At 34.0% G+C, this 57,671-nt stretch carries 45 protein-coding genes (2 of these 45 only partly in view); 8 read left to right on the forward strand and 37 right to left on the reverse strand.

Translation table 11 applies throughout. The features are described 5' to 3' along the window. Together OZP10_RS00560 and OZP10_RS00565 are read right to left on the reverse strand one after the other, a co-directional pair. Positions 1-437, reverse strand: partial view of a nucleotidyltransferase family protein gene (locus tag OZP10_RS00560; protein ID WP_281633026.1) — the 5' portion only. 181 nt of this gene lie to the left of the window's left edge; only the first 437 of its 618 coding nucleotides appear in the window; it begins with the start codon at positions 435-437; the stop codon falls past the left edge of the window. Next, positions 412-1,536: an XdhC family protein gene (locus OZP10_RS00565; RefSeq protein WP_281633027.1), complete on the reverse strand. Its 1,125-nt coding sequence runs from the start codon at positions 1,534-1,536 to the stop codon at positions 412-414. The genes OZP10_RS00560 and OZP10_RS00565 overlap by 26 nt, the downstream gene beginning before the upstream one ends. A gap of 251 nt (positions 1,537-1,787) precedes the next feature. Here OZP10_RS00565 and OZP10_RS00570 point away from each other — a divergent pair, with 251 nt between their 5' ends. Next, on the forward strand, positions 1,788-2,120 hold the full coding sequence (locus OZP10_RS00570; protein ID WP_111367166.1) for a YegP family protein: 333 nt from the start codon (positions 1,788-1,790) through the stop codon (positions 2,118-2,120). 75 nt (positions 2,121-2,195) lie between these two features. Here the strand turns inward: OZP10_RS00570 and OZP10_RS00575 are convergent, their stop codons facing one another. The 7 genes from OZP10_RS00575 to rhaT all read right to left on the reverse strand — a co-directional run bounded on the left by OZP10_RS00575 (position 2,196) and on the right by rhaT (position 11,292). Beyond that, the gene (locus OZP10_RS00575) at positions 2,196-2,783 is read right to left on the reverse strand and encodes a LutC/YkgG family protein (RefSeq protein ID WP_281633028.1); all 588 of its coding nucleotides are present in this window, start codon (positions 2,781-2,783) and stop codon (positions 2,196-2,198) included. Next, positions 2,776-4,176 (reverse strand): lactate utilization protein B, encoded by a 1,401-nt coding sequence (locus OZP10_RS00580; RefSeq protein ID WP_281633029.1) that lies wholly within the window; start codon positions 4,174-4,176, stop codon positions 2,776-2,778. Before OZP10_RS00580 ends, OZP10_RS00575 begins: the two co-directional genes overlap by 8 nt. 153 nt (positions 4,177-4,329) lie before the next feature. Next, positions 4,330-5,070 carry a (Fe-S)-binding protein gene (locus tag OZP10_RS00585; protein ID WP_281633030.1) on the reverse strand — a complete coding sequence of 247 codons (741 nt, stop codon included), beginning with the start codon at positions 5,068-5,070 and terminating at the stop codon, positions 4,330-4,332. Between the two features lie 96 nt (positions 5,071-5,166). Continuing rightward, positions 5,167-6,528 carry an FGGY-family carbohydrate kinase gene (locus OZP10_RS00590; RefSeq protein ID WP_281633031.1) on the reverse strand — a complete coding sequence of 454 codons (1,362 nt, stop codon included), beginning with the start codon at positions 6,526-6,528 and terminating at the stop codon, positions 5,167-5,169. A gap of 65 nt (positions 6,529-6,593) precedes the next feature. Beyond that, positions 6,594-7,868 (reverse strand): sugar isomerase, encoded by a 1,275-nt coding sequence (locus OZP10_RS00595; RefSeq protein WP_281633032.1) that lies wholly within the window; start codon positions 7,866-7,868, stop codon positions 6,594-6,596. Between the two features lie 203 nt (positions 7,869-8,071). After that, positions 8,072-10,216: a bifunctional aldolase/short-chain dehydrogenase gene (locus OZP10_RS00600; protein WP_281633033.1), complete on the reverse strand. Its 2,145-nt coding sequence runs from the start codon at positions 10,214-10,216 to the stop codon at positions 8,072-8,074. Positions 10,217-10,242: 26 nt separating this feature from the next. Next, entirely contained in the window at positions 10,243-11,292 is a 1,050-nt protein-coding gene (rhaT, locus tag OZP10_RS00605) for an L-rhamnose/proton symporter RhaT (RefSeq protein WP_281633034.1), read from the reverse strand. Positions 11,293-11,679: 387 nt separating this feature from the next. On the opposite strand from rhaT, the gene OZP10_RS00610 reads away from it, so the two are divergent. Beyond that, complete coding sequence (locus tag OZP10_RS00610) at positions 11,680-12,720, forward strand: GntR family transcriptional regulator (protein ID WP_281634782.1); 1,041 nt, start codon at positions 11,680-11,682, stop codon at positions 12,718-12,720. A gap of 110 nt (positions 12,721-12,830) precedes the next feature. Here OZP10_RS00610 and OZP10_RS00615 read toward each other — a convergent pair whose 3' ends face one another. The 16 genes from OZP10_RS00615 to OZP10_RS00690 form a co-directional block, all read right to left on the reverse strand. Continuing rightward, complete coding sequence (locus OZP10_RS00615) at positions 12,831-13,007, reverse strand: histone H1 (RefSeq protein ID WP_008467640.1); 177 nt, start codon at positions 13,005-13,007, stop codon at positions 12,831-12,833. A 611-nt stretch (positions 13,008-13,618) separates the two neighbouring features. Further along, positions 13,619-14,908: a DUF4861 family protein gene (locus OZP10_RS00620; RefSeq protein ID WP_281633035.1), complete on the reverse strand. Its 1,290-nt coding sequence runs from the start codon at positions 14,906-14,908 to the stop codon at positions 13,619-13,621. Between the two features lie 181 nt (positions 14,909-15,089). Then, positions 15,090-15,476 carry a hypothetical protein gene (locus tag OZP10_RS00625; RefSeq protein ID WP_281633036.1) on the reverse strand — a complete coding sequence of 129 codons (387 nt, stop codon included), beginning with the start codon at positions 15,474-15,476 and terminating at the stop codon, positions 15,090-15,092. A 140-nt stretch (positions 15,477-15,616) separates the two neighbouring features. Continuing rightward, on the reverse strand, positions 15,617-16,168 hold the full coding sequence (locus OZP10_RS00630) for a hypothetical protein (RefSeq protein ID WP_281633037.1): 552 nt from the start codon (positions 16,166-16,168) through the stop codon (positions 15,617-15,619). A 707-nt stretch (positions 16,169-16,875) separates the two neighbouring features. Then, entirely contained in the window at positions 16,876-17,622 is a 747-nt protein-coding gene (locus OZP10_RS00635) for a rhamnogalacturonan acetylesterase (RefSeq protein WP_281633038.1), read from the reverse strand. Positions 17,623-17,915: 293 nt separating this feature from the next. Continuing rightward, the gene (locus OZP10_RS00640; RefSeq protein ID WP_281633039.1) at positions 17,916-19,265 is read right to left on the reverse strand and encodes a glycoside hydrolase family 28 protein; all 1,350 of its coding nucleotides are present in this window, start codon (positions 19,263-19,265) and stop codon (positions 17,916-17,918) included. Positions 19,266-19,391: 126 nt separating this feature from the next. Continuing rightward, entirely contained in the window at positions 19,392-21,389 is a 1,998-nt protein-coding gene (pelA, locus tag OZP10_RS00645; protein ID WP_281633040.1) for a pectate lyase, read from the reverse strand. 7 nt (positions 21,390-21,396) lie between these two features. Next, positions 21,397-22,986 carry a glycoside hydrolase family 43 protein gene (locus OZP10_RS00650; RefSeq protein WP_281633041.1) on the reverse strand — a complete coding sequence of 530 codons (1,590 nt, stop codon included), beginning with the start codon at positions 22,984-22,986 and terminating at the stop codon, positions 21,397-21,399. Between the two features lie 158 nt (positions 22,987-23,144). After that, positions 23,145-24,368, reverse strand: a complete 1,224-nt coding sequence (locus OZP10_RS00655; RefSeq protein ID WP_281633042.1) for a glycoside hydrolase family 88/105 protein — start codon at positions 24,366-24,368, stop codon at positions 23,145-23,147. Between the two features lie 22 nt (positions 24,369-24,390). Continuing rightward, positions 24,391-25,596, reverse strand: coding sequence for a glycoside hydrolase family 88/105 protein (locus OZP10_RS00660; protein ID WP_432419405.1), 1,206 nt, complete (start codon positions 25,594-25,596; stop codon positions 24,391-24,393). An 8-nt stretch (positions 25,597-25,604) separates the two neighbouring features. Continuing rightward, on the reverse strand, positions 25,605-26,804 hold the full coding sequence (locus OZP10_RS00665) for a glycoside hydrolase family 88/105 protein (RefSeq protein WP_281633043.1): 1,200 nt from the start codon (positions 26,802-26,804) through the stop codon (positions 25,605-25,607). A 54-nt stretch (positions 26,805-26,858) separates the two neighbouring features. Further along, positions 26,859-27,824 carry a DUF4861 family protein gene (locus OZP10_RS00670; RefSeq protein WP_281633044.1) on the reverse strand — a complete coding sequence of 322 codons (966 nt, stop codon included), beginning with the start codon at positions 27,822-27,824 and terminating at the stop codon, positions 26,859-26,861. Between the two features lie 12 nt (positions 27,825-27,836). Next, positions 27,837-28,775 (reverse strand): alpha/beta hydrolase, encoded by a 939-nt coding sequence (locus OZP10_RS00675; RefSeq protein ID WP_281633045.1) that lies wholly within the window; start codon positions 28,773-28,775, stop codon positions 27,837-27,839. Positions 28,776-28,875: 100 nt separating this feature from the next. Then, a complete protein-coding gene (locus OZP10_RS00680; RefSeq protein ID WP_281633046.1) occupies positions 28,876-30,549 on the reverse strand; it encodes a RagB/SusD family nutrient uptake outer membrane protein in 1,674 nt (557 codons plus the stop codon). A 13-nt stretch (positions 30,550-30,562) separates the two neighbouring features. Further along, on the reverse strand, positions 30,563-33,691 hold the full coding sequence (locus OZP10_RS00685) for a SusC/RagA family TonB-linked outer membrane protein (RefSeq protein WP_281633047.1): 3,129 nt from the start codon (positions 33,689-33,691) through the stop codon (positions 30,563-30,565). Between the two features lie 30 nt (positions 33,692-33,721). Beyond that, positions 33,722-35,161, reverse strand: coding sequence for a glycoside hydrolase family 28 protein (locus tag OZP10_RS00690; protein ID WP_281633048.1), 1,440 nt, complete (start codon positions 35,159-35,161; stop codon positions 33,722-33,724). Positions 35,162-35,449: 288 nt separating this feature from the next. On the opposite strand from OZP10_RS00690, the gene OZP10_RS00695 reads away from it, so the two are divergent. Continuing rightward, complete coding sequence (locus OZP10_RS00695) at positions 35,450-36,478, forward strand: LacI family DNA-binding transcriptional regulator (protein ID WP_281633049.1); 1,029 nt, start codon at positions 35,450-35,452, stop codon at positions 36,476-36,478. Positions 36,479-36,830: 352 nt separating this feature from the next. Here the strand turns inward: OZP10_RS00695 and OZP10_RS00700 are convergent, their stop codons facing one another. From OZP10_RS00700 to OZP10_RS00740, 9 genes are all read right to left on the reverse strand, one after another. Beyond that, positions 36,831-38,453, reverse strand: coding sequence for a UxaA family hydrolase (locus tag OZP10_RS00700; protein ID WP_281633050.1), 1,623 nt, complete (start codon positions 38,451-38,453; stop codon positions 36,831-36,833). 30 nt (positions 38,454-38,483) lie between these two features. Beyond that, on the reverse strand, positions 38,484-39,929 hold the full coding sequence (locus tag OZP10_RS00705) for a tagaturonate reductase (protein ID WP_281633051.1): 1,446 nt from the start codon (positions 39,927-39,929) through the stop codon (positions 38,484-38,486). A gap of 221 nt (positions 39,930-40,150) precedes the next feature. After that, on the reverse strand, positions 40,151-40,819 hold the full coding sequence (locus OZP10_RS00710; RefSeq protein ID WP_281633052.1) for a bifunctional 4-hydroxy-2-oxoglutarate aldolase/2-dehydro-3-deoxy-phosphogluconate aldolase: 669 nt from the start codon (positions 40,817-40,819) through the stop codon (positions 40,151-40,153). A gap of 12 nt (positions 40,820-40,831) precedes the next feature. Then, a complete protein-coding gene (locus tag OZP10_RS00715; RefSeq protein WP_281633053.1) occupies positions 40,832-41,851 on the reverse strand; it encodes a sugar kinase in 1,020 nt (339 codons plus the stop codon). A gap of 58 nt (positions 41,852-41,909) precedes the next feature. Further along, positions 41,910-43,310, reverse strand: coding sequence for a glucuronate isomerase (uxaC, locus tag OZP10_RS00720; protein WP_281633054.1), 1,401 nt, complete (start codon positions 43,308-43,310; stop codon positions 41,910-41,912). A 24-nt stretch (positions 43,311-43,334) separates the two neighbouring features. After that, entirely contained in the window at positions 43,335-44,126 is a 792-nt protein-coding gene (locus tag OZP10_RS00725; protein ID WP_281633055.1) for a gluconate 5-dehydrogenase, read from the reverse strand. Position 44,127: 1 nt separating this feature from the next. Next, entirely contained in the window at positions 44,128-44,967 is an 840-nt protein-coding gene (gene kduI, locus OZP10_RS00730; protein WP_111377125.1) for a 5-dehydro-4-deoxy-D-glucuronate isomerase, read from the reverse strand. A gap of 98 nt (positions 44,968-45,065) precedes the next feature. After that, a complete protein-coding gene (locus OZP10_RS00735; protein WP_281633056.1) occupies positions 45,066-46,382 on the reverse strand; it encodes an MFS transporter in 1,317 nt (438 codons plus the stop codon). A gap of 45 nt (positions 46,383-46,427) precedes the next feature. Then, positions 46,428-47,897: an MFS transporter gene (locus OZP10_RS00740; RefSeq protein ID WP_281633057.1), complete on the reverse strand. Its 1,470-nt coding sequence runs from the start codon at positions 47,895-47,897 to the stop codon at positions 46,428-46,430. 408 nt (positions 47,898-48,305) lie between these two features. On the opposite strand from OZP10_RS00740, the gene OZP10_RS00745 reads away from it, so the two are divergent. Then, a complete protein-coding gene (locus OZP10_RS00745) occupies positions 48,306-49,244 on the forward strand; it encodes an alpha/beta hydrolase (RefSeq protein ID WP_281633058.1) in 939 nt (312 codons plus the stop codon). Between the two features lie 89 nt (positions 49,245-49,333). On the opposite strand, the gene OZP10_RS00750 is transcribed toward OZP10_RS00745, so the two are convergent. The 3 genes from OZP10_RS00750 to OZP10_RS00760 all read right to left on the reverse strand — a co-directional run bounded on the left by OZP10_RS00750 (position 49,334) and on the right by OZP10_RS00760 (position 54,494). Then, positions 49,334-50,710: a PepSY-associated TM helix domain-containing protein gene (locus OZP10_RS00750; protein ID WP_281633059.1), complete on the reverse strand. Its 1,377-nt coding sequence runs from the start codon at positions 50,708-50,710 to the stop codon at positions 49,334-49,336. A gap of 135 nt (positions 50,711-50,845) precedes the next feature. Further along, on the reverse strand, positions 50,846-52,075 hold the full coding sequence (locus OZP10_RS00755; protein ID WP_281633060.1) for a DUF4374 domain-containing protein: 1,230 nt from the start codon (positions 52,073-52,075) through the stop codon (positions 50,846-50,848). Positions 52,076-52,100: 25 nt separating this feature from the next. Beyond that, positions 52,101-54,494 (reverse strand): TonB-dependent receptor, encoded by a 2,394-nt coding sequence (locus OZP10_RS00760; RefSeq protein WP_281633061.1) that lies wholly within the window; start codon positions 54,492-54,494, stop codon positions 52,101-52,103. A 107-nt stretch (positions 54,495-54,601) separates the two neighbouring features. Between OZP10_RS00760 and OZP10_RS00765 the strand changes: the two genes are divergently transcribed. The 4 genes from OZP10_RS00765 to OZP10_RS00780 all read left to right on the forward strand — a co-directional run. Continuing rightward, on the forward strand, positions 54,602-55,633 hold the full coding sequence (locus OZP10_RS00765) for a helix-turn-helix domain-containing protein (protein ID WP_281633062.1): 1,032 nt from the start codon (positions 54,602-54,604) through the stop codon (positions 55,631-55,633). A gap of 541 nt (positions 55,634-56,174) precedes the next feature. After that, positions 56,175-56,489: a hypothetical protein gene (locus OZP10_RS00770; protein WP_281633063.1), complete on the forward strand. Its 315-nt coding sequence runs from the start codon at positions 56,175-56,177 to the stop codon at positions 56,487-56,489. A 24-nt stretch (positions 56,490-56,513) separates the two neighbouring features. Then, positions 56,514-57,074: a 2'-5' RNA ligase family protein gene (locus OZP10_RS00775; protein ID WP_281633064.1), complete on the forward strand. Its 561-nt coding sequence runs from the start codon at positions 56,514-56,516 to the stop codon at positions 57,072-57,074. A gap of 187 nt (positions 57,075-57,261) precedes the next feature. Continuing rightward, positions 57,262-57,671, forward strand: the 5' portion of a protein-coding gene (locus OZP10_RS00780; RefSeq protein ID WP_281633065.1) for a helix-turn-helix domain-containing protein. Its footprint extends 514 nt past the window's final position; 410 of the gene's 924 nt are visible here — the first part of the coding sequence; it begins with the start codon at positions 57,262-57,264; the stop codon falls past the right edge of the window.

A 57,671-nucleotide genomic window follows, 5' to 3' on the forward strand; every position in this document is an offset into this window, starting at 1 on the left:
TCAGAATAAGCAGAGGCTGCAATTCCTTTTTTAGTTTTATTGGCTTCAACAATTAAATTTTCAAAAATGGAATGAGCTGCAAAAGGCTGATCGCAAACTGCTAAAATGCATTGTTCAGAATTAGGATTTTGATGTAATAATTGATTAATACCTTTTGCGATTGAAGAAGACATTCCATTTTCCCAGTCAGAATTAAAAGAAAATGTTATTTCAGGTAAATTAAGCTCTTTTTCGATTAAATCATGGTTTGAACCTGTCACGACTATTATAAACGAATTTTCGACCTTCAAAGCCTCTGAAATGGTGTTTTTCAACAAAGTTGATTCTTTATATTCCAGCAATTGTTTTGGTCTACCTAATCTAGAAGAATTACCTGCGGCCAAAATAATAATACCTGTTTTATTTTTAAATCTAGCCTCCATAATGAATTTCATCATGAATTTTACCCGATTTGTATTTTAAAGAAGTTCCAGCACGTTCAGAGGCAACAGCTTTAATTTCAGAAACAATTGATAAAGCGATTTCTTCTGAAGTTTCAGCACCAATATCTAGACCAATGGGACTGTGAATTCGGCTTAACTGCTCGTCATTTACTATAATTCCGTCTTTTAGAAGATCATCGAGCATTCGACTAAATTTTGATTTTGGGCCGAGAATTCCAATATAATGACAATTGGTTTCCAATAGTAATTTTAAAACTGCCAGATCGTATTTATAATTGTGGGTCATCAAAAGAAAATAAGTCTGGTCATCGATGTTCACATTATCTAAAAATTGTTCTGGTTTGACAACCTCAACCTGATTGGCTTTAGGGAAACGTTTACCTGTTGCATGAGTCGAGCGTCCTTCACCAATACTGGTTTTCCATCCTAAAACAGAAGCCATTTTCACTAGTGGCTGAATATCATTTCCTGCTCCAGCAATTACTAGCGAAATAGAAGGTTTTATGTATTCGATTAAAGCTTCGCTGTTGTTTTCCTCCTGAAGTTTTTTCACCAAAGAAGTTTTAGTTTTCAACACTTCTTTCACATCCGAAATTAAACTTAAAGCTTCGTTATTATGGTTTAAAACAGGACTGTCTTTTCTAAAAAATAAAGTTGTTCCTATCTGAAAAGCATTTCTTTTTAAAGAAAAAACGGTTACTATTACTGCTTCTTTTCTTTCTAATTCCAATTGCTGCAAAAGCTGAATTGGATTATTTGAAACCTCCTCATCAATGTATTCAAAAAGAATATGAACGATTCCGTTGCATCCAAGCTGCAAACCTACCTCTACATCATCTTCATTACTCGTATTATAAGTTACAAGTTTATTTTGCTTCTGATTGATTGAAAGAAGTGCTTTTCGCAATGCATCTCCTTCTAGACATCCTCCGCTTATTGCGCCAGTAAGCATACCGTCTTCCGTAACGAGCATACGGGCACCAGGCTGTCTATAAGATGATCCTTCAACTTTAACTACAGTAGCCAAAGCTGTTTTCTTTCCTGACTCTTTTGCTTCTGAATAAGCTTTAAGAATTTCGTTGATTTCTTTCATAGGTAATTATTTCACCAATAGAAATAAGCGTTGATGAATCTGTTTAACAGTTTAAAAATAAAAAATATTGCAAACATACATACAAGAAGAGACATTTATGTTTAAAGATTGTGTTTAATTTATTTGGCTTAAAATAATTTATTATAGTTATGATAATCATTTTTTCAAATTGATGTATGATTTATATTACTAAGTTTTGTATTTTTATCAATAGCAAAATTTTATATTACCTAACTTTAAAAGTAAACTACATGGGAAAATTTGTAATCACTACTAGAGCCAACGGAGAGTTCCAGTTCAATTTAAAAGCTGGTAATGGTCAGACCATTCTAACGAGTGAAGGCTATACTACAAAAGCAGCCTGCAATAATGGTATCGAATCTGTGAAAAAAAATGCACCAGACGATGATCGTTATGACAGATTAGAATCTAAAAGCGGAAAGCCTTATTTTAATTTAAAAGCAGGAAACGGTCAGATTATCGGTTCGAGCGAGATGTACGAAAGCGTAGCTGCTAGAGAAAATGGAATTGAATCTGTGAAGAAAAATGCTCCCGATGCAACTATAGATGATCAAACGGCATAATTGGAAACTGTTTATAAAATAAAAAAGCGAGGTAAATGCCTCGCTTTTTCTATAAAGATATATTGAAGTATTGTTTTAATCCAATAAAAAGACAATCAATCCTCTTGCGCCATGAGCTCCAAGAACTAAAGACTGTTCGATATCTGCCGTTTTTGAAGGGCCCGCGATAAAAGTTCCGAAACCATATTCCATATTTCCGATTCTTTGATACGCCTGCTGCATTGTTCGAACAAGATCTTTTTTATGAACGATGATAGCTAAATATTGGGCTATGAAAGGTGCAACACGCTGTCCTAAAATATCGTCAGTTACCCAAAGTCCGCTGTTTTCTGCAACTCCAAAATGTGCTTTTACAACTGTCAATTCAACATCTTGAAGCGAATGCGGATCTACTGTTTTCCAATCTAAAGAAGCAATTTCAGAAAGTTCCGGAAGAGTTGTAATTAATCGTTTTTCGAGATTATAATTGGATTTGACGTAATTGATGATTTCATTATAATCAGCAACTTCTACAGGATCACCTCCAATTCCTTTTAAAACCGTTTTATAGGTTTCTAAAACATCAAATTGTTCAGAACCTAAAAGATTTAAATCTGGCAGTTCTGAAACCAATTCGGGCTGATTTGCTTTTATTCTTTTTAAAATTTCACCTTTACTACTCATTCCTTTTTTCTTTAGATTCTCGCGAATTTTTCTTGTACCATTCTCTAAAAGATTCTTCTGGAACATCTGGCATTTCGCGCTGATCGTACCATTTATTCATCTTATTATTGACCATTCCTGGGATGTTCTTCATTACAAATCGTCCTGATTTTCCAGCAATATTAAAAACCGTTGGATTTGCTAATACCGTTGCCATCGTTTTCATCGCTATAGTTTTAGCCGTTGGAGTATGTCCCTCTTTTACCAAAACCTGACGCCATTTGTACAATTGATCGTGAATGTCAATTTTTACAGGACAAACATTAGTACACGAACCACAAAGCGTACTAGCAAAAGGCAGATCGGCATTTTTGCTCATATCTAAATTTGGTGCCAAAATAGAACCAATTGGTCCTGCAACCGCATTGTGATAACTATGTCCGCCGCTTCGTCTGTACACTGGACAAGTATTCATACACGCGCCACAACGAATACATTTTAGCGAATTTCTAAAATCTTCTCTTCCTAATTGTGTGCTTCTACCGTTGTCTACAATTACGATATGCATTTCTTTTCCGTCTCTTGGTTTCTTAAAATGACTTGAAAAAGTAGTAATGGGCTGTCCAGTTGCGCTTCTTGCTAACAATCTAAGGAAAACACCTAAATGTTCTCTTTTCGGAATCAGTTTCTCAAATCCCATACAAGCGATATGAACGTCTGCTAAATGCGCTCCCATATCAGCATTTCCTTCGTTGGTGCAAACGACAAATTCTCCTGTTTCTGCAACAGCAAAATTGACTCCTGTTAAAGCCACTTTTCGAGTCAAAAAAGTATTTCTTAAACTCTGGCGCGCCGACTCTGTTAAATATTGCGGGTCGAAATTTCCTTTTTCTGTTCCTAAATGTTCATGAAAAGTTTCGCTTACATCTTCTTTCTTTAAGTGAATCGCTGGAAGTACAATATGGCTTGGCGGTTCTTTACGAAGTTGTACGATATATTCACCTAAATCAGAATCGATTACTTCTATTCCTTTTTCGGCTAAATAATCATTTAAATGGCATTCTTCTGTAAGCATCGATTTGGATTTCACCATCTGCTTAACATCATGTTTTGCCATGATAGAATGTACTATTTCATTATGTTCTTTAGCATCGGCTGCCCAATGTACAATTATTCCGTTTCGTTGAGCATTCGCTTCAAATTCGACTAAATAATCGTGAATATTCGAAAGTACATTAAATTTTATCTGAGAAGCAGTTTCACGAAGCAGTTCCCAATCTGCTATCTGGTGAGCCGATTTATCTCTTTTAGCGCGAACAAACCAAAGTGTCTCATCGTGCCAATTGACACGCTCTACATCTTTGTTAAACTTAGCTGCGGCTTCGCTGTGCTGTATTATTTTTTCTGATGACATTTTCTACTATTTAAAAGTCAATTTTGAAATGTTTATTTAACCGCAAAGTTCGCAAGGTTTTTACGCAAGGTTCGCAAAGAGATTTTTTAATCTTAGCGTGCTTTGCGTATTTTTTCTTTGCGAACTTTGCGGTTAAAAAAACTACTCATATTTTTAGTTTTCAAGTGAATTTAATATTTCGGCAATATGAATGGTTTTGATTCTGCTTTTTTGCCTTTTTAGTATTCCATCTAAGTGCATTAAGCAAGACATATCTCCACCTGTAATATAATCCACATTATGACTTTCGTGATCTTTAATACGATCTTGTCCCATTTTTACAGAAACTGCTTCTTCGGTAACGCAGAAAGTTCCACCAAAACCACAGCATTCGTCTTTTCTAGTTAAAGCAACTAAATCAAGACCTTCTATACTGTGTAATAATTGTTCAGGTTTAGAAAAAAATGGTGCGTTTAATTCAGACATCTGCGAAAGCTTTAATCCACGCTGACCATGACAGCTTACGTGCATTCCCACTTTATATGGAAATCTTCCGTCAATATGGTCAATTTTTAAAACATCTGTAATAAACTCTGTAAGTTCGTAAACTGTATTTCGAATTGCTGTTGCCTTCTCTTCTTGTTTTTCGTCATGCAAATGGTCTTTTACATGCAAAACACAGCTTCCAGAAGGACATACTATATAATCAAATCCAGAAAAATTGGCAATAAAATTGGCATCGCATCCTTTTGTTAAATGCGCATAACCGCTATTTGCCATTGGCTGTCCGCAGCAGGTTTGTCCCATCGGAAATTCGACGTCACAACCTAATTTTTGTAGTAATTCGTAGGTTGCGATTCCTACTTTAGGATAAAATTGGTCGACATAACAAGGTATAAAAAGTCCAATTTTCATGTTGTAGTATTTAGTGTGTTGTTCATTTAGGCGTGTACTGTAAAAATGTAAAAAATACGTTTCTCAGCAAATTTACAACATACAGACCGTTTTTACCTAATGTTTATAGAATTTCAAGTCAATTAAATCGTTCTGAATTGGTTTTGGATTCCAGTTATCGTGAATGGCCAATGCAGCTCCCAGAGCACTCGCTTGTGCCATTGACGCGGCATAAACCTCGATATCTGGAAAAGCTTCTGCCAATAAATTCATGTAAATCGAATTTTTACTGAAACCTCCATCCACAAAAATCTTTTTTACAGGGCTGTTATGAATTACCAGATTGGTTGAGAAAACCTGCTGTTCTACCAAATCTAACATTAATTGATGATAGGCTGTTTCGTAATCTTTATAATGCGAAAGGTCTCTTTTTTGAAAAGGGCATTCTTTCAGAATATCAAAATTGTATTTTTTCGGATAGAAAATCTGATAGTTAAGCGCGCGTAAATTGGCCACTATTTTTTTATCAAAATAAACTTCTTTGTACGTATCAACAGGAACCTTAAAATGTTGCGCCAAACGTTTGGTTTGCACTTCGTGTTCATTTCCTGCAAATAATCGTGCTGCTTTTACAGGTTTCTCTGTGTATTGCATATAACATAAACAGTCATTCTGCGATTCGTCAAACGTCAAAGGTTTGTTGTTGAATGGATTTAAAGAAATACTCCAAGTTCCTGTAGACAACAATACAAAAGGTTCTGTAAAATTGATTGTATACGGAATAATTGCCGATGAACTATCGTGAAGACCAACTCCAATCGCCAGACTATCACGTGTCATTATCACATCTTTACCAAAATGAATTGGCGGTATTTTATCTGAAATACCTTCTTCTTTCAACCATTTATGGTATTTCATTTTTTTGAAATTCCACAAATTGGTATGACAGCCAATACTTGTAATATCAGCGTAGGCTTCATTCGTTAAAAGAAAACTTAAAAACTGCGGCAGATGCAGACAGTATTTTACTTTTTCAAATATTTCGGGTTTCTGTTCTTTTATGCGATAAATCTGCATTCCCGAATTTAAACTGCCCAAAACTGGAGAAGCTGTCTTTACAGCAAATTTTTTCTCTCCTTTATATTTTTCATAGAAAGCAACTTTTAAATCCTCTGGATAATCTTTTAGATAATTATACAGAGGAGTTAAAACTTTTCCGTTTTCGTCTATATAAACAAAACTGGCTCCGTAAGTGCTGAAATTGATGGCTTTTAAAACATACTCTTTAAGCTCTTTTATTTCAGATAATCGTTCTAAAATCCAGTTTTTCAGTACTTCGATATCTTCACACGGAAATCCGTCTTCGTCTGTGGTTTCCTCCAGATTTACCGATTTCTCCCAGACAATTTTATAATTTTCGTTAAATAAAAAAACCTTTTTGTTTGTTTTACCAATATCAAAAATCGCAACTACATTCATTCTTTTTAATTGTAAATTGTTAATTATCAATTGTCAATTTATAATTAACAATTAATAATTTATAATTATAATCCCGTTGCCATTGTTTTTAAACCTCTTTCTTCAATCAGATTTTGTCTTACTTGAATCGAACGATATAATGCCACAGGGTTTAATGCTGCTCCAGAACGTAAACGAGCTTCAGCAACTAATGCGCGAACATCTGTACGGAATGCATTTTGAAGAATTTCCTGTGCTTTTACAACATCATTTTCTTCTTGCGCTTTTTCTAATGCCTTTCTATCAACAGAAAGTGCTTGCGCATAAGCAATCATAATCGCTTCAACAGACTGCAATAAATCTTCTAACGGATCTTTGATGTTGTGAGAAGCATCGATCATCCAACCTAAATCTTTGGCGTGATTCATTCCTCTTGCATCCATTCCTTCCACTAATTCATTAAAAATCAAGAATAATTGGTATGGTTTTAATGCACCAGCAGTTAAATCGTCATCACCATATTTTGAATCGTTAAAATGGAAACCTCCAAGTTTGTTTTCCATTAATAATAAAGATACAATCTGCTCAATATTAGCATTTGGAAGATGATGTCCTAAATCGACTAAAGTCTGCGCTTTGTCACCTAACTTCTTAACATACGAATAAGACTGCCCCCAATCTGCTACAGTCGTAGAATAAAAGTTAGGCTCAGCACATTTATATTCTAAAAACAATTTCCAGTTTGAAGGCAATGCATCGTAGATTTCTTCTAAACTTTCTAATGTATTTTGATAGGCTTTTCTAAAATTTAATTGCCCCGGAAAATTAGAACCATCTGCTAGCCAAACTGTTAAAGACTCAGATCCTAATTCGATTCCGTGTTTAATTACTTCTATGTTATGAGCAATTGCCTGTTTACGAACCGCTTTGTTAACGTTTTGTAATGAACCGTATTTGTAAGTATGTTCAGAGCTTGCCTGATCTTGGAATGTATTTGAATTCATCGCATCAAACTTCAAACCATGCTGATTTGCAAGTGTTTTGATTGCTTTATAATCTGTCGGGATATCCCACGGAATATGAAGTGAAATCGCTCCAGAAGCATTATTTAATTTGTGAAGCAAACCAACATCTTCAATTTTTTCTTCTAATGAACGAGGTTCTCCTCCACCAGCAAAACGTCCAAATCTTGTTCCTCCTGTTCCTAAAGCCCAAGATGGAATTGCAATTTGAAAGTCGATTAATTTTTGAATAATCGCTTCTGCATCATTTATTTCTGATGCTGTAAAAACTAATTTATTTTGGTGTTTTTTTAATAAATCTTCGTTATGAGATTCGATGTGGTTTGATCCGATTAACATAGTTATTGATATTTTAATAGAGTTTACAAGATATAACTTTATACGCTGTGAACTCCCGTTTTACTTCACTTTTTTGTTAAGTTTTCTTTGTTAAAGCGAATTGTTATATGCTAAAAAAATCTAACGTTCGAAAGAATTCGAACGCTAGACCACAAAAAACCACTTTTGCTTAAACAAACTTATATAAAAAACCTAAACAATCTTTATCTATAAAAGCCCATGGCTACGCCACCGTCTACGTTTAAGGCATTTCCTGTAGATTTACCAAGTAAACCTCCAACAAAAGCATAACAAGCGTTAGCAATATCATCTGGCAATATGATTTCATTTAATAACGTACGTTTTGCATAGTAAGCCGGAAGTTCTTCAACTGTAACTCCGTATGCTTTTGCACGACCTTCTGCCCATCCTCCAGACCAAATGTTTGAATCTGAAATTACAGCATCGGGATTTACTGTGTTTACACGAATTTTGTCAGCTCCAAGTTCTGCAGCCATTAAACGTGTTAAGTGCGCTTGAGCCGCTTTTGCCGAACCATAACCAGGGTTATTTGGACCAGCCACAACAGCATTTTTAGAAACGATATTTACAATATCTCCTCCAAAACCTTGTTTGCGCATTACTTCGATTCCAGCTTTAGAAACAATAAATTGTCCTTTAACCAAGATATCGTATAATCTGTCCCACTCTTCTAAAGTGTGTTCTGCGATAGATTTAGAAATACTGATTCCAGCATTATTTACCACAATATCAACACCTCCAAAAGCTAAACAAGCTTCGTCTAATGCTTTTTCTGTGCTTGCTTCATCAGTAACATTCAATAAAGTGCTTGAAACGGCATCTTTACCAAATGATTTGATGAACTCAGCAGTTGCACCTTCTAAACGCTCTTCGTTAATATCGTTGATTACCACACAAGCACCTTCTTGAGCAAATTTCTTAGCGATAGCTTTACCAATTCCGCCCGCAGAACCAGTGATTAAAGCTACTCTTCCAGATAATGCTTTTGGTTTTGGCATACGCTGTAATTTTGCTTCTTCCAATAACCAATATTCAATATCAAAAGCTTCTTGGTGTGGCAAAGAAGTATATTCTGAAACTGCTTCAGCTCCTTTCATTACGTTTACTGCATTGATATAATATTCAGATGCCAAACGTGCCATTGTTTTATCTTTAGCAAAAGTGAACATACCAACTCCTGGATATAAAATAACCACTGGATTTGGGTCACGCATTGCTGGTGAGTTTGATTTTTTGCATGCATTGTAATAGTCTTTGTACATTGCACGGTAAGCCTCGAAAGCAGGAGTTAATTTTGCTTTGATTGCATCAACATCAGATAAATCTTCGTTTGCATCCAATTCTAAAACCAAAGGACTGATTTTAGTTCTCAAAAAGTGATCTGGACAAGATGTTCCTAATGGAGCTAATTTCGCCAAATCATTAGAATTAATAAATTCCAAAACTCTTGCATCGTCTGTATAATGACCAATCATCTGACGTTCTGATGAACAGAAACCTCTTAAGATTGGAGCTACTTTTGCTGCTTTCAATTTACGATCTGCTTCTGGAAGACTGTCGATTTTTTTACCGCCAAAAACTGGACGTGTTTTTCCGTAATTATCTTCTAAGTACGAAGCACATTTCTCGATTACTTCCAGCGTATTGATATAACTATCAAACGCAGTATCTCCCCAAGTAAACAAACCATGAGAACCTAACATGATTCCGCGTAGTTTTTTACCGTTTTTTTCTGCTTCTTCTAAACAAGCTCTCAACTGAAGACCAAGATCAAATCCTGGGCGCTGCCAGCCTACCCAGCCAATTTCTCCGTTAAATAATTCTTCTGTGATTTTCTTTCCATCTTTTGCAGCAGCGATAGCAATTGCTGCATCTGGATGCAAGTGATCAATATGTTTGAATGGAAGAAAACCATGTAAAGGTGTATCTATAGAAGGCGCTTTTGAAGCTAAATCAAAAATACAGTGGTTGAATAATTCTACCATTTCATCTTCAAACTCAATTCCTCTGTAAACATTTTCAAGATTACGAAGTCTGTCCAAATACAAAGCCGCACAACCTGATTTTGTCAACGTTCCAATATCACCGCCAGAACCTTTAATCCACATTACTTCAGAAGATTCTCCAGTAAGAGGATCTTTGTCGGTAATTTTTACAGAAGTGTTTCCACCGCCGTAGTTGGTCAATCTTAAATCAGCCCCTAACAAGTTAGAACGATAAATAAAAAGCGCCACTTCATCACCTGCTAATGCTGCTGCCTTAGCCTCATCCCAAAGGTAGCTTACATGCTTAAAATTCATATTATTAATTGTGTTTGTATTCGACATATACTATTTTAAATTATTTCTTGTATTTATAATGAGTTACCAATTCCTACCAAAACGATTGCAAGCATGATAAGTCCAATTCCCCAGAAAAAAGTTTTCATTGTTTTTTTAGAAACTCCTTTCCATTCTTTCAAATAAAATCCCCAAAAGTTTGCTGTCAAAATGATGGTTGCCATATGAAGAATCCATGAACTGGCACCATTTCCTAATTTGCTTTCGCCCATTCCGTAAAAGAAAAACTGTAAAAACCACATGGTTCCAGCAAGAGCAGAAAACAATACATTTTTGGTTATTGGAGTAGATTTATCAGTATAATTTTTAATTGATTTATTCTTAAAATTCAAATAAAGACACCAGATAAAATTGGTTGTTAATCCTCCCCAAAGTAAAACAACATAAGTTACATTGTTCTGAAACAAAGGATTAGCTCCATTTACTACAGCTTGCTCTGCCATAGATTTTCCAGCCTCAATTCCGTAATTAAAAAATGAACTTAAAATTCCAGAAATCACGGCTACGATCAAACCTTTTACCAGATTAAAGTCTTTGTCTTTATCTTCATGACCAGTTGCAAAATCTTTCTCTTTTAGCATTCCTGCTTTTCCAGAAATAGCAATTCCGATTAGATATACAACCACACCCAATAAAACCAACTGACCCCCAGGATTAGAAATCATGTGAGAAAATGAAATTTTACCTTCTGTTGGAACAAAATCATAATAAATTGAAGGAACTAAAGCTCCAAACGCAGAACAGAATCCTAAAGTAATTGAATTTCCTAGCGACATTCCTAAGTAACGAACGCCTAAACCGTATGTTAAGCCACCAATTCCCCAGATCAATCCCATTAAAAAAGTAAAGGATTTTATAGATGGAGACGCTGCGGCAATAATTTCTGTAAAATTTGGAATCGTTAAGTACGCTGCAATTGGCGGAACAATCAGCCAAGAGAAAAATCCTCCCACTAGCCAATAGCTTTCCCAAGCCCAATCTTTCACTTTTTTAAAAGGCATATAAAAACTACCTGAAGAAAATCCTCCGATTGAGTGAAAAATGATTCCTAATAATGATTCCATATTATTGTTTTTGGTTTAGGTAAGGTTTGTTAGTAATTTGGTTTTGTAAAATAAGAGAATGTCAAAAAGAAAACTGTCCTGTACTATCCTTTACAGATTTCGTATTTTTTGTTAAAACTAAAGATTATTAGAAATAAGCACTTCCGATTATTGGGTAAATAAATTTAAAATGGCTATTTTAGCAATCGATTTCGCAATTATTAATTCCGCATTTGGGTTAAAATTTAAAAATCATAAAAAAAAGATTACAAGCCTTGCTAAATTCTCTTTTTTGATAAGCAAAATGATTTTGCGTGATAGATTTATCTTCAAATAAGAGATTTTTTTTAAAACCGTAGAATTAAAATGGGTTTCGCTGAAATACGAGACGTACTTCCAACAATGAACATGATTAAACTTATTAAAATAGATGAAGATTCAAGAGTTCCGAAATACAAACAGATTGTAGATTCTATTCTTCAGAACATAGCCAACGGAAATTTAAAAATAAATCAAAAAATTCCCTCTATTAATAGTTTCAGTGAAGAATTTTATATGTCTCGTGATACTGTTGAGAAGGCTTATAATATTTTAAAAGAAAGGAAAATCATTTCTTCCATTAGAGGAAAAGGCTACTATATTACCCGAACAAAATTGGAATCTAAAGTCAATATTTTGTTTTTGACCAATAAATTAAGTTCCTATAAAATGAAAACTTATAGCTCTTTTATTGATACTTTAGGAGCAAATGCACATGTTGACCTTCAAATTTACCACTGCGATGAGACTTTATTCTTGAATATCTTAGATAAGTTTGAAGGCGCTTACGATTATTATGTTATTACAACGCACTTTAAAACAGATGAATTAAAACATTTGAGCTTTACTGACGATGTTGTAAATGCCATTAAAAAAATCCCACAAGAAAAACTGGTGGTTTTAGATAATATCAAATTGGGAACAGGCGATGATGTAATTAAGATTTACCAGGATTTTGAAAATGATATTTATAATGCTTTAAAAGAAGGTCTTTCTAAAATATCAAAATACAAGCGTTTAATTTTAGTTTATCCAGATAAAGCGGTTTATCCTTATCCGAGAAGAATTTTGCATGGATTCAGAAAATTTTGTGTGGAACACGAAATCAATTTTGAAATCCTGAGTGAGGTTTATGATGATATGATTCTTAAAAAAGGAGATTTATTTATTACAATCGAAGAATCTGATTTGGTAAATTTAGTGAAACAGATTCGTGATGAAGAGTTTGTTTTAGGAAAAGATATCGGTGTCATTTCATACAACGATACACCTTTAAAAGATTTACTTGGCATTACCGTAATGTCAACCGATTTTAACGTAATGGGAGAAACCGCAGCGAGGATGATCTTGAATAAAGAAAAAGGCCAGGTAAAAGTGCCTTTTAATTTTATTGATCGAAATTCTATTTAAGGCACTAAGGTTCTAAGATGCTAAGATTCTAAGTTTTCCTTTCTTTATTTTAAAACTTTGTACTTTGTAAACCATAAAAAACCCCGCTTTATTAGCGGGGTTTAGTTGTATTATTTTTTTGATTCTTCGATAGAAACTTTTCTAAACTCTTTTAAAAGTTTTTCAATTTCCAAAGTCGATTTACGTGCTCTTGGTCCAGCAGCTTTAATTCCTTTTTCAGTCAAAGATTCAGCTTCAGCTTTGAATGTTTCAATTTCGGCGTTGATTTTTACTAATAAATCTTTCATGCTTATATATTGTTAAATTAAGTCACAAAAATAAAAGTTTGTGTGATAGTTACAACAATTTTGCTGTTAAATTTAATGCAGTTTTTCATTCATTTTCTTCACAATAAATTGACTTTAGTTTTTCATAAAACATCAATAAACACAACGAACTAACAATCAAGTATTTATTCTTAAAATATTTCTATTATTGTCATTCTAATACTTTCTATAAAGTATGCCACGCAAACAATTTTAATCTAAAAACAGGCCCAAAAACAAATCTATTTGTTAATTTTTTTGTGGAGAAACTCCCTTAAAAAGGAAAAAATTACTCCATCAGAGTCTTATTAAGGTAGACATTCTTTAAAATAAGCCCATCTATAATACTCTTATCTATCTTAGTTTTTGACGATTCTATAGTTAAGTTTTCAAATCTAAAATTGCTTAATCGCACATTTGGATCTCTTCTACTCTTTAAAATTTAGTGTATTTAATATCAATATTTCTAAAAACTAGCCAAAGCAGGATAAACATACACCTTTTGTTGCGAAAAAGTGAAGCTCAACCCACCTAAAAAAAACCAAAACAATAAGAAATTTTCTCATCTGTACGGCGGATCTATCGTTTCAAAACTATTTTAATTCAACTTTTACTTTTGCAGAAAGTTGTTTGGCTAAATTTGTTACATAGTTTGTAAAAAAAGCCGAATCATTAAAGCCTTTATCTGCACTCAATTCCCAAGCTGCAATAGCATAATAGCTGATTTCTTTATTGTTTTCAACTTTTAGTTTTGCCAAATAAGAATCTGTTAGCTGCCCTGTTTTTGGAGCTTCAATATAACCTTGGTAGATTTTTGCCGGAACTAAAATAGCTGTTCCTAAAATCCATTGACGCTCGTAAGTCAGATAATCATGCTGAATTAAACAAACCCAATCTCCCGCTTCAATAACCTGAAGCGGTTTTTTATTGTTTAAATTAGAAATTGCGGCCAAAAAAGTTTCATTTCCTTTAATGCCGTTTATAGAAACGGTATTTTTATAACCATATATTCCAGGCCAGATCGAAGTCGTTTCTTGCACCTGATACAAATTTGCAGAAGCATTCCAGTTTTGATAGTGATAGCTCAAAACAGAATTTACAGGACCTTCTGTTACAATTTTAAAAGTTGTCTTTTCTACATTATTGATGGTATCATTTCCTAAAATTCCGAGTCTGTTTATTTTATTATCAATCAGCAAGGCATAACCTCCTAATCCTACAGAATTTCCAACAGGAAAAATATCTCTTCCCCAATCGTACATTACATGATAATTATCTTCAACCGCACCTTTACTATTTATTCCAACATTTTCTGGAGTTATTCCTGGAAGTTTTTTTCCGAAAACATCTTTCGAATTTCTTCCGTCCAAATAATGTCTAAAACCGACTTTGTCATTTTCCCAAGTTGGTCCATCTGTTTGGTATTTTTGATAGCCCAATTTTTTATGAACCTGATCTGCCATTAATACTTCTTGTGTATCTGGATGAACTGGAAGATTTTTCCCTTCTCTTTTTCCAAAACGAACACTTGTCTTTATGATAAACTTCGGATCTATTTCTGACCATTTTAATAAAACATCTTTTTTCTCGCCAGGTAAAAAATCAGACGTAAAGAAAAGTTCATCCCATTTTCCATCGCCGTTAAGGTCATTGGTCTGCGCTGGAATGGTATCGTTTTTATGAATCAAAATTGGATAAGTTCCTTTTATAGCATTTTCTCCAATATCACCTCTTTTAATAGAAATTGATTTTTGAGTCAATGCCACCGAGCTCTCGTTTTTTAAAATAATTGTCTTTTCTGATATATTTTGAGAGACTTTACAGCTTGTCAACAAGACTGTAGTTAAAGCAAATGGAAGATAAAATAATACTCTTTTTTTCATTCTTTCTTATTCTTTATTTTTTCAGAACAATTTAAGAGTTTTAATTGTTACAATAACACTTAAAATAAAAAACTTTGTTTTAAGAATTTTCAGAAATAAAAAAGCAGGATAATGAATAGCATTTATCCTGCTTTAAAAGCATCATTTTTAGCCAAAATGTGCTTATGAAAAAATTAAAAAATCACATTAAAAAATACATGGCTTTGTAGTAATCGTGAAACTTTTTCTGAGAAATCTTTTGGTGCAAAAAAGTTTTTTTAACCTCTTTAACCCCCAATTTGCTGTCAAAAAATGTTTTTAGCTCACTTAAAATTTCGGGTCTCGTTTTAGATTCATCAAACAAAATAAAGTTATTTGCTCCTTCTAAAAATGATAAACTTTTATAAAAATTTAAATTAAATAAGTAAACCAAAATATTAGATCCTTTTTTCTCTTTTGCTAAAAAATTGAGCAATTCGCTATGATTGTGTATTACAAAAACAATACGGTCAAATTCTTTGGTTGTTGCTTCGTCAAAAAAAGGGCGTTCTATAAAATCGAACTCTTCTTTAAATCTTCTTTTGAACATTTTTAAAAAAACACCTTTGCTATCTAGCACTAAAACTTTTTCATTCTCCATCATTCAATTTTTAAAACATACAAACATAAATCAGCAGATAATAAACAAATACCCTAATAAGTCAAAAAAAGGATATAATAAGGTATTTTTTAAACTTTTATGATATGAGTAACATTATTCTCGACAAAAGCCAACAACTCCTCCATTTTTCTGCAGTCATAATCTTTTCTAGAAATAGTAATGATATAATTGTTCTGCCCTATTATATAAAGGAATAAAAAATTCTTAGTCAAGATAGCTTTCTCTATTGTTGTCCATTTATGGGTTAACTGCCCTAAGGGAAACCTAATACATACTTTAGAATCTGTAAATATAAATTTATATCTATTGTTCAATTTTCGAAATTTGACGAATCTTTTTGCTAATTGAAAGGCCGCTTTTGAAATGGCATCAATAAATGAATTTTCAATTACGACAAAAAATACAATTATCGCTAAACTTCTTATCAGCCAAAGAAAAAAATCTGCCTCAAGATTAATGTGAGAGAAATCAAAAAAAATTATAAATAATAAAATCAATATTGAAATAAAAACAATACGGTCTTTAAACAAATGTTCAAAATACATTTTGTTCAGTTTTCTTATCTCAGAAAGGTGCAATTGAAACTCTAAAGAAAAATTTGAAGAATTCATAATATTCATTTGGGATTTTATCTAATCACCAAAATTAGACTTATGCTCCCTATCTCTAGTAACGCTTTAGGTTTTATAACTATCAAAATAGGACTTAAATTTTTCTTTTAGATTTTTTAATTAAGAAAAAAGAAAAAATAAGGCTTTTTTACTATAAAAATTTTAATGTTAAAAAAATTTTCATGAAAATAAAACTTTATTACCGGATGAATATTTTACTTCTGTGTAATTTCATAAATAGTGTATGAATAGTTTGAGGTTGCCCATGTAGATGTTGTCGGGCCAATTTTATCACTTACTATATTCAATCTTAAGCTGCTATACATTCTAACAAGTTAATGAATACACATAAAAGCACTCACTATTTAACAAATACAAAAAGTGAATTGCAAGTTGAAAAATATTAAATATAAATCATTAATTGTGAAAGTCTGTTGCTTTTGGTCTTAATTTAAAACGCTCAAAAAAAAAGGAGAAAATTAAAAATTTTCTCCTTTGCGTATGGCATGTAAAAAATGCAAAAAGTAATCAAAAAAATTTACAGCGAGATTACTATTTACTATTGCAAATATCTTATTTCAAAAATACTTTTATAGCTCGTAAAAGTTTTTAAAATGACACTATAAGACAAAATTAATTCTAACTTGTGAGTTGCTATCAAAGAACACATAATTCCCTTATCAGCTCCTTTTCTAATATTTAAAGGTTGTTTCGAATTAAAGTTTAATTCCGTTTTTAAGATTCTTTAACGAAGCATCTTTTGAGAGTTTAATTTGATTAATTACAATTTCAGCAATTTTATTTGCTCCTAATAATGAAAGGTGCGTATCGTCGGCTTTATCTTTATCATAAAAGGCATTTTCTCCTGCTTTGAAATGAAGATGAAGCTGTTTTGATTTTTCTGGTCCATAAGACTGCTCCAATAATTCGGTATAATACTCCAAATCTATAAAAGGCACATTGTACTCTTGTGCAACCAATCGGGTTTCTAAAGGATAATCGCCATGTGTTGGCACTAAAACTCCTTTTTCGTTAAAATTACGTCTACTTATAGAAGTTAATAATATCGGAATAGCGCCTTTTTCTCTACTTTCTTTTACAAAACGAATCAGGTTGTATCTGTAGGCCGTATGTGGATTGGTATAGCGCGACGAATCTTCTATTTTTTCGTCATTATGTCCAAATTCTATAAAGACATAATCACCTTTTTTAAGTTTGTTGTAAACAGAATCCCAGCGTTTTTCATTGATGAAGCTTCTGGTGCTTCGTCCGTTTACGGCTTTATTGATTACGGTTATATTTTCTTTGAAAAAAGGCTGCAATACTTGAGCCCATCCATGTTCTGGATTTTTTTCGGGGTCTTTTTTATTAGCCATTGTAGAATCTCCAATGCAATATAGGGTTGTTTTTTGTGCGAAACCTATCGTGGTGATCAGGAGTGTTAGGATGATATATTTTTTCATTTTCTTTTATTTTTTTACTGTTTAGTTTTTTTTTTACCGCAAAGTTTTTTTTACCGCAAAGTGCGCTAAGGATACGCAATCCCGATAGCTATCGGGAACAAAGGTTTAGTAAATAAATAAAAGCTTTGTGTCCTCTTTGACAGAGAAAAATTTTGCTCCCGATAGCTATCGGGATTGCATTTTCTTTATGTACTTTGCGCTAGAAATTAATTGCAAAATAGACGCACTGCGGTGCGTCTCTACAAAAAACCTTTGAACCTTTGTTGCTCAAAACTTTTGAACCTTTGTAAAAACTAATGTTTTGAAACTGCTGTAGGCACTGTTGCTCTTTTACCTATAAACACATCTGTCATCAAGACGTTTTCTGCATTTTCGTTTGACAGGGCGTTTTTCGCTTCTTTGATTTCTATGTTTTTTAATGATATATTCTTGATTTTTTTGTCTGCAAATCCCTGAATTACTATTCCAGATTCAGATGCTTTGTTACAGGTGATATTGGAGAAATATACATTCGATATATCTGACTGGTAACCTTTTCCTTCTCCATGATAATTTGCCGTAATATAAAGACAATCTTCTACTTGGTCTAACTGAATATTATTAACAAATATATTTTTAATATAACCACCGCGATCGGCATTGGTTTTTAGATAAATGCCTCGTTTTAAATAACCTGCCGTTTTACAATTTTCTACAAAGACATTCTGAACGCCTGCCGACATTTCGCTGCCAATTACTACTCCATGAAGTCCTTTAAAATTGCAATTACGTATCACGATATTTTCGCTTGGTGTTGCTGTATTGGATCTTCCTTCATGATCTCTTCCTGCTTTTATGGCTACATTATCGTCTCCGTTGTCAAAAGTGACATTTTCTATTAAAACGTTTTTTGAGTATTCGGGATCGATTCCGTCATTGTTATGATTTAGCGATTTATAGCTTATTCCGCGAATGGTTATACTTTGTGATTTTAATAAATGTAAACACCAAAACGGCGAATTCTCTATTCGGACATTCTCTACTAATATGTTCTTACAGTTTAAAAACTGGATCATTTGCGGTCTTAAGAAATAACCTTCTCCAAATTTTCTTTCTTCGATTGGAGTGCTATTATGATTCATTTCGCGGCTACGGTTTTTGCCTTCGTTTTCTTTTGCTTTAAAGGTTTTCCAAATTTTCCCGCCTTCTCCATCAATAGTTCCTTCTCCTGAAATAGCAATATTGGTACAGTTATTAGCATAAATTAACGGACTGTAATTGTAAAGCATCGTGCCTTCCCAGCTTGTTAAAACCATCGGGAGATAATCTTTTGGATTGTCGCTGAATTTTATTTTGGCTCCTTTTTCTATCTTCAAATTGACATTGCTCACAAAATGAATTGGTCCGTTTATTTTATAGATTCCTTTTGGTACAATAATAGTTCCGCCATTGTTCTTCTTGCACAATGCCATTGCTTTGTCAAAGGCCTTTTTATTATCAGTAATAGAATCGCTTTTTGCTCCCAGTTTTAAAATATTTATCTGATAAGCAGGTACTGTCGGAAGCTGAATATTGTTTACAATAGCATCTACTTTTGCCGATGGAAAATCTCCGTTTTGTGCAAAACAAGCGCTGGAAAGAAGTATTAAGAGTAGATATTTCATTTTTTTAGGTTCTGAGGTTCTAAGATTCTAAGGTTCTGAGGTTTTCTTTAGAGCTGTACTATACTTCTTTTTAAATTTAGTAAAGAAACTTAGTGTCTTAGCACCTCAGAACCTTAGTCCTTTTTATTAAAAATACCAATTAGGCACTTTATCTTTAAGAATATTTTCTATAGCATACTGCCCTGCTTCTTTCTTGGAAAGCTGATGCGACCATTTTACTCTTTTTGCAGGCTGAAACCCTTCGCCAGTGCAATTGTATTCGGCATAAAAAGATTTTTTTTCTGCTTCTGGTTTAGACCAGTTTTCCCAGCCTTCAGCTTTAATCTGGCTTCCCATTTCGCAGTTTATAAAAACCGTTTTGGCATAAATACGCCACGGTCTTCCTAAATAAACGTCTTTTGCATCTTGATTTGCTGTGAGTTTGCAGTTTTTAAAAACGAATCCGAAAGGAGTTCCTTCTGGAGTTGAAGCTGCTGTGATATAGGAACTTTTAATACTGTGGATAGTACAGTTTTCGAATAAAGCAGTTGCGCCTCCAAAAATAAAATCGGTTGTTCCTTCTATGTAACAGTCTTTAAAATATTGTTTGGCCTCTTTTCCAGATAGATATAATGTATCCTGATTTCCTAGAAGATTGCAGTTTACTATTTTGGTACGATTTGCTGTAACTGACAATGCAATAGCTTGTCCGCGTTCTCCTGAAGTATTTTTAATAGTTAAGTTTGATGCCGAAAAATCGTCTCCTTCAACCAAAAGTGTATAGGTATAAAAGGTACTATTTCTTCCGAGTCCGATTTTTGAAAAATTATCGTCAAAAGTAATAATCGTATTTTCTTTGCTTTCTCCTTGTAAAACGACATTAGTATTCCATTCTGGAATTCGGACTTTCTCGTTGTATGTCCCGTTTTTTACGAATATCGTCACTTTCTCGTACGGAAAAGCTGGAGTTGCGTAAACGGCATCTTGAATTTTGGTATAATCTCCAGAACCGTCTTGTGCTACAGTAATGTAATTGACATTTTTCTTTTCGGCAGCACCTACTTTAGTTCCATTTTTAACTGCCCAATCTGGAAATTTTTTCAAAACTTCCTGTGGAGCATCTGAATACCAAGAGTAGCCATTTCTTCTTTCTGATCCAATTTGGTCTAATGATTTTTTCTTGATTCCGTCACGATCACAAAAGAAAGGTTCATTGGTTTCCAAATCTATAAATCTCGCCCAGATTGGTTTGGCATTTGTTGTTGGAATCATTTTTTTATCTACAATTTTTCCAGCATCATTTAAAACTCTTTTTTCTTCTAAATTGGTGATTTTTGTTTTTTCAAACCAAGCCACAGCGCTTTTTACAGCAGTAACTATTTCTGGAGAAGGTTTGTCTAAAGACATTAAAAGCAATACAATTTTGGCCGATTCATAACCGCTTAGCGAGGCTAATTCAAAAGCTCTTGCATTTGCAGGAGCCAGCGTAACTTCGTCATGCTGCGCACACCATGCAGTTAAAACTCCATTTTGTTTATATTGTGTTTTTAAAATACAGTCGATTCCTTTATCAAAAGCTTTTTTACATTTTTCTACAACTTCTTTTGATGGTTTAATGCTATAATAATCCGAATCGTCTGCTACGGCTTTTATGACATTCATAATATTAACCATCGAATCGTCATTGTATGTAATATGGGCATAATAGCCTTTTTTTAACGGATAAAACTGTGGCCATCCTCCATTTGCATATTGAGCTTCTAACAAATAATTTAATCCTTTTAAGAAAGATTCCTTGTAACGTTCGTCTTTAACCTGAGCGTACATTCTAGACATAAAAAGCATTTCTTGACAGGTTGCTCCATTGTCTGTAGTGGTTTCTAGGGCCGTTTTTTTGAGTGCAATTAAATCTGTTTTCTGCTTCTCGGTCAATTCATCCTGCATCTGAATATTTTTGGGCCAGCCTCCAATGTCTCTTTGATAGAGCAATACATTTTCGGCTATTCTTTTGGCATCTGCTGTTACAAACCAAGCGGCATCACTCTTACGAATAATATCAGGCCATCTTTTGTAGGTGTTTTGAGCATTTACAGCAAAACTGCAAAGGCATAAAAAAAGTATTATTTGTTTTTTAAAATGCATCATTTCCTTCTTATTTCGTTACTCTAAACCAATCTACTTCAACATTTCCAGAATCATTTTTTACTTCTTCACCTAAGGCAAAAAGTCCAACTTTGGCACCAATCCATCTTCCTTCTCTAGATTTGAAATCATTCCCTATAGTTTGATAATTTTTATCATCTAAGCTGTAAAAGAAACTGCATATTCCATTTTTCTTAATTTGAACTCTCAGATAAATGGTATTGTTTTCTATTAAAATTGGTTTTGTTCCCGTTTCTGAAACCGTTTTATCAAAAGTTCCTGTTTTTTGGTTCAAGTATAGTTTTCCATCGACATTTTTAAAGCATAGAAAACTGTAATCTAATCCCATTACAATCAAACCTGTTGATTCGCCTTTTAATCTTGAATTAAAAGTCAGTTTTGCTGTAGCTGTAAACTCTTCTGCTGGAAATTTTTGCAATAACAAATTGGGTGCATTGAAGATGTTTGAAGTACTAGTATTACAAAAAAGATTCAGATATCCTAAACTAGTTGGGAATCCGAAATTAGTTTGTCTGTTGGCTTGCCATTGCCATTGTAATCCTAATTTAGATTCGTTAAACTCATCTGAAGTTGCCGGAACTTCTATTGGATATTTTTTACCAACATTTGGCTTTCTATAGGTAGTTACAGGCTCACCAATTCCATTTTTATCAAAATCCTCCCCCATAACTGGCCAATCGTTTACCCATTTCATTGGCTGAAGATGAACAATGCGTCCGTAAGCACCTTTATCCTGAAAATGGAAAAACCAGTCTTCTCCTGTCTGAGTGGTAACCCAAGCACCTTGATGCGGACCATTTATTGCGGTCGAACCTTGTTCTAGAACCTTTTTCTTCTCATAAGGTCCAAAAACATTTTTCGATCTTAAAACAGTCTGCCATCCTGTTGGAACGCCACCAGCTGGAGCAAAAATGTAATAATATCCATTTCGTTTGTAAAATTTAGGCCCTTCAATAGTCTCTTCATCCTTGTGTCCGTCAATAACCATTACTTCATCATTGTTTACGACGGTTCCTTCTGAATTCATGGAACACACCACAAGCAAACTTTTAATCTGTGCACGACTTCCTGCAAAGGCATGAGTCAGATAAGCTTTCCCATCTGTATCCCAAAGCGGACTCGGATCGATCAATCCTTTTCCTGCTTTAACCAAAAGCGGTTCAGACCAAGGGCCTTCTGCTTTCTTAGCTTTAATCATATAGATTCCGAAATCGGGATCTGGATAGTAAATGTAAAATTCGTTTTTATGAAAAGTAATGCTTGGCGCCCAGACTCCATTTCCGTGCTGTACGTTATCATACGTTTCAAACGGTGGCTGTTTTACCAAAGCATGTCCAATAATTTTCCAATTTACCAAATCTTTTGAATGTAAAATCGGTAATCCTGGAATACAGTTAAACGAAGAAGCTGTCATATAATAATCATCGCCTACGCGAACAACATCTGGATCTGAATAATCGGCATGAATAATCGGATTGGTGTAAGTTCCGTCTCCGTTATCTGGCGTCCAGACTTGTGCAGTATTCTTTTGAAAAGAAATAATGGAGAAGAGGAATAGGATGATTTTTATGTTTTTCATTTTTAACTACACTTTTTATTTAAACCTGACAGGTTTTGAAAACCTGTCGGGTTTGTAACTTGCTTATTCTTTGATGAGTTACTTTGAGATGCTTCGACTTCGCTCAGCAAGACAAACATTACAATTGATAATTAACAATTAATAATTATCAATTGTATTTATCTATTCAATTCAATAGCTGCCAAAATAAAAGGCCCTGTTGCTTTAGGATCGTTATCTTTTTTTCTTTCGTTTACGTAATACTCGTAAGATCCGTCACGATAAGGAGTTCCTCCTAAACCTGCAACTTGACAGCAGTTTGTTAAAGTGATTCCACCATCTTCGTCTACTTTTTTGATTAAAACTGTAGTCAATCCGTCAAAAGCTTTGTTGGCTGCTTTTTTAAATTTAGCTGGTAAATATCCTTTGTTTACCCCTTTTGCAAAAGCATATGAAAACATTGCAGATCCAGAAGCTTCTAAATAATTATCTTTTTCACCGCCTTTGTCTGTAACTTGATACCACAAACCTGATTTACTATCTTGAAATTTAAGTATCGCTTCAGAAGCATTGTTTAAATATTTAATCAATTCTTTTCTTTTTGGATTGTCTTTTGGCATATAATCTAATACATCAACCAAAGCCATTACATACCAGCCCAAAGATCTAGACCAAAAGTTTGGAGAGTTTCCAGTCTCTTTATTTGCCCATGGCATTTGTTTGCTTTCGTCCCAACCGTGATACAACAATCCAGTTTTTGGATCTGTTGCTTTAAGCTGAATTACTTCAAACTGTTTTGCGATATCATCAAAACTTTTTCCGTTCTCAAATCTAGCTGTGTATTCTGCGTAGAATGGTTCGCCCATATATAAACCGTCTAACCACATTTGGTTTGGATAGATTTGTTTATGCCAGAATCCACCGCTTTGAGTTCTTGGCTGTTCTGTAAGCTGTTTGCGAATTAATTGCAATGCTTTTAAATATTTATCTTCTTTTGAATAATCATAAACATTAAAAAGCAGACGTCCAGGCAATACTAAATCAATATTATATTTATCGAATTCGTAGGTGTTAATACTTCCGTCAGCTTGAACTAAATTATCTACGTAACCTCTGATGTAAGCTTTGTATCTAGGATCTGGATTTTTTTTGTATAGTTCTTCGATTGAATGCAATACTAAAGCGTGAACATAATCCCATTTAGGTTTTTTAGCATCATCGATCATGTATGCTTCTGGATGGCGTTTCATCAATGTCAAGGCCATTTTATCAGACCATTTTGCATTCTTTCCAATCACAATCTCTTTTGCTGGTTCTTGCGATGTTACTTTACAACTTGTAATGGTCATAAAACAAGCCATCAAAATCGACATAAAATAACTTTGCTTTCTACTATTTTTCATTTCAAAATATATTTAAATTCTACTATTTTTCTAATTCAACTGCAACTAAAATAAAAGGCCCTAATCCATGCGAATTATCCACTTTTATTTTTTCGCCTATATAATATTCATAAGAACCATCCCGATAAGGATTTCCTCCTAACCCTGCACTAGCACAAACTTGAGTAATATGTATTTCTCCGTCTGGATCTACTGTCACCAATTTTTTTATAATTCCGTCAAATCCTTTTTCTGCTAACTTTTTATAGCTTTTTGGCAAATACCCTTTTTTTACTCCTTTTGCAAATGCATAAACAAACATTTCAGAACCAGATGCTTCAAGGTAATTTCCTTTTCTATTTCCAGCATCTGTAACTTGATACCATAATCCTGATTTATCTTGATATTTTGCAACGGCTTTCGAAACCTCATTCAAATACTGGATAAGTTCTTTTCTTTTCGGATTTTCTTTTGGCATAAAGTCTAACACATCAACCAAAGCCATCATGTACCAGCCTATAGATCGAGACCAAAAATTAGGTGAGGTTCCAGTTTCTTTATTCGCCCAATCCATTTTTTTACTTTCATCCCAAGCATGAAAAAGAAGACCCGTTTTTTGGTCTAAAGTATGCAGGTGAATCTGCTCAAACTGTTTTACAATATCATCGAAGCTTTTTCCTTGCTCAAATTCAGCTGTATATTGTGCATAAAATGGAGTTCCCATATACAATCCATCCAACCACATTTGATTTGGGTAAATCTTTTTATGCCAAAATCCTCCCGAATTTGTTCTCGGATGCGTTTCCAATTGTTTTCTTAAAAGTTGTAGCGCTTTAATATAACGGTCTTCTTTGGTTTGCTTATAAATTTCAAAAAGCCCTTTACCAGCATTTATATAATCAATATTGTAATCTTCTAATTTATAATTTAGAATATCGCCAGAACTGTTTATTACTGTTTCGTAATACTCTTTAACATAATTGAGATAAGTCGGATTCTGTGTTTTATTGTACAGATTCTCAAAAGCAGTCATCATAAGCCCAAGCTTATAATCCCATTTTGGTTTTTCATTATTATCAATTTGCCAAGCTTTTGGGTCACGCTTCATAATAGAAAGAGCCATTCTTTCAGACCACTTCAAGTCTTTAGAAATAACAATTGTCGTTTCTTGAGCTTTTGCATTCATAAGTGAAAACAGCAAGCCAATAACCATGAGTGGTAAACCAAAATATTTTTTCTTTCTATCCATAAAAACATTTATTTATCCAATTCGATTGCGCTTAATAAAAAAGCACCCAATCCTATTGCACCATTTTCTTTTGTTTTGGAAGACAAGTAATAGTTGTTTGTTCCGTCGCGAAATGGTTTTCCGCCCAAACCTACATTTGATGAAACATTCAATACATTCACTTGTCCTTTTTTATCTACTTTCACGAATTCTTTCACAAAACTGTCAAATGATTTTTTAGCTGTTGTTTTGTAGCTTGAAGCTAAATATCCTTTATTGGCTCCTTTTGCAAATGCATAAATAATCATTCCAGAAGCAGAAGATTCTACGTAATTTCCGTATAAGTCTGGTTTATCAGCTACTTGATACCATAACCCATTTTCGCTTTTGTACTGATTTACATTTTTTGCAATCTGATTTAAGTACTCCACCAAAACTTTATATTTTGGATGCGATTTTGGGAAATAATCTAATGTTTCCACCAATGCAACCATATACCAACCAATTCCTCTGCCCCAAATAGTTGGCGAAGTTCCTGTTTGTTTATCTGCCCACGCGATTTCTTTACTTTCATCCCAAGCTTGGTACACCAAACCTGTTTTTTTGTCTACAATATGTTTTTGAACGAGTTCGAATTGTTTTGCGATATCATCTAAACTTTTTCCTTTTTCATATTTAACTGTAAACTGCGCATAAAAAGGTTCTGCCATATACAACCCGTCAATCCACATTTGGTTTGGGTAAATCTGTTTGTGCCAAAATCCTCCACTAGCTGTTCTCGGCTGACTTTCTAACTGATTTCTTAAATTCCCGATAATCTGTAGATAGCGCGAATCTTTTGTAACATCGTATAAATTAAACAGTAGTTTTCCCGGATTCAGACAATCGATATTGTATTCTTTAATATCGTATTTTTTGATATTTCCAGTACTGTCAATCATTCCATCAACATATTCTTTAATATAATTGAGGTATTTTTTATTGTTTGTTTTCTGGTATAGTTTTTCAAAACCAGACAATACAAAACCCATTTTATAATCCCATTTTGGTTTTTCGTTTCCGTCAAGCTGCCAAGCATTCGGATACTTATTTAAAATAGAAAGAGCAGTTCGTTCTGACCATTTTAAATCGTACGGAATTGCATTGTCTGAGGCCTCTGTCTGATTTTGCGCAATTGCAAAAACACTAAAAAGCAGAAATAACAATAGGGCTGTTTTTTGATACTTCATATTTATATTTTTTTTAGCCACTCCTGATAGCTATCGGGAGTGGCAAAAAACAATTTACATTTTTCCTTTTTTATTCAGTACTTCCAATTGTTTGTCTAAATACTGAACAAACTCTTCTTTAGTTTTAATTCCGTTTACTTCTTGTTCCCAAGCGCCTAAAAGGTAAAAAGTCACCGCTTTTGTCGTTGGCTTAAAAACTAAAAGATAATCTAAGTCTGTATCTTCGATATTTTCAATAGTACTAATTTCATAAAAAATTGCCATTCCTAACTTATCTGGAACCAAAGATTGTTCTCCGTAAGTTGCCAAATATGCCCATTTTTTATTTTTGCTGTCTTTTTTAAGCAATTCAGCTGTTTTTGTTTTTACAATTCCAGTACAGATTCCTTTGATTGCTTGCGAAGCTTTTATGGTATGTTGAGTATAAAGCTGATCTGGTTTAATTGTCAATTCTGACACAAAATCGATTTTATCTGAAGCTGTTTTCCATCCATAATAATTCACTTTTACTGTAGATTCATTCGACTTATTGGCCACTGTCGCAATTGTTGAATCTACTTCACGGAAGTGTAATTTTTCTTTGTTTAAATAACGGTCTATGGAACCGATTCCGATTCCTTTTCCTGCTTTTAAAATATCGGCTCCCCAATCGCTCATTTCATGATAAGAATCAAAACCGTCCTGCCCTACTTTTGGCAAAATATTTTCTGATGTCTTTTTTCCAAAAATATCAATAGCATTTCTCCAGTCTAAGTATAAACGATATCCAATTCTATTGTTTTCCCATCCTGGACCTTCGTAGCGAATATCAAAAGAATGGTCGGTATGTTCTGGAGCCAGCTTTAATCGGTCCACATTTTTAAACACAGTACCGCCTTTATATTTTCTTCCTTCCCATTTTCCGTCTGTTTTTGCAGATATTTCGGCATACGTTTTATTGGTTTTGATATCATATTTCTGCGCATTTATGGCTGTTATACCTGCGAAAAATAAAACTGCTGTGGTGATTTTTGCTTTCATTTGTATTCTAAATTATTTAAAAATTGTATCTAAAAATCGTACGCTGTACGAGATTGTCTGTGTAAACCAAGGGTCATAAAACCAAAATGAATGAGGCGAATCTGGAATAGTCTGCACTTCATTATAGATTTTATATTGATTCAAAATCTGAATCATATCGTCTCTTCCTGCATGAAATCTCGGTATACTGCTGCAGATATATAATACCGGCGGTGTATTTTTGTCTGTATGACTCAATGCAGATGCGTTTTTCCAATTCTCAGGAATCTCATCTGATTTTCCTCCTAGCCAAAATGCTGCCATATCTCCCTCTGACGATTCAGGATGTTTAAATGCCAAAACACCGTCTACATCAATTATCGCATTGACTTTTGACGATGCTCTGCTTTTAAAATTTTTATCTTCAAAAAGCGGGTCATTATTTGTTGTACCAATCAAAGCTGCCATCTGACCTCCCGAAGAACAGCCTAAAACCGCAATTTTGTTTGGATCTACATTAAATTTCACCGCATTGTCTTTTATAAATTTTATCGCATTCTTGACATCAATAACCCCATCAGGATATTTTGCTTCCAATGATAATCTGTATTCAATCGCAAAACACGAATAACCTTTTGCTGCAATTTCTTTTCCGATAAACTGCATTTGATTTTTATTTCCCGATCTCCATCCTCCGCCATGAATCATAATTACAGCAGGATTTTTTTTCTTTTTAGTATTGATAAAAGCATCAAAATGTAAAACACGATTTTGCTCTTTATTGTAAACTAAATCAAATGTTTCCTTAACATCTGGATTTGATTTTATTTCTGGAATAGTAATAAATGGATACTTCTTAATTAATTTAGCATAAGTGCTTTTAATCGTATACGATGTGTCTACCTTGTACTGCTGGCTTTGCATTACAATTACATTAAAAAACAACACTAAAATTAATTTAAATTTTCGCATTTCTACTCTTTACTTTTTAGTTAAGAAAGGAGTTCGACCTATAGTCAAACTCCTTTTTAACTACTTCAAAAAACATAGTTCTCAAAAAACTAACAAATTACTAATAACCAGGATTTTGAGGAAAATCTTTATTTTGGTTTAAATCCAAAGCAGATTGTGGTATTGGTCTTAAAATTTTAAGCTTACCATCAACACCAACAAAATTTGCTTCTTTAATTTTATAATTATAAGCCGAAGCTCTTGCTACCAAAGTTCCTGTACGTTTTAAATCGAACCAGCGTTTATATTCTCCCAATAGTTCTCTTCCTCTTTCGTCTAGAATATAGTCGATATTAAATTGGGCTAAAGTTGCATTTGCTACACCTGCTCTTCTTCTCACTTCATTTAAACGAGCTAAACCTGTTCCTGGATTTCCTGCTTTTAAATAAGCCTCAGCAGCAATTAAATACGTTTCTCCAAGTCTCGAAACAATAATATCTCTCGTACTTACAGGCCCTGTGCTTGAAGGCGTAGTTGGATCTGGATCATCAAATTTCTTAACTGGAATCGTGTAACAATCTAAGTTTTTAATTAGCGTATGTGCCGCAGAATATTCTCCCCAAGGATGATATACAAATGTTGCCGATAATCTTGAAGCATTAGCTGTCATCCAAGCTGTTTTATCTGCAGCTGTAAACCATTTTGGCTCGTAAAAATGTCTCACTTTTAACGAAGCTGGATTTGAACTTCTGTAATACGGATAATATAAAATAGTCTTTGTAACTCCGTTTGTTGTTTCAGGTCCTTCAACAATTTCGGTCATAAAAGTCGCATTCCATCTAGCATCGCCTTTTTCGTATAAACCTAAAGCATAATCTGTAGGACATAAATTGTAGCTTCTTAAAGGCGCTCCTGTTTCTGCTCCTCCTAAATAAGAACTGAAATAGTAAAATTGGTTATTACCCAATTTTGTTGGATCTGTACTTGTTGAAGCTTTGTCATATTGCACAGAAAAAATCGTCTCTGCATTTAAGTCATTTCCTGGCTTAAACAATTGATCGTAAGCTAACGCTAAAGTTTGTCCTGCAATTGCAGCATCAGCATAAGTCGCAGCTTTTGAAAAATCATCTGCTTTACCAAAAGTTTCATATCCTCTTGTTAAGTATACTTTTGCCAACAAATCGTTTACTGCTCTTTTGTTTACTTTTCCAGCTGTGCTATAAGCAGCGCTTCCAACATTAGCCAAAGCAAATTCTAAATCGGCTATGATTTGTGTATATACTTCTTCTGCACTATTTCTCGTGAAAGATAAAACTGGGGTAGTTATATTATCTAGAACAATTGGAACACCACCATAAGTCTGTACTAATAAGAAATAGGCATTTGCTCTTAAATAACGTGCTTCTCCTACAAGTGTATTTATGTTTGCTGTCTGCTCTGTAACTGTCGAATAATACACCGTTTTGTTTACTGCCTGAATCTGCTGGTAACAAGAATTGTATAAATCGGCAACGTTGTCTGAAGACGGAATTAAAAGCGCATATTGACTTAAACCTGCAGGCTCAGGAGTTCTTCCTTCTGCATACATATCGGTTCCTGCTTCAAAAAGCCATGGATTACCACCATAAATTCCTTTTAACCAAGCATAATTAGAATTAACCAATAACTGAAATCCTGTTGCAGTTTTATATGTTGCGTCTGCTGGTACAAACGAACGGCTATCTTCTTCTATATAATTACTGCATGAACTTACAGCAGCAGCAATTATTCCTATTATTACTAATATTTTTTTCATTTGAATATCTTTATTAAAATTTAACACTTAATCCCAATTGTGTTGTCACAGATGCTGGACGATTTACCCCAAAAGGAGAAGCTGCCCATTCTGGATCATAACCATCAAAATCTGTAAACACAAATGGATCTAGAACGTTTACATAAATTCTGAAATTTGAAATTTTTAGTTTTTTCAATAATTCAGAATCTAAACTATAACCTAAAGATATATTTTTGATTTTCACATAAGAAACATCTCTGTAGTAACCAAATAAAGAAGTCCAATAAGCACCCGCACCTGTTGCTACAGGGCCTGGTCTCGGGTTTATTGTATTTGCATTTGCTTCGATACCTGCTCCATTAGTCGGAATAAAATAATCCATTGCTAATTTCTGACGTCCACGGTCACTTACATCGGCAAAATTTTGGTGGAAAGTACTTAAAACTGTTTGCCCTTGACTTGTCAAAACCGAGAAATTAAAATCAAATTGACCTACAACTAACTTTGAATATAAACTTCCTTGCCATTCTGGGTTTGGGTTTCCAATTACAGTTCTATCATCCTGATTAAATTTCCCGTCTCCGTTTAAATCTTTTGGCCTTGCCTGCCCAGGAGCCATTCCGTAAGAAGCTGCCTGTGCTGCTTCACTTTCTTGCCAAACTCCGTCATAAACATAATTGTAGTTCGGATTTAATGGAGCGCCAAGAATTAATTTGTTTCCAATATCACTTACTTTATCCTGATTGTAAATTGACTCTAATTTATTTACGTTTTTAGTAAATGTAAAAGTCGTTTCCCAAGTTACTTTTCCTGATTTAATGTTTTTTGTCGTCAATAAAGCTTCTATACCTTTATTACTAACAGATCCAACATTTGCAAATGTATTTTTCCAACCTGTTTCTGCTGGCAATTGCTGTTTGTATATCAAATTGTCTGATAATCTGTCATAAACATCTACACTACCAGTTATTCTATTTTTCAAGAATCCAAAATCAACACCTAAGTTGTATTCTCTTGTTTTCTCCCAAGTTAGATTTGGATTTGCTAAGTTTTCTGACTGCCATCCTGGAACAACATTTGAGCCCATTGCATAAAAAGTCTGCTGGTTTAATAATGCTTGCGAAGTATAAGGTGCTACGTTATCATTTCCTGTATAACCAATACTCGCACGCAATTTTAAATCTGAGACAACTGAACTGTTTGCTAAAAATGATTCTTTACTAAGTTTCCATCCTAAAGCCAATGATGGAAAACTTTCCCATTTATTACCTTCAGACAAAACTGAAGAGCCATCCCATCTAGTGGAAGCTGTGACCAAATATTTATCTTTAAATGCATAGTTTAAACGTACTGCATAAGAGTTTAAAGTGTTTTTTGCATAAGCAGATTTTATCACATAACTTGTTTGTGCTCCAGATCCCATGTTGTCTGTTCCAACATCAAAAGGCTGATTATTAGAATACATATATGAGCTTTCATCAACATTTGAGTACAAACTTTGTAATAATAATACACTAACATCATGTACTTCATTAAAAGTATGCTTCAAATCGATTTGATTGTCCCAAGTATAATTAAAGTTGTCTGAACTTTCTAACGTTGCAGAATTCTTTCCGTTTAATGTTACCCCTGCATTAGTTTGCGCGGTGTAAGAAGACGAATCTCTACTATTCATGATTCCTGCAGCAAACGTGGTTTTAAACGAAAGCCATTTTAGAGGCTGGTATTGAAAATACGCATTTCCAACGGTCTGCCATGTATCTTCTTTCTGAGAAGAATTAGCAATCTCCATTAACGGATTTACAGTAGAAGTTTTATTAATTGCCCAAGAACCATCAGGATAAGTTAGCTTACCAGGTAGAAAAAACAGAGTTCCTACTTTTTCATTTCCTGCAGCATCAATTGCCCAAGGAGACATAAGCGGACTTAATCTGAAAGCATCCTGCATTGCTAAATCACTTCCTAATTGATTGTTTAATCTCGCAATTGTAACGTTTACGCCAGTAGAAAATTTATCATTTATTTTATGATTCAATCCTAATTTAAAAGAGTATTTATCTGTTGCATCATTTTCAATAAGACCACGATCACTCTGGATTCCGAATCCTAAATTATAGCTTAAGCCAGATTCTGAGCGTCCTGAAATATTTAAATAATTATTCTCCGTCATTCCTGATTGAAGCACAGCATCATACCAATCAAAATTGTATCCGCTGTTGGCACGAGAAACCAATAATGGACTTTGATTTCCTGCTAAAGCAGCCAATTGTGCTGGAGTTTGGGTTAAAGGCGTTGCACTCATGTAAGCAACTTGGTGGAACTTCCACCACTCTTCTCCGCTCATCATTTTTGGTAATCTAGTCGCAATTTTATTTCCGTAAGAAGTGTCAAAAGTTACACTGATTCCAGCTTTTGCACTAGTTCCACTTTTTGTTGTTACGATAATAACACCATTAGACCCTCTAGAACCATAAATTGCAGCTGAAGAGGCATCTTTTAAAACGTCCATTCTGGCAATATCCTGCGGATTTAAAAAATCAATCCCATCCATTGGCACACCATCCACAACGTATAGAGGTGAAGAGCCAACTACACTTGGATTATTTGAATCTGCAATTAGGGAATTATTTCCTCTAATTACTACTTTAAATCCGTCTCCTGCACGTCCAGACGATGATGAAATCTGAACCCCAGGTGTACTCCCCTGAATAGCTTCTAAAGGATTGATTGTATTTCTTTCTGTAATTGTTGCAGCACTGATTGTACTAACAGATCCAGTAAGATCTGTCTTTTTTACAGAGCCGTATCCAACAACAACAACTTCGTTTAATGAATTGGATTGTTCAACAAGAGTTACATTGATTTTTGATTTTCCAGCGACACTTACTTCTTGTGTTTGAAATCCTAAATAGCTAATTACTAAAGTAGCTTTACTGCTTGATACATTAATTTTAAAACTTCCTTCGAAATCTGTTGAAGTTCCGTTTTTTGCTCCTTTTTCATTAATGTTTACCCCTGGCAGTGACATACCAGTGGCGTCGGTAATCTTTCCTTCAATTGTGGTTGACTGTGCAAATATAGAAGTGCACAGCAAAAAATTCAGGAAAAAGAAAAATACAAAGTATTTATCTTTCTTCTCAGATAATTGTTTAATACTCATGTGGTTTAAAGTTTAGTTAATTGATAGTGTTTAGTTAGTAATAGATTCTACTTTTTTCTCATTGATATAGGTATTTATAAAATTTATGTTTTTAACGTTTTTTAATAAATAGAGTGAGTCTACTTTTTGAATTTTTACATTCTTCAGTGTAATGTTCTCAACTGGCGACTCTTTATAGCCTTCTGCCCAAACGCTATATTTTCCGCCATTTTTTACAGTCACATTCTCTAAGCTTACATTTCTGATGGTTGGAATAAAATTCCCTGTTTGGGATCCGTAGACATTATAAAACATATTCAATTTCAGAACACATTCTTTTACGGTTCCAACTTCAAGATTTCTTACGTAGATATTTTCAATGATTCCACCTCTTTTTGAATTGGTTTTGATTCGAATGGCACGATCCAAATTTGGACTGTCCATGACGCAATTTTCAACAAAGACATTATTTACTCCAGCCGAAATTTCACTTCCAATTACAACTCCTCCATGACCATCAATCATTTTACAGTTTTGTACAATGATATTTTTGCTTGGTATTGCTACTCTTCTACCGTCTCCGTCGCGTCCTGCTTTAATTGCAATACAATCATCGCCTGTGTTGAAAGTGCAATTTCTAATTATAATATTTTGAGAATATTCAGGATCGCAACCATCATTATTCGGGCCATGGCTATTAACCGTTACACCATCAATAATCATGTTGTTTGTTTTTATTGGATGCAAAATCCAGAATGGAGAATTAATAATTTTAACATCTTTTACTAAAGCAGTATTACATTCAAAAAACTCAATAAAATTCGGTCTTAAGTAACGTCCTTCTCCAAAAACTCTTTCTGAAACCGGAACTCCTTTTTCCGCCATATCGACTAATACTTCACGATTTGTTGGATCATTTTGAGACGGAATACCTTTTTTCCATCCATAATTTTTTCCACCAGACCAAATCCACCAATTTGTGCTATCAGCTTGGCCATTTAAAGTGCCTTTTCCCGTAACGGCAATATTGGTTTTGTTTTTTGCATAAATAAGCGGAGAATAATTCATCACTTCGGTTCCTTCCCAAGAAGTATGAACAATAGGATAATCTTTCGGATTCAAACTAAAAAGAATCTCAGCATTGTCTTCCAAATGCAGATTGACATTACTTTCTAAATGAATGGCTCCTGTTAAATATTTTCCATTTGGAACTAAGACTTTCCCACCGCCATTTGCAGCGCATTCTTTTATAGCTTTTTGAAACGCTAAAGTGTTTAACGTTTTTCCATCAGCAACAGCACCAAAGTCGTTGATGTTGTAAACTTTATCCGAAAAATGGACTTGCGGAATACTTTTTATAACTAAATCCATTGTTTTCCAAGGATTCTCCGAAGAAACAGAAGAAGAATGTCTTACACATGATGACACTAAAAGCCCTAAAAAGGCTAAAAAAACAATCTTTTTTATTGCGACTATCTTATTTGTAATCATTTGCACAGATTTTTCTAGTTTGAGTATCAAAAACATCATATTTTATGTAATCGATTACACGAAAGTAGAAAAATAGTTCTGAGACACCAAATTAATTTAGAAAAAAATTATATATTTAATTTTTATTACAAATTTTAATTACATTTAATGCAAAAATTTAGATAATTTATTATCATTGTAAAACCTAAAACGTTTGAATTTTAAATTATGGTAATCGATAACAATATTTATTGCGTAATGAAAAAAAATGTACTTTTGTTTAAAAATAATTCGATAAACTTTTTTTGAATGAGTGAAAAAGTAACTATTTACGATATTGCTGAAAAACTAAACATCACAGCTGCAACCGTTTCCAGAGCGTTAAATAATAATCCTAAAATAAAGGAAGCGACGCGTGAGTTGGTTATCAAGACTGCTGCTGCAATGAACTACAAGCAAAATAAACTGGCGCTAGCTTTAAAAAGTGGCCGAAGTAATAATATCGGAGTTATTGTGCCGCGTATTGACAGTAATTTTTTCGCATCGGTTATTCGTGGAATCGAAGAAGAACTTTATCCTCACGGTTATCAGGTTATTATCTGCCAAACTCACGAAAGCATTAAAAGGGAAAATGAAAACCTTCATACACTTGTAGATGCTCAAGTTGACGGTATCATGATGTCTGTTACTGGTATTTCAGATGAGAATGACAGTGCTTTCAGAAATGTATTGGAGAAAAATGTACCGCTAATATTTTTTGATAGAAGCAAACACATTGACGGCGTAAGTTCTGTAACCATTAATGACTTTAAAGGAGGTTATTTAGCAACAAAACACCTTATTGATGAAGGCTGCCGTAACATTGCTCATTTCTCTGGAGATCAATCGTTAGACATTTTCAAAAACAGGTTTTTAGGATACAAACAAGCATTGCTAGATAACGGACTTCCTTTTAGTGAAGAATATGTTATTTTTACTAAAAGTAGCGTAGATGCTGGTAAAGAGGCTGTCGACAAACTTTTACAATTACAAACTCCGCCTGATGCCATTTTTTCTTCAAGTGATTTTGCCGCATTGGGAGCTATTCAAGAGTTAAAAGAACGAAATATCAGTATTCCAAGTGAGTTTTGTGTTGCTGGTTTCAGTAACGAACCATTTACAAAATTCATGGAATTATCTATTACCTCTGTAGATCAGTCACCATTGGAAATGGGAAGAATGTCCGCCCGAGTTTTCTTAGAACAGGTGGACAAAACAGATACTATTAAAATTGAAAAAAAGGTTGTTCTTGCTCCAGAATTACATATTCGTAAATCTTCAACAAGAAGTAATTTTTAATTTTTTTTACCATATAAGTTATATAAGCTCATTTTAGAATGGGCTTTTTTTATGCAAGCTTCGGAGAAGCGAAATATTTATAGATAAAATTAGTCATCGAGAATAAAGCTCCAGAGGAGCGACTTATTTTTTTGCAATCTAAATGTATGTCGCTCCTATGGAGCTTTATGTTGTAACCGGTTAATCTTTTGCTATAAATATTTCGCTTCTCCGAAGCTTTCTCAAAAAACAAAAGACACATTACAGTGCGTCTCTACAGATAAACCTAACACAAAAAAAAGACGCACTTTATTGTGCGTCTTCTATATAAACCTTTGTCACTTTGCTCCTTAGAACCTTAGCACCTAAAAAACTAAAGTGATACCCCTCTTTTCCAAGGAATAAAATCGTTCTGATTTAAAATAGCTGCTTTTGTTTTAATGTTACCACTAGCAACGTCAATAATGAATTCTAACATTTCGTCAGCCATTTCGTCAATTGATTTTTCTCCAGTGATAATTCCACCAGTATCAATATCGATAATATCAGACATTTTGTTTGCTAATTGCGTATTTGATGAAATCTTTACAACTGGCGCAATTGGATTTCCTGTTGGAGTTCCTAAACCTGTTGTAAACAATACCATATTTGCACCAGAACCAACCATTGCAGTAGTACATTCTACGTCATTTCCTGGCGTACATAACAATGTAAAGCCTGGTTCGTTAATATATTCTCCGTAATCAAAAACACCTGTAATTGGCGATGTTCCACCTTTTTTAGCAGCACCAGCCGATTTCATAGCATCTGTAATCAAACCGTCTTTAATGTTACCTGGAGAAGGATTCATATCAAATCCTGAACCTGCATCAACAACTGTTTTTTCGTACCATTTCATTAAGTCTAAGAAACGTTTTCCGTCCTTATCATCTACACAACGATTTACTAATTCTTGCTCTACTCCACATAATTCAGGAAATTCAGAAAGAATTGTAGTTCCTCCTAAAGCAACTAAATGATCTGATAACACTCCCAATGTTGGGTTTGCAGAAATTCCAGAGAATCCGTCAGATCCACCGCACTCTAAACCAATTCTTAGCTTAGACAATGGAGCTGGCTCTCTCTTAATTTCATTAGCTTTTTTAATAGCTTCAAAAGTGTCTTTTACCACACTGCTCAACATCGTTTCAATTGTTCCGATAGATTGCTGATCGTAAATCAAAACAGGTTTTTTACTGTTCGGATTAATAGCATCTAAAGCTTCTTTGAAAATTGAAATTTGAAGATTCTGACATCCTAAACTCAATACTGTTGCTCCAGCCACGTTTGGATTGTTTACATATCCAGCCAAAAGCTTCGCTAAACTGTGAGAATCCTGACGAATTCCACCGCAACCACCTTGGTGTGTAATGAATTTTACTTCAATATTATTGAATAAATTAGCATCGTTTGAAGCTTCTTGATTTCCTGCTCCACCCGTTTCTGATTTCACCAAAGAACGTAACAATAACTGATAATCGTTCTCTTTTGGTTTCATCAATTCTTTCTCGAAAATATCTTTTAAGATTTCGATGTTTCTGTTTTCACAAAAAACTAATGGGAAAAATAACCATACATTTTCTGTTCCAACTTGTCCATCTTCTCTATGATAGCCCTGCCACGTTCTGTCTTTCCATTTATCAACATTTGGAGCATTCCAGCCAATAGTTTCTGTTTTACCAGTAACTTTATCACTTTCGTGTTTTACGTTTGCTGTAGAAAGCAATCCGCCTTTTTCGATTCTAGCGCTTGCTTTTCCAACCAAAACACCATACATAATGATTCTGTCCCCTACATTAAAAGGAACCATTGCAATCTTATGTTTCATTTTTACATCAGACTCTACGGTAATTGATTGTCCTTCAAAATCAATCACTTCGCCTGCAGTAAGATCCACCAAAGCAACCGCAACATTATCGGTTGGGTGTACTTTTATTAATTTTTTCTGCGTTGCCATAATTAACCTTTGTTCTTTTTGTTGTGTTTTTTATTTTATTCTTTCTTGAAACTTAGCAAAACCAGCTTCAATTCCGTTTGAATCTATTTCTTCCAAAGCAATTGTAATTACTCTTGTTAAACCTGGAATTTCAGTTAAATCCTGATCCCAGAAACCTTTGTTTTGCAATGTTAAACGAGCAATTTTCTCATAATCATCAGACTTCCAAAGTCCGTTAAAGAATGCTGTAATATCTTCACCATCTTTAACCGGTAAACTTTGACCATTCCAAGTTCCTTTATAGAAACGAATTAAGCTCGCTAATGAAAAAGTCAAATTAACAGGTAATTTTTTGTTCGCATTATAATATCCTAATAAACTAGGCAAAACTCTTACTTTGAATTTCGATACAGAATTTAATGCAATATCAGCAAGTGCATGTTTGATAAATGGATTTTTAAATCTGTCCATTACTTCCTCAGAATAGGCTGTAATTTCATTTTTGTCCATATCAAGAGTTTCACTAATTTCACTAATAACGCTATTCACAAATTTTCCTGTAAAATCTCCGTTAACAGTTTCCATTACTAATTTATTACCATGCAAAAGTGAAAAAGGAACCATTGCCGTATGCGCACCGTTTAAAATACGAACTTTAATCATTTTAAAAGGACGTATATCATCAACGATTTTTACATTCAAATCTGTTTTGTGGAAAGGCAATTTTGCTTTTAGATCATCTCCACCTTCAATAGCCCAAAGGAAAAAAGGTTCAGCCGCAACAATTAAATTGTCCTCATAATCTAATTTATTATTGTACTCTTCAATTTCAGCTCTTGGATATCCAGGAACAATTCTGTCAACCAAAGTACTATGATAGGTACAAGCATCTGATACCCAAGTCTTAAATGCATCTTCTAACTTCCATAAATCAACATATTGTAAAATATATTTTTTAAGCGTTTCAGAGTTATAATCAATTAATTCACACGGAATTATTGTAACTCCTTTAGAAGCATCTCCATTAAAATGCTTAAATCTTTCATATAACAAAACCGTCAATTTTGCAGGAAATGAAACTGGTGGCTGCATGTCTGGAGTATCACTTTCAATAAATTCAATTCCAGCTTCTGTAGTATTAGAAACAATAAACTGAAGTTCTTCTTCTTTGGCTAAAGCCAAATAATTTGCAAATTCAGTATATGGGTTTATAGTTTTTACAATATTATTAATTAACACAATATCTTGTATCTTTTCACCTTTTTTAATTCCGTTCATAAACAAGGTATAAAGACCATCCTGATCATTAATCATATTTACCATACCGTCTTTCAAAGGCTGAACTACTGCAATACCGGCATTAAAATCGACTTCTTTATTTAGTTTATCAAAAGCATAATCAACAAAGGCTCTTAAAAAGTTACCTTCTCCAAACTGAACTACTTTAATTGGCTGTAACTTTTCTAATCCTGTATTTATTCTATTTAATTTTTTCATTTTAAATTTTCTTTAATGCGTTATAAATAACCATTTATAAACCTTATTTCTTTATTCCTGCCTTTTTAAATTGTAAATGAAACATTACACCCGATTGAGTAAAATAAAGCCGGCTGTGAGGAATGGCTAGCTCAATTTTTCAAGCGTAATGTTCAATTACAATCTCTAAAAATCTAAAAAAAACTTATAAAATAAGGAGTTTGGCATGATTACTCCTTAATCTATTTTCTAATATCTTTTATAATGTCAAGAACCTGTTTCACTTTTGCAGTAAGTCCGTCGAAGTCTTTATTGTCAAGTATGTCTTTTGAAATTAACTGTGAGCCCAAACCAACGCAGGTTGCTCCCGCATTTAACCATGAACTCAAACTTTCTTTTGTTGGATAAACACCGCCTGTAGGCATAATGTTTGTCCACGGACATGGGCCTTTTATCGCTTTAATAAATTCCGGTCCGTAAGTATCAGCTGGAAATAATTTTACGATTTCACAACCTAATTCTTCCGCTCTCGCAATTTCTGTCAAAGTACCGCAGCCTGGCGACCAAAGCACTTTTCTACGATTACAAGCTATAGCTATATCTTCTCTAAAAACTGGAGTTACAATAAAATTTGCTCCCAAACTCATGTACAACGAAGCCGAAGCTGCATCTGTAATAGAACCAACTCCCAGAATCATTCCTGGCAGTTCTGCTAAAGCATATTTGTTTAAAGCTCCGAAAACCTCGTGAGCAAAATCGCCTCGACTTGTAAATTCCATTAATCTGGAACCTCCATCGTAACACGCTTTTAAAACTTTCTTACTTAACTCAATATCAGAATGAAAAAACAACGGAACCATTCCATTATCTTTCATTGTCTGAGCTACTTCTATTCTTGAATATTTTGCCATTTTTATTTAAAATTATCTTGATACTAATGCAGAACCATCACCATCAATCATATTTTCAACTTCTTTTAAAGTAACCAAGTTATAATCTCCTGCAATTGTATGTTTTAAACAACAAGCTGCAACTGCAAAGTCTAATGCTCTCTGGTTATTATTATATTCCAATAAACCGTAGATTAATCCGCCCATAAAAGCATCACCGCTTCCTACACGGTCTACAACCGGAGTAACTTCTTTTACGGCTGCACTATAAATTGCTTTTCCGTCGTATAAAATTCCGCCAATTCTCTGGTGAGAAGCACTAACAGAATAACGTAGTGTTGTTGCCGCAATTTTTAAGCTCGGAATCAACTCAAACAATTTATCATATACTGCTGGAAGTGATTTTTCGTCCTGATAATTCGGATTTGCTTTCGGGATTCCCAACATGAAATACGCCGTATCTATATCTCCCAAAATCACATTGCTGTATTTCAGCATTTCTGGCATTACCTCACTTGGAGTTTTTCCGTACTGCCAAAGTTTTGATCTATAGTTTAAATCGCATGAAATTTTAATTCCTTTTTTATGAGCAATTTTAATTGCCTCTAAACAAGCTTCAGCTGCACTTTCAGAAATTGCTGGTGTAATTCCACTCCAATGAAACCATTCTGCACCTTCCAAAACCTTGTCCCAATCAACCTGTCCTTTTTCTATGGTCGACATTGCGCTGTGAGCACGATCGTAAACCACATTGCTTCCGCGAGTTCCTGCTCCAGTTTCTAAGAAATAGATTCCTAAACGTTCCCCTCCATAAACAATGTTTTTAGACTCGACATTCATCTTTCTGATTTCTTTTAAAGCAGAAAAACCAATTTCATTTTCAGGTAATCTGGTAACAAATTCAGCATTTACACCATAATTAGCCAGAGAAACACATACATTAAATTCACCGCCACCATAAGTAGCACCAAATGCTGTAGATTGCGAAAAACGCAAATGTCTTTCTGTCGATAAACGCAGCATGATTTCTCCAAATGCAACTACTCTACTCATTTATTTATATATTTTTTTGCCACTCCCGATAGCTATCGGGATTTCGGTTAATTTTCAATTAAAATTTGAAATATTCTTTAGCGTTGTTGTATGAAATATCAGAAACTAATTTTCCGATCCATTCCATATCATTTGGAAGTTCACCACGTTTGATTTCGTCTCCCAAAAGGTTACATAAAATACGTCTGAAATATTCGTGTCTTGGGAACGATAAGAAACTTCTAGAATCTGTCAACATTCCAACAAAACAGCTAATTAAACCCATGTTTGAAAGCGCATTCAATTGTTTTGTCATTCCATCTTTCTGATCTAAGAACCACCATCCAGAACCAAATTGTACTTTTCCGCGAACACTTCCGTCGTTAAAGTTTCCAATCATTGTTGCCATAACTTCGTTATCAGCAGGATTCAGGTTATAAATAATCGTTTTAGTCAATTTATCTTTACTGTCTAAAGCGTTTAAGAAAGCTGATAATTTTTGCGCTTGCGGATAATCTCCAATAGAATCCCATCCTGTATCTGGACCTAAGATTCTGTGCATACGTGCATTATTGTTACGCAATGCACCTAAGTGAAACTGCTGCACCCATCCAAACTCATGATAAGTTTCTGATAAGAAAACTAAAATAGCACTATGGAATTTTAAAACCTCTTCTGGAGACAATTCGCCATTTTCTCTTTTCTTTTTGAAAATAGCATTTACTTCACTTTCTGTATAGTTCTCAAAATCAATTTGATTCAATCCATGATCACTTAATTTACATCCGTTTGCATTAAAGAATTCGATTCTTTTTCTTAAAGCAGATTGTAAATCAGCATAAGTGTTAATTGCAATACCGGACACATCCCCTAATGTGTCCAGATATGCAATATAACCATCATTAGCAATTAAGATGGCTTTATCGGGTCTGAAAGCCGTACTCATTTTAATTCCAGTTGAGTTATTCGCGAATTTTTGGTGAAATTCTAACGAATCAATTGGATCTTCTGTAGTACAAACTAATTCAGCATTTACTTTTTTAAGAAGGTTTTGCGTGCTATACGCTTGTGAATTTATTTTCTCAGAAGTTTCGATATAAATTTTCTCTGCAGATTTTTCATTCAACAAATCATAAATATCAAAATAACGAGCCAATTCTAAATGTGTCCAGTGATACAACGGATTACGCATTGTGTACGGAACTGTTTTTCCCCAGTTTAAGAATTTATCTTTATCTGAACCATTTCCTGTTACAAACTGCTCGTTGATTCCTAAAGTACGCATTGCACGCCATTTGTAGTGATCGCCATTAATCCAAACTTGCGTAATGTTATCGAAGATTTTATCCTCTGCGATAAACTGCGGATTTAAGTGATTGTGGTAATCTATAATGGGCTGATTTTTAGAGTAATTGTGATATAACTCTTCAGCATATTTATTTTCTAATAAAAAATTATCGTGTATGAATTTCTGGCTCATGTCTTTTAAAATATAATTTGAAAATTATTCTTCGTTTGAAGGTTTTCCGATAGTTGCAAGGATTCCTCCATCTACATATAAAATGTGACCGTTTACAAAATCACTCGCTTTAGATGATAAAAATATTGCTGCTCCAGCCAAATCGCTTGGATCTCCCCATTTTGCAGCTGGCGTTCTGCTGATGATAAAATCGTTAAACGGATGTCCATCGACTCTAATTGGTTTTGTTTGTTCTGTTGCAAAATATCCAGGACCGATTCCGTTAATCTGAACATTGTATTTTGCCCATTCTGTTGCCATATTTTTAGTTAGCATTTTCAAACCACCTTTTGCAGCAGCATAAGCAGAAACTGTATTTCGTCCCAATTCACTCATCATAGAGCAAATGTTGATGATTTTTCCTTGTCTTCTTTCAATCATTCCTTTTGCAACGTGCTTAGAAACGATAAACGGACTTACAAGATCAATGTCAACTACTTCTCTGAAATCTGACACTTCCATATCTAGCAACGGAATTCTTTTGATAATTCCTGCATTATTGATCAAGATATCGATTGGTCCAACTTCGCTCTGAATTTTAGCAACCGCTTCTTTTACTTCCTGCTCTTCGGTTACATTAAATTTGTAGCCTACCGCATTAATGCCTTCACTTTTTAATTCAGCTACAGCATTATCAATTTTTTCTTGAGAAGAATTTCCGTTCACAACAATTGTTGCACCCGCCTGACCTAATCCTTTTGCCATTGCCATTCCTAGTCCGTGTGTACTTCCTGTTATTAAGGCAACTTTTCCTTTTATATCAAACAAATTTGTCATCTTATCTTAAATCAGTGATTTTACAAACATCCATATCTCCGTAATCTAAGTTTTCACCAGCCATTCCCCAGATAAAAGTATAATTGCTAGTTCCAGAGCCTGAGTGAATAGACCAAGGCGGAGAAATTACTGCCTGATGATTGTTCATCCAGATATGTCTTGTCTCCTGTGGTTGTCCCATGAAGTGACAAACAGCCTGATCTTGTGGAATATCTAAATAAAAATATACTTCCATTCTACGATCGTGAACATGAGCTGGCATGGTATTCCAAACACTTCCTGGCTTCAATTCAGTCATTCCCATTTGCAATTGGCAAGTGGTAACCACACTTCCAATAATCATTTGGTTTACGGTACGGTGATTTGCCGTTTCCATTGTTCCCAATTGTAATTTATTAGCTTCAGCTAAACTTACTTTTTTAGTTGGGTAAGTAGTATGTGCAGGTGCAGAGTTTAAATAGAATTTAGCAGGATTATTTTTGTCATCACTTTTAAAAACCACCTCTTTATTTCCAGCTCCGATATACAAAGCATCTTTAAAACCTAACTCATAAGTTGTTCCTTCTACTACAACAGAACCGCTTCCTCCAACATTAATGATTCCTAATTCTCTACGCTCTAAAAAATAAGGCGCTTTTAAAGGATCGATCGTTTCTAAAGCTAAATCCCCTTTTACAGGAACTGCAGAACCTGCAATGTATCTGTCGTAATGCGAATAAACCAATACAACTTCATCTTCCTGCATTAAGTCATCAATTAAGAATTCTTCTCTCAATTGCTGTGTGTCATATTTTTTTACAGCTTCAGGGCTTGACGCGTATCTTGAACTATATTTTGTCATAATTTTAAATTAATGTAATCGATTGCACAAAATTATATTTTTATATTTAAATAGCATAATTGAAAACGAAAAAATGTTTCAATTCTGTTCATTTTTCTTTATAATTCGACTTTTTTCATTCGTGGAACTAGAATATGCATTATCAGCCAAGCCAATAAATACGATGCTCCACAAATACAGAACATAATAAAATAACCTGTTTCTACTTTTCCAAGCTTGGTATAGTAAACAAACATATTTTTCTGAACTAGCAATGTCAGCAAAATTCCACCAAGTGCTCCAAACATTCCACCTAATCCGGTTACAGATGCTGTTGCTTTTTTAGGAAACATATCGGATACTGTTGTAAAGATATTAGCACTCCACGCCTGATGCGCTGAAACGGCCAATCCGATCACTAAAATTGCAAACCAGATATTTATAGCTCCTAATTGCTGAGCGAATAAAACTGGCAATACAGCAAAAGCATAAAGCAACATACTTGTTTTACGAGCTTTGTAAGCAGGCCAATTGTTATTTATCAATTTTAATGGAAGCCAGCCTCCCCCAATGCTTCCAATGCTTCCAATCATATAAACTAATGCACAAGGCCAGATAATTTCTGTCGCATTAAGCTTATATTGTTTCATCAAAAAGTCCGGTAACCAGAACAAATAAAACCACCAAACTGGATCTGTCAATAATTTGCCAATTGCAAAAGCCCAAGTCTGGCGAAATGATAATAATTTCATCCAAGAAACCTTTTCTTTTGACTCTTCTACTACTTCCTCAACTTGATCTGAAGTAATATATTCTAATTCTGCCTGAGATAAACGCTTTTGCTTTTGAGGCACTTCATACAACAAAAACCATAAAGCAAGCCAAATAAACCCAACAATTCCTGTTATGATAAATGCCCATTGCCATCCATACTTTTCTGCAATATGAGGTACTGTTAAAGGTACGATTATAGCACCAATATTACTTCCTGAATTAAAGATCCCTGTTGCCAGAGCTCTTTCCTTTTGCGGAAACCATTCTGCTGTCGCTTTAATTGCCGCCGGAAAGTTTCCTGCTTCTGTAACTCCTAAAAACACTCGGGCAATTAAAAAACCTCCTGTTCCTGTTGCCAATGCGTGTCCAATTGCGGCTAAACTCCATAATCCTGTTGCAATAGCATAACCCAACTTAGTCCCCAACTTATCAATAATTCCTCCTGCAACCAGCATTCCTAGCGCGTATGCAATTTTAAATGCCAGTTCGATGTTCGAGTAATCTATAACCTCCTGTTCGGGAGTCCAGTGAAACGCTTCTGCCAAAAAAGGCCTGAGGTAACTTATTACATTTCTATCTAGATAATTGACAGTTGTAGCAAAAAAAACTAAACTGCAAATAGTCCAACGATATTTTCCTATTGCTGCATTAGCTTGGTTCATGATGTGGTTGTGGTTTAGGTTGGTTAGTTAGTTTTTGAAATCTCTTTAGAGATCAGTAATCGGACTGTATTTTGGAACCAATGTTTTCATTACAATCCAGCCTGTTAAATAACAAACTGCACAAATAGAAAAAATGATAAAATATCCTGCCTCAATTCCTTTGAATCCCATAAAAGCCATATTGGTATCTTTTGCATAATCAAACAATACTCCAGATCCTTTATTGATCAATGTTGAACCTACTCCACCTGCTAAACCTCCAATTCCTGTAATGGTTGCAATAGCTTTTTTAGGAAACATATCTCCTACTGTTGTAAAAATATTTGCCGACCAAGATTGGTGTGCAGCACCTGCAATTCCAATAATAATTACCGGAACCCAATAACTGATATATCCTAATGGCTGTGCAATCAAGGCTAATAATGGAAAAAATGCAAATATTAACATTGCTCTCATTCTTCCTTCGTATGGATTCATTCCTTTTTTCTCTACGAAATACGTTGGAAGCCAACCTCCAATAATTGACAATAATGTAATCATGTAAAGTACAAATAGAGGTAATGCTGCTTCTGTAGAATCCATTCCGTAAACAGAACTTAGATACGCTGGAGTCCAGAATAAGAAGAACCACCAAACACCATCTGTCATAAATTTACCAAATGCAAAAGCCCAAGTTTGTTTGTATTTAAAGCAATCTGCTAAAGAAACTTTTGTGCTTGTTTCTGGCACGAAACCAACTAATTTGCTGTCTGCAATATCGTCTTGCTGAATATAAGCTAATTCTTCTGGAGAAACTCTTGTATGTTTTTCTGGTTTGTCGTACATAAACATCCAAAACCCCATCCAAACAAACCCTAAAGCTCCGATGATGATAAATGACATTTCCCATCCGAAAGATTTTGCAATAAAAGGAATTGTAATTGGCGCTGCTAAGGCTCCAACTGTCGCTCCTGCATTGAAAATACTAGTTGCAAAAGCTCTGTCTTTTTTAGGGAAATATTCTGCTGTAGTTTTAATCGCTGCAGGAAAGTTTCCTGCTTCTCCAACTGCAAGAACGAAACGAGCAAAAATAAATAAAGCAACACTTACATTGATAACCAATGCTGTATCGCTTACTGTGCTAATTATTTCTTTTGAACCATGAAAGCCCACAAACCATTCTCCTGTAATAATTCCTGAAGTTGCAATTCCGCAGAAAGCATGAAGACAGGCTCCAACTGACCAGATTCCGATTGCCCAAAGAAATCCTTTTTTAGTGTCCAACCAATCTACAAATCTACCCGCAAACAATAATGACACTGCATAAAAAATAGAAAACAAAGCGGTAATATTTCCGTAGTCGTTATTGGTCCAGTGAAATTCTGGCGCGATAAAATCGCTCCACGTTAACGACAGCACTTGTCTATCCAGGTAATTGATTGTAGTTGCAAAAAATAGCAATGCACAAATACTCCAACGGTATTTTCCAGTTGTTTTGATGCCTTGATTTACTGCAACAGTTTCGGTTTGATTCATAGTAAGTGGGTATTATAGTTTTTGTAATTTTTGGTCATCTTAAAAGACTATATTTACTGCTTTCTAAAAATATTAAAATCAATAAATTAACACCTTAAAAGAAAAATAATGTAATCGATTGCACAAATATAGTTTTTAATCTGTACAATCCAAATAATATTGTGTAAAAAATTATTTTGGCTTATCAAATAAACATATTACATAAAAAAAGGAATACAAAATTACACATTAAACAATATATTTGTTAAAAGCCAATGGGTGAAATTCATCCTTTTTTGGAGTAAAATTGTCCTAAAAATCACAATTAAAAAAAGCATTTTTTGTCAATTTTGACTAATTTAGGCTATCGGTTGCAATTTTTTAAGCACGAAACGCATACTATTATAAACCAAATAATTACAAACTAAATTGAAAACTACAAGAACACAATTTTCAAGAGGAATTACGTTGAGTTTTCTTCTTTTTTCAGGACTATTTTCTATGAGCGCACAAAATCAAGTAATTCCATTATGGGATAAAATTCCAGATGAAGTAAAAGCCTCCAATTATAAAGAAAAAGAAGTTCTTAAAAACGGAAAAATGGAAAGCACAAGCCAAGTCTCTGTACCAACTTTAAGTATTTTTATTCCGAAAGAAGCAAAACCAAATCAGGCAGCAGTTGTTATTTGTCCAGGAGGCGGTTATACACATTTAGCGTTTGATAAAGAAGGAACAAAAGTTGCAGAATGGTTTAACAGCTTAGGAATTGCAGCTTTTGTACTAAAATATAGAATGCCGAGCGATTTAACTATGAAAAACAAAAATGTTGGGCCATTACAAGATGCACAAGAAGCTATTCGTTATGTAAGACAAAATGCTTCGAAATGGAAGATTGATCCTAATAAAATAGGAGTTTTAGGTTTTTCTGCAGGTGGTCATCTCGCTTCAACTGCTTCCACACATTATGATGATAAAGTTTATGAATCAGCATATAAAGTGAGTGCACGTCCGGATTTTTCATTATTGATTTATCCTGTAATTTCAATGGAAAACGAAATTACTCACAAAGGTTCGCAAACCAATTTACTTGGAAATAATCCTTCAAAGGAATTAATAGATTCTTTTTCGAACGAAAAGAAAGTGACTTCTAAAACACCTCCCACTTTCTTAATTCATGCTACAGATGATACTGTCGTTATACCAGAAAACAGCATCAATTATTATTTAGCGTTAAAGAAAAATGGAGTTTCTGCTGAGTTACATATATATGAAAAAGGTGGCCACGGATTTGGATTAGGTGTTGGCGATACAAGCAAATTTTGGACTAGAGATTGTGCTGAATGGCTAAAAGCAAACAATTATAATTAAAAATAGAAAGGCAAAACTTTTTACAAGTTTTGCCTTTTATCAAAAAAAAAAAAAAACAAAAAGGAATTAAAAAACCAATTTTAATATGATTAAGCAGTAACTTCTTGTTCTGCAATATTTTTCAATTTAGAAACGGGAATTGCTTTAGTTGCCACTTTTGTTTTTGCAGCAGGTTTCTTTTTACCAAATTTTTGTTTTCCCCACCAAATAATAAATCCGGTAATGGGTAAACTAGCAGAAATTAAACTAGCCAAAAATGCAATGATTTTCCCTGTAAGCCCAAGAACCCTTCCTACGTGAATATCATAATTCATACGTCTAATTTTGTCTGGAATATTTGCCTCTACATATTTTCCTGAAAATGGTGTTTTAATCGATATTTCTTTTAAAGTCTGCTGATCAAAACTATATCGATCCATATTATAAAAGGTGTGTTTTTGCTTATAAACAAAAGCACCAATAGGATCTGCAGGTTTTGCCGGAATACTAATCATGATTCCTGCTGCTTGAGGATTCTCTTTTCTTAGATTCAATAAAACTTTATCTGCTGTTGTAATATTAAATGCTTTTACGTGAGTTGTATCAGATTTTGGAGATTCACGGTTTTCAACCAATGGTTTTCCTCCAGAAGTAACCCAATATAAAGATTTACTCCACCACCCAAAACTCCATACTAAGCCTGTTACGGCAATAAAAAACAGAAATATACAGCTGTAAAAACCAAATACATTGTGCATGTCATAATTGACACGTTTAAAGCTGGCATCCCATTTTATTTTAAAACTTTTATCAATAATAGATTTAATCCATTTTGTAGGCCACCACAAAACGATTCCAGAAATCAGTAAAACAACAAAAATTAAAACCGCGACTCCAACGATTGGTCTTCCAATATCATACGGAAGCCACAAAGCGCGATGTCCGTTTAAAATCCATCTGAAAAAGTCAGGAGAATCACTTCTAGAAACCGATTTTATATTTAATATATCTCCCGTATATGGATTCATGTAAACGCTAATAAAAGTTCCCTGTCTTCTGCCACCTTTACGCTTTTCATCTTTTCTTTTTCCTTTGCCTTTACCTTTTTCATTCTTCTGAACTTTTACCTCAGATTTTTCACTTTTGCTTTCATTTTTAGCAAAATCTTTTCTTCTTTCACCTTTTTTATTCTCTTCTTTACTCCCTCTTTCGCCATTTTCTTTTTTCTCCACAAAATAACCTACAATAGCAGCTTCATCTTTTGCTCCAAAAGTTACGCTTGTAGCTTTTTTATCTTTCATTTTATTATCTGCAATTGTCACTAATTGAGACGGCAATAAAAATGCTTTTTCCTGAGGTTTTACAAAACGCCAGTCTTCGATAAAATCTCTTATTTCATTCTCAAAAACATAAATACAGCCCGTTAGACTGACAATGACCACAATGATTCCAGATGCTAAACCAAGCCATAAATGCAGCCAGGCCATGATGCGCTTAAAAAGCGACTTTTTACTTTTTTTCTTATTATTTGGTTTTGAAGAAGAAAACATAATTGGATAGATAAATAGGATAAATAAAAAAACCGTAAGTCCTCTTAAAAAGGGACTTACGGCAAAAAAATATTAGTATTTTAATTTCTGTATTGCAGTAATTTGTCCGCCTTCAACTTTCATACCTTTTGTTGCAGCGGCAGTTGTACCGTTGATAGCGTAAATCCAGTTTCCATCAGGAGTATTGATACCTACAATTGCAGAACTTCCGTCTTCTGAAGTAATATTGTAACGGCTCGTTACAGACGTTAATGTTGCAGGAGCATTGGTTACCCAAGTAAATGTTTGGTTGTAAACATCGGCAATAGCCATTTTAACGGTACCATTGTTTTTTCCAGCATTTCCGTACATTAACAATAAGAATTTCCCTTTTGAAATGTAGCTTGTAGAAGAAATTTTGTACCCACCAGATTTTTCTTGAACATTGAAGAAATATGTTTTATCAAACTCTGTAGTTCCTTTTTTAATTTTAACAATCGCTGAAGGTTTTGTAGAAGTCATTACAGCATTACTAGTAGCAATTGCACCAGAGAATCCGTAAGCATCTCCATTTTCATCTTGGAATAATCCGTTTGTGAAATAAGCACCTAAATAACTAGTACGGTTATCTTTAATTACTTTTTCTAATTTCAATTCTGGGTAGTTGTAAACCGCAACCCAAGTACTATCTGGATTTGCGGTACCAAAGTTGTCTACTCCATCTCCTTTTATACTCATATAAGGCATATACACTTTATCTCCAACTTGAGTTGCCCAAGTATAGAAAGCTCTTTCACCGTTTCCAGCCAATTTCTTAGTATCTTGTTGCGCTTCACCAGTAATAAGTGATTTTTCAGCATCAATTTTGTACATAGAAGCGATAGAAGCACCACTTCTTGGAACTTTAACCGTCAAGATATCTTTGTTTACAGCAGCAAATACGTGTACTGTTTCAGCTTGAAAATCTGATTTTTTAACCAATTTCCCTTCAGCATTTAAGTTATAAGTGGTCACAGCTCCTGGATTTCCTTGTCCGTAAAGCAAACTAAAGAAGTTGTTTTGTGCTGTAATGTAGTAACGGTATGTTCCGTCTTGCTCCAATCCGTTTCCTGTAGTTGTGATAGATCCTGTAGAAACATCATCTGCAGTTAATAAATAATCTGCAATTCCTGCTGCACCAGTTGTTGCAGTAATAATATATTTAGTTTTTCCTGTATCTGTTCCTCCGCCAGTTTCTCCTGGTTTATCAGAATCACTGCTGCAAGAAAAAGCTGTAAAAGCTATAACAGCTGATAATAACGCTAATGTTGTACTTTTTTTCATTGTATTATGGTGTTTGTATTAAAATTTAATTATTTGATTTACTGAAGTAATATCTCAACTTGATATAGAAGGCTCTACTTGGTTTTTGCAATGAGAAATTGTCGTAAAGCTTATTGTCTAAAAGGTTTTTACACTCAAATGCTATATTGTATTTTCCGTTTGCCATTGTATAAACCGCATTTAAATCATGGCTGAATTGCTGCGGAATTTCTAGTTTGCTATCCTTGCTTCCCATACTTGGCCATGACAAATAATAGGTGTGAACATATAGCAGATTATAGCCTACAGATAAATTGTTTCCTTTTTTCCATACATTATTAAAGAACATCGTCGCATCTGCATTTCCAAAAAGATATGGCATGTTTGGAATTCTGTCATTATAAAAAGGAGACACATAATTTTGATTTGGCTCGTACATTGTTTTGTTTCGAATATTCTGGTAAGTCGTGTTAATACCTGCCGTAAAACGATTGCTGTATGAATATCTAATCTCGCCATCAATACCATAATTGGTCACTTTTCCTTGATTAACATTGGTAGTCATGGTCTGATTATTATTTAATGTCGGACGAATAAAGTCGACTGCATTTCTATGCAAAAGATTTACATCAAAAGACAAAGCATTTTTTTCGCGGAAGCTCGTCTGATAACTCGCTCCTAAATTATAGTTGTTACTAGATTCTGGTTTTAAAGCAAGGTTTCCTTCTAAATTATCGTTGACATTACCAAAGATTTCCTCTGGAGTTGGAAGTCTGTATGTCTTTTCATAAGAAGCTTTAATCTGCAGATTGTGCTTTAGATAATAGCTTGTAGCGGCTCCATATCCAGTTGTCGAAGTATGATCTACATATTTCTGATACGCAATATCTCCAGTAGCTCCAGAAGGATTATAACTTCTAGAATAAGTAGTTTTTAATGAATAATCTTTTAAGAATATAGAAGTACTCCATTTATCGTTATAATCTAATTTATACCCCAATCCTAAAACATTCTTTTGTGTTTTTTTAGGCTGTTTATACACCAATGATTCAGGAACCAATTCGTCACTTTCTTTACGGTCAAACGTATTAAACGTGTTATTTACCATAAATGAATGTCTATCGTTTAACGTATAAGTTGCATTCGCTGTTGCAATACCATTATTATTATAGAATTTACGCAACGTTCTGCTTCTTTCTCCTCCTTCTCCTGCATACTGTTTGTAATCGCCAAACCAATTGTATCTTCTAAAAACGGTATCAATATTCTGTTCGTAACCAAAATTGTAGTTACCTGTAACATTCACATTCAGACCTTTTGTAAATAAATCTTTAACCTGATATTTTAAAGTTGGCATTACAATACTTCCTTTTCTATAAATCTGTCCAAAAACACTAACCATTCTGGCACCAGTCTGTATGTCTGCTTTATTTTCCCCACCTGTAAAACCGATCATTAATTTATCGGCATATTTTTTTCCAGTTATTCCAACATTCAAAATCACCGTTTCGTTACGGTATTTATCATGAAAACGTCGTACTCTCTGATTCGGAAAATAGGCTCCCGTATTTAAATCGGCAACATCTACATTTACCCAATAATTGTTGTCTGAATAGTTTTGAAAAGCATTAATTTCGGTTGTAAAACCGCTTTTGGCAGTATAACCAGCATTGATGCTTGAACGATGTGTATTAAAAGATCCGAACGAATAAGAAGCATCTACAAAAGTCCTAGGTTTGATATTGGTTACAATATTTATCGCTCCACCCAAAGCATCTCCTCCCAACCAGATTGGCACAACACCTTTGTAAACTTCTACACGTTCGGCAAGGTTGATCGGAATATTATTCATTTGAAAAGAAGATCCGAAATTATCCATTGGAACTCCATCAATAAAAACTTTAATCTGATTTCCTGAGAATCCGTTGATCGAAAGCTCTGATCTCGAACCTACTCCACCCGCTTCACGGTTACGAACACCTGAAACGCGATCTAAAGCATGAGACAAATCTAGAGTTGAATTGTGCAGTTTTTTAGCATCAATTGCCGTTACGCTATAAGCTTGTTTATTTACTTTTTCGGTTTGTGATCTCCCAAGAACTGTTACACTTTCTAGTTCCTGTAACTCGCTTTCCATTTTAATTGTAATTTCTAAATTACTTCCTATGACTTCGATCTGTTTTTTCTGAACAGCAAATCCCATTGCAGAGATTTTTATCGTATGCTTTCCTGATGGTACATTTTTTAAAATATAATTTCCGTTTTCATCCGACATAACGCTTAAACCTGTTTTCTCGACAACAACAGTTGCGAACGGAATTGTTTCTCCAGAATTTTCAACAACTTTTCCAGACACTGCGAAGCCTTGATTTTGCTGGGAAAATGATAAGAACGTAGTTAGAAAAAATAAACTGGCAAATAAAATTTTTTGAGTTGACATATCTTTAATTAGACTAATTATAAATAACTTTGCTGCAAAAGTACCATCAACGTCTTTAAAAAAGATAGGGAAAAACGGATTATTATTTTGTAAAAACGGATTAAATTTTGAAAATCAACGCCACCCTTTTAACGTCAGAAACGCCTATTATTAAAATTCAGATTGGAGATCAATATTGTCCAAAAAGTATTTTAACCGAAGAGAATGTCAATATTCAAAATGAAGATTCAGAAAAAATTGTAAGCCGTCATCTCATAACCGAAGGATTGGTTCTTCTTGATACTCAAATGTACTACTCAAGCAGTAAAACTGTAATTTATGAAATTGATGAAGAATCGGTTGTCATGAACTTTATTTACAGCAGTAATGTCGAAACCCATATTGATCAACTAGAAAGTGAACAATATTCTAGAGAAAACACGCATAATATTTTTTACACCAATAATTTCAAAGGATCATTTACGATTCCAGCTTACACACATACAAATTACCTTTCAATTATTCTTTCAAAAGCGTTTTATTACAATATAATCAACGAAGATTGGCAGCTGCATGAAAAATTTTCAAAAAAAATTCTTGAAAAACAATCGAGCTATTTAACTTCAAAATACCTTCCTTTTACACCTGCAATTCAGTGGGTTACATCCGAAATAAAAAACTGTACGCGAGAAGGTGTTTTAAAAAGAATTTTTATCGAAAGTAAAATTAAAGAGCTTCTTATTCATCAGCTAGAAACCTTAAATATGAAACCTTTAGCAACAGAACAAATCAATGACGAAGATTATAGCAAACTCTTAGAAGCAAAAAAAATTTTAGATGACGATTATAGAAACACTCCTACTCTACCCGAACTATCACGAATTATTTCGCTAAACGAATTCAAACTAAAAAAAGGTTTTAAAGCTTGTTTTGGCACCACTGTAAAAAGCTACATCATTAAGCTGAGAATGGAACACGCCAAAGAACTATTTCAAAGCAAAACAGCAACCGTAACCGAAGCTGCTTATAAATGCGGCTATAAAGATGTTTCGCATTTTTCTGCAGCGTTTAAAAACTACTACGGATTTTCTCCTCAAAAATTTAAAATCAATACCGATATAATTCAGTTTTGGCTGATTGGCTTCTCACTATTGTGGTAAAAAAAAGGGCTTTAAAATTACGTCCGTCGACTTAATCTTAAAACCCTAAAAAAATTAGACATTAATGTATATTGCAAACTTATATACAATTACCCACGATCAAATGAATATGTCAAAATTCAATGTAAAAACGTTTCTCCAAAAACAGTTTTCTATAAAAATTTAAATGATACCCAAAAAGGTAAAGGCTATCATCTTTTTTAAATTTCTACAGGCCAAAATTAGAATTCACATTATAGATAACCTTACGGTTTTCCTCATTGTGTGAAAAAATTAACATTCTTAACTTTAATTTAAAACCTTAAGTAATTGTACCGCAAAATATTGCCAAAACCCTATTTAACGTAAATTTGTGAAAGAAAATACTAGATTCCTATTCATAGATGCGCCAAAAAGACTCGAAAAAAATATATTTCTTATCCTAGATTAAGCCACTTTTCTCAAAACCCTCCCTACATTTGTTTGTAATTCTTTAATTAGAAAATTAAATAATTAGAAGCTCAGAACCTTAGCATCTTAGACCCTTAGCACCTTAAAAAAAATGAAACAACTGCAATTTTTATTACTCGGAAAAAATGAAGCCATTTTAGCTATTTTACTTCGTCTTGTTAATGCAGATGAAAACTGGAACGGCGTGGCTTTTAATAATGAAAAGGAAGCACAGGAATACTTTCAAAACAATAAAATTGATATTGTGCTTTTAAGTTCTGCAATTGAAGATCATGTCGAAAAAGAATTTACTTCTTTCTGTTTAAAACATCAGCCAGATGTTGAAGTCATTGAGCATTTTGGAGGCGGAAGCGGTTTACTAAAATCTGAAATTCTGCATCGATTGCATCTAAAAGGAAAGCTTTAAATTTGCAATTCAAAGCCTCAAAAAATGGAAAAAACATATTCTGTAGTATTCTACTCAAAACCAGTTGTTGATCGTGTCAAAACAATGAAAGATTTACTGAAAAGTAAAATTGAATGGTATAACAGCAGTAATTCTGAAGCGCATATTACGATTTGTGAATTTAAAATTGAGGAATCTCAACTCGATTCTATAAAGCAAAAGCTAATTAAAATCTGCAATACTTTTACGCCTTCTCAAGTATATTTAGATCATTTTGGTTCTTATGAAAATGCTGGAGCTTTTTTTATTGCACCAAACGAAGAATCCAAAAACAATCTAAAGCCCATAATGAAAAAGATTCACGAAACACTGAAATCTTTACAACTCAAAAAAAGTGATGATCCGCATATGTCAATCGGACGAAGATTAACCCCAGAAAATCTTAAAATTGCTTTTGAACTTTTTACCACAATTGACCTTCAATTTGAATGCAATGAAATTGTTTTAAGGGAATTTGATCCCAAAGTAAAACAGTTTTTTGTAATGGATTCTTTTCCCTTCGGAAGCAATCCAGAACCTGAGTTTGTACAGGGAAGTTTGTTTTAACCGCAAAGCACACTAAGACGTTCGCAAGGTTCGCAAAGCCTTATTTAAAAAGCTTTGCGAACCTTGCGAAAAAACCTTGCGTTCTTTGCGTTTAAATAAACACAAAGCAAGACAACCTAAAACCTGAAACAAACTAAAACCAATCCTTATATTTTTCGTATATTTGAATTTCGCAATTCATTACGATATGAAATCCCTAGATTCATTTTACCAAGATATTACTGAACGTTCAACTGTTGATCCCACTTCCTTATTGCCAAACGACATTCAAAAAGAAATCGGACATTTTAATGTTTTCGATATTAAAGAACTTTTGGAGCGTATGAAAGGAAAGCCTGGAATGCCTTATGACAGAAGAGCTTATTACAAAATAAGTTTAATTAGAGGTCACAACAAAGCGGAATATGCCGATAAAGTAATCGAAATCGAAAAACAGGGATTATTATTTGCAACACCAAAAATTCCGTACAATTATTTACCGCAAGACACCAATCAAGGCGGACAGTTTTGTGTTTTTACCAGCGAGTTTTTATCTAAAAGTAAAAGCGGAATCGATCTGGACGAACTTCCAATTTTCGCCTCAGACGGTTATCCGAT

This window comes from Flavobacterium luteolum (assembly GCF_027111275.1).
Lineage (GTDB): Bacteria > Bacteroidota > Bacteroidia > Flavobacteriales > Flavobacteriaceae > Flavobacterium > Flavobacterium luteolum.

What these genes read in the sequence shown, in the direction of transcription:
- OZP10_RS00565 (WP_281633027.1), bottom strand. Translation starts at nt 1,536, where the DNA reads ATGAAAGAAATCAACGAAATTCTTAAAGCTTATTCAGAAGCAAAAGAG.
- OZP10_RS00570 (WP_111367166.1), top strand. Translation starts at nt 1,788, where the DNA reads ATGGGAAAATTTGTAATCACTACTAGAGCCAACGGAGAGTTCCAGTTC.
- OZP10_RS00575 (WP_281633028.1), bottom strand. Translation starts at nt 2,783, where the DNA reads ATGAGTAGTAAAGGTGAAATTTTAAAAAGAATAAAAGCAAATCAGCCC.
- OZP10_RS00580 (WP_281633029.1), bottom strand. Translation starts at nt 4,176, where the DNA reads ATGTCATCAGAAAAAATAATACAGCACAGCGAAGCCGCAGCTAAGTTT.
- OZP10_RS00585 (WP_281633030.1), bottom strand. Translation starts at nt 5,070, where the DNA reads ATGAAAATTGGACTTTTTATACCTTGTTATGTCGACCAATTTTATCCT.
- OZP10_RS00590 (WP_281633031.1), bottom strand. Translation starts at nt 6,528, where the DNA reads ATGAATGTAGTTGCGATTTTTGATATTGGTAAAACAAACAAAAAGGTT.
- OZP10_RS00595 (WP_281633032.1), bottom strand. Translation starts at nt 7,868, where the DNA reads ATGTTAATCGGATCAAACCACATCGAATCTCATAACGAAGATTTATTA.
- OZP10_RS00600 (WP_281633033.1), bottom strand. Translation starts at nt 10,216, where the DNA reads ATGTCGAATACAAACACAATTAATAATATGAATTTTAAGCATGTAAGC.
- rhaT (WP_281633034.1), bottom strand. Translation starts at nt 11,292, where the DNA reads ATGGAATCATTATTAGGAATCATTTTTCACTCAATCGGAGGATTTTCT.
- OZP10_RS00610 (WP_281634782.1), top strand. Translation starts at nt 11,680, where the DNA reads ATGATTAAACTTATTAAAATAGATGAAGATTCAAGAGTTCCGAAATAC.
- OZP10_RS00615 (WP_008467640.1), bottom strand. Translation starts at nt 13,007, where the DNA reads ATGAAAGATTTATTAGTAAAAATCAACGCCGAAATTGAAACATTCAAA.
- OZP10_RS00620 (WP_281633035.1), bottom strand. Translation starts at nt 14,908, where the DNA reads ATGAAAAAAAGAGTATTATTTTATCTTCCATTTGCTTTAACTACAGTC.
- OZP10_RS00625 (WP_281633036.1), bottom strand. Translation starts at nt 15,476, where the DNA reads ATGTTCAAAAGAAGATTTAAAGAAGAGTTCGATTTTATAGAACGCCCT.
- OZP10_RS00630 (WP_281633037.1), bottom strand. Translation starts at nt 16,168, where the DNA reads ATGAATATTATGAATTCTTCAAATTTTTCTTTAGAGTTTCAATTGCAC.
- OZP10_RS00635 (WP_281633038.1), bottom strand. Translation starts at nt 17,622, where the DNA reads ATGAAAAAATATATCATCCTAACACTCCTGATCACCACGATAGGTTTC.
- OZP10_RS00640 (WP_281633039.1), bottom strand. Translation starts at nt 19,265, where the DNA reads ATGAAATATCTACTCTTAATACTTCTTTCCAGCGCTTGTTTTGCACAA.
- pelA (WP_281633040.1), bottom strand. Translation starts at nt 21,389, where the DNA reads ATGATGCATTTTAAAAAACAAATAATACTTTTTTTATGCCTTTGCAGT.
- OZP10_RS00650 (WP_281633041.1), bottom strand. Translation starts at nt 22,986, where the DNA reads ATGAAAAACATAAAAATCATCCTATTCCTCTTCTCCATTATTTCTTTT.
- OZP10_RS00655 (WP_281633042.1), bottom strand. Translation starts at nt 24,368, where the DNA reads ATGAAAAATAGTAGAAAGCAAAGTTATTTTATGTCGATTTTGATGGCT.
- OZP10_RS00660 (WP_432419405.1), bottom strand. Translation starts at nt 25,596, where the DNA reads ATGGATAGAAAGAAAAAATATTTTGGTTTACCACTCATGGTTATTGGC.
- OZP10_RS00665 (WP_281633043.1), bottom strand. Translation starts at nt 26,804, where the DNA reads ATGAAGTATCAAAAAACAGCCCTATTGTTATTTCTGCTTTTTAGTGTT.
- OZP10_RS00670 (WP_281633044.1), bottom strand. Translation starts at nt 27,824, where the DNA reads ATGAAAGCAAAAATCACCACAGCAGTTTTATTTTTCGCAGGTATAACA.
- OZP10_RS00675 (WP_281633045.1), bottom strand. Translation starts at nt 28,775, where the DNA reads ATGCGAAAATTTAAATTAATTTTAGTGTTGTTTTTTAATGTAATTGTA.
- OZP10_RS00680 (WP_281633046.1), bottom strand. Translation starts at nt 30,549, where the DNA reads ATGAAAAAAATATTAGTAATAATAGGAATAATTGCTGCTGCTGTAAGT.
- OZP10_RS00685 (WP_281633047.1), bottom strand. Translation starts at nt 33,691, where the DNA reads ATGAGTATTAAACAATTATCTGAGAAGAAAGATAAATACTTTGTATTT.
- OZP10_RS00690 (WP_281633048.1), bottom strand. Translation starts at nt 35,161, where the DNA reads ATGATTACAAATAAGATAGTCGCAATAAAAAAGATTGTTTTTTTAGCC.
- OZP10_RS00695 (WP_281633049.1), top strand. Translation starts at nt 35,450, where the DNA reads ATGAGTGAAAAAGTAACTATTTACGATATTGCTGAAAAACTAAACATC.
- OZP10_RS00700 (WP_281633050.1), bottom strand. Translation starts at nt 38,453, where the DNA reads ATGGCAACGCAGAAAAAATTAATAAAAGTACACCCAACCGATAATGTT.
- OZP10_RS00705 (WP_281633051.1), bottom strand. Translation starts at nt 39,929, where the DNA reads ATGAAAAAATTAAATAGAATAAATACAGGATTAGAAAAGTTACAGCCA.
- OZP10_RS00710 (WP_281633052.1), bottom strand. Translation starts at nt 40,819, where the DNA reads ATGGCAAAATATTCAAGAATAGAAGTAGCTCAGACAATGAAAGATAAT.
- OZP10_RS00715 (WP_281633053.1), bottom strand. Translation starts at nt 41,851, where the DNA reads ATGAGTAGAGTAGTTGCATTTGGAGAAATCATGCTGCGTTTATCGACA.
- uxaC (WP_281633054.1), bottom strand. Translation starts at nt 43,310, where the DNA reads ATGAGCCAGAAATTCATACACGATAATTTTTTATTAGAAAATAAATAT.
- OZP10_RS00725 (WP_281633055.1), bottom strand. Translation starts at nt 44,126, where the DNA reads ATGACAAATTTGTTTGATATAAAAGGAAAAGTTGCCTTAATAACAGGA.
- kduI (WP_111377125.1), bottom strand. Translation starts at nt 44,967, where the DNA reads ATGACAAAATATAGTTCAAGATACGCGTCAAGCCCTGAAGCTGTAAAA.
- OZP10_RS00735 (WP_281633056.1), bottom strand. Translation starts at nt 46,382, where the DNA reads ATGAACCAAGCTAATGCAGCAATAGGAAAATATCGTTGGACTATTTGC.
- OZP10_RS00740 (WP_281633057.1), bottom strand. Translation starts at nt 47,897, where the DNA reads ATGAATCAAACCGAAACTGTTGCAGTAAATCAAGGCATCAAAACAACT.
- OZP10_RS00750 (WP_281633059.1), bottom strand. Translation starts at nt 50,710, where the DNA reads ATGGCCTGGCTGCATTTATGGCTTGGTTTAGCATCTGGAATCATTGTG.
- OZP10_RS00755 (WP_281633060.1), bottom strand. Translation starts at nt 52,075, where the DNA reads ATGAAAAAAAGTACAACATTAGCGTTATTATCAGCTGTTATAGCTTTT.
- OZP10_RS00760 (WP_281633061.1), bottom strand. Translation starts at nt 54,494, where the DNA reads ATGTCAACTCAAAAAATTTTATTTGCCAGTTTATTTTTTCTAACTACG.
- OZP10_RS00770 (WP_281633063.1), top strand. Translation starts at nt 56,175, where the DNA reads ATGAAACAACTGCAATTTTTATTACTCGGAAAAAATGAAGCCATTTTA.
- OZP10_RS00775 (WP_281633064.1), top strand. Translation starts at nt 56,514, where the DNA reads ATGGAAAAAACATATTCTGTAGTATTCTACTCAAAACCAGTTGTTGAT.